This window comes from Variovorax gossypii (assembly GCF_003965815.1).
In the GTDB taxonomy this organism is placed as follows: Bacteria; Pseudomonadota; Gammaproteobacteria; order Burkholderiales; family Burkholderiaceae_C; genus Variovorax; species Variovorax gossypii.
Genome location: NZ_RXOE01000006.1, coordinates 225,035 through 282,705, shown reverse-complemented (window position 1 = coordinate 282,705; position 57,671 = coordinate 225,035). Strand labels below are relative to the sequence as shown.

Sequence of the window (57,671 nt, the reverse complement as noted above, 5' to 3'; positions counted from 1 at the left end):
CTCGGCCTATGCGATGGGCGTGAACATCAACCGCTCGTTCAAGCAGTACGGCTGGTGCACCTCCATCCGCGGCGTCGAATCGGGTGGCGCGGTCGAGAACCTGCCCACGCACACCTTCCCGACCGACGACGGCGGCGTCGACATGAAGTGCCCGACCGAGATCGCCATCAGCGACCGTCGCGAGGCCGAGCTCGCCAAGAACGGCTTCATGCCGCTGGTGCACCGCAAGAACTCCGACTTCGCGGCCTTCATCGGTGCGCAGTCGCTGCAGCTGCCGGCCGAGTACTACGACGCCGACGCCACGGCCAACGCGAACCTCGCGGCGCGCCTGCCGTATCTCTTCGCCTGCTGCCGCTTCGCGCACTACCTGAAGTGCATCGTGCGCGACAAGATCGGTTCGTTCCGCGAGCGCGAGGACATGGAGCGCTGGCTCAACGACTGGATCATGAACTACGTCGACGGCAGCCCCGGCACCTCGTCGCAGGACACGAAGGCAATGAAGCCGCTGGCGGCGGCGGAAGTCCAGGTGGAAGCCATCGAGGACAACCCCGGCTACTACGCCGCCAAGTTTTTTCTCCGGCCGCACTATCAGCTCGAAGGGCTGACGGTGTCGTTGCGGCTGGTTTCGAAGCTGCCATCCAACAAGAAGGACAGCAGCTAATCCAACGGCGTCCCGGAATCGGGCGCAAATAACTCTGGGGGTTTCAATCATGGCAGTAGACATGTTCATGCGCGTTGAAGGCGCGAACGGCGAATCGAAGGACTCGAACCACAAGGAGTGGACGGACATCAAGTCGTTTGCGTGGGGAGCAACGCAGCCTGGAAACATGGTCAGCGGCGGTGGCGGTGGCGTTGGCAAGGCCAGCTTCAACGACCTGCAGGTGCTCGCGCGCATCGACAAGGCGGCACCGTCGGTGCTGAAGAACTGCGCCAGCGGCAAGCACCTGAGCAAGGTGGAGGTATCGGTCTGCAAGGCGGGGGGCTCGCAGATCGAATACACCCGCGTCACGCTCGAAGAGGTACTGGTGACCTCGGTGCAGTACACGGCCGAGCAGGGCTCGGACGCGGTGTTCGTTCAGTACGCATTCCAGGCCGCCAAGGTGAAGCAGCAGTACTGGGAACAGACCGACAAGGGCGGCAAGGGCGCCGAGACGGTTCTGGCCTGGAACATCAAGGAAAACAAGGAAGCCTGATCCTTTTTCCCGATGCGCGGCCGGCCCACGGGCCGGCCGTGATTTTTTTCCCGACGGCCTCCACGGCCGTCCTTCGCACACAGGCCTTCGCGCCGTGTGCCAGCCAGTCAGCGAGGAAGCTTCATGGGCGATGGGTTTGCAGTACTGGGCGAGCGCTCGGTGGCGGAGCACACCGAATGGGTACAGCGGCAGATTCGCGCCAATCCCCAGAATGCCAGCCTGCGTCTTGCGCTGTGCCATTTCTTTGCACTGCGCGGCGATTGGCAGCGGGCCGAGGACCAGCTCAAGCTGGCCACCAAGCTCGATCCCACTTTCACACCTGCCAGCGTCACCTGTTCGATGGCGCTCGCGGGCGAGCGCCATCGCAGCGACTTCTGGTCGGGCGGGCGCGCACCGGCCATCGTCAGCGGCAACGCTGAATGGGTCGAACAGCTGATCGCCGCGGCGGCCCTGCCGGCCGACCGTGCCGATGAAGCCGCCGCCCTGCGCGAGACCGCGCGGCAGACGGCCCCCGCATTGCACGGCGCCATCACCAGCGTCGACCGCTCCGACTCGCGCGCAGCGCAGGCGCTTGACGGCGAGCCGGTGGAGCGCAGCAGCTTCGAATGGCTGTGCGACGGCGACGTGCGCATCGGCGCGGTCTTCGAGCTGCTCACGCCCTCGGGCTATGCATGGCTGCCCCTGCCCGAGGTGCGCCGCATCAAGTTCTCGCGTCCGCAGCACCTGGTCGACCTGCTGTGGGCGCCCACCGAGTTCGAGCTGCACGACGGCCGCGCACTCAACGGCCTGGTGCCCGTGCGCTATCCCGGCCAGCTCGAAGGCCTCGACGACGAAACCACGCTGGGCCGCCGCACCGACTGGCTGCCGCTGTCCGGCGAAGACCAATACGCGGGCCTGGGCCAGCGCACGCTGATCAGCGAGGCCGGCGACCATTCGCTGCTCGACCTGCGGCTCATCGAGTTCTCGCGCGAGGGCGCAGCTGGATGAGCGCCGTGCAGGCCCTTTCCAGACAAGCTCGTACCGCAGCGCGAAGCGCGGAGATTTCCGAATGAGCAGCATGATGGACACCGACGGCGACCAGCAGGAAAGCGTCGCGCGCGACCGCCTGCAGCCGGTGCTGCTCGACCGCCTCACCGACAAGGCGCCGCAGACCCGGCAGGAGCGCGCGGGCGCCTTCCTCATGAGCGGCAGGCTGCTGCGCGACTCGGTGCTGCGCGACCTGCAATGGCTGCTCAACACCACCAACTTCGGTACCGAGCACGACATCAACACCATGCCGCGCGCGCGGCGCTCGGTGCTGAACTTCGGCGTGCGCGGCTGGGCCGGCGGGCGCATGTCGGAGGTCGACTTCGCTGACGTCGAGGCGGCCATCCGCGCGGCCATCATCGACTTCGAGCCGCGCATCATGAAGGACAGCATCGACGTGCGCTGCGTGACCGACGCCACCGACCTCGAACACCACAACCTGCTCGCGCTGGAGATCCGCGGCACGCTGTGGTCGGTGCCGTACCCCATCGAGTTCATCCTGCGCTCCGAGCTCGACCTCGAGAGCGGCCACATGGTCCTTCGGCCCACCGGAGGCCTCTGATGGACGCGAGGCTGCTTGACTATTACAACCGCGAGCTCACGTACATGCACGAGCTCGGGGCCGAGTTCGCGCAGCGCTACCCAAAGATCGCGGGCCGCCTCGGCATGCGCGGCATCGAGGTCAGCGACCCGTACGTGGAGCGCCTGCTCGAAGGCTTCAGCTTCCTCACCGCGCGCATCCAGCTCAAGATGGATGCCGAGTTCCCGCGCTTCTCGCAGCGGCTGCTCGAGGTGGTGTACCCCAACTTCCTCGCTCCGCTGCCCGCCATGGCAGTGGTGCAGATCGACGGCAACCTCAACGAAGGTTCGCTGAAGGCCGGCTACGAGCTGCCGCGCCACACCATCCTGCGCGGGCGGATGATCAAGGGCGAGCAGACCGCCTGCGAATTCCGTACCGGCCATGCCGTCACGCTGTGGCCCATCCGCATCGCCGAAGCCGGCATCGGCCCGGTACCGGCAGAGATCGCGCACGCGATGCCGATGGTCGCGCGGCAGGCGAAGAGCGCCATCACCATCAAGCTCGAGGCCGTGGGCGGCGCGCGCTTCGCGGACATGCCGCTCGACCGGCTCGAATTCTTCCTCTCGGGAGCCGAGCTGCACGCGCTGCGCGTGCTCGAGCTCGCCACGCACCACAGCATCGGCGTCGTGTGCCGCAGCGGGCCGGGAACCACGGCGCGCATCGTGCCGCTGGGCGACGAGGCCATCAGGCACGAAGGCTTCGAGCCCGACCAGGCGCTGCTGCCCTACGACGCACGCTCGTTCCAGGGCTACCGCCTGCTGCACGAGTACTTCGCGTTCCCCGACCGCTACCTGTTCTTCAGCGTGAACAAGCTGCGTGCGGCGGCTGCGGCCATGGGCGGCACAACGATGGAGATCGTGATCCTGCTCGACCGTGCCGACGCCGACCTCGAGCGGCTGGTCGATGCCAAGCATTTCTCGCTGTTCTGCACGCCCATCATCAACCTCGTGCCGCGCCGCAGCGACCGCATTCCGGTCGGACCGGGCCAGCACGAGCACCACGCGGTGATCGACCGCACGCGTCCGCGCGACTTCGAGATCTTCACCGTCGAGCGCGTCACGGGCCACATGGCCAACGGCTCGGAGGAGCGCGAGTTCCGACCCTTCCTCGGCTCCTTCGCGGCCGACGACGGCGACTTCGGCGCGTACTTCTCGCTGCGCCGCGAGCCGCGCCTGGTGTCGGACCGCGCGCGCGCCCAGGGCACGCGCACCAGCTACACCGGCAGCGAGGTCTATGTGTCGCTGGTCGACCAGCACGACGCGCCGTTCCCGCACACCCTGCGGCACATCACGCTCGATGCGCTATGCACCAACCGCGACCTGCCGCTGCTGCTGCCGACCGGGCTCGAATCGGACTTCACGCTGCGGGTGTCCGCGCCCGTTCGCTCCATCCGCATCCTGCGCGGACCCTCGCGGCCTTATCCGGCTCTGGCCGAAGGCGCGCTCACGTGGCGTCTCATCAGCCATCTCGGACTCAACTACCTGAGCCTCACTGACGTCGACCCGACGCAGGGCGCCGCCGCTTTGCGCGAGATGCTCGACCTGTACGGCAACCTCGCCGATCCGTCGGTGCGCCGCCAGATTCAGGGCGTACGCTCGATGGCACTGGCACCGGTGTTCCGCCGCCTGCCCGAGCCCGGCCCGATCGTGTTCGGGCGCGGCGTGGAGATCGCGCTGAAGATCGACGAGGTCGCGTTCTCGGGCGCGAGCCCGTATCTCTTCGGCGCGGTGCTGGAGCAGTTCTTCAGCCGGCACGTGTCGCTCAATGCCTTCACCGAGTTCGCGCTGTCCAGCCTTCAGCGCGGCGAGATCGCGCGGTGGACGCCGCGCGTGGGACGCCGCCCCGCCGTATGAGCGAAACCGGCTTCACCGACGCAGTGCAGCGCCAGCAGCAGGCCGATGCCGCTGAAGGTGCAGTGCTGGACGCGGCCGAGGCGCTCGTTCACGAAACCGCGCTGCCGGCGGAACCAGTCGCACAGGCGCCCGCGCGCGGCATCCCGCAGGCCGACCCCGTGCTCTGGGCCAAACTTGTCGAGCAGCCCTTCGAGCACGACCTGTTCATGCTGCTGCGCCGGCTCGACGCGCAGGCCAACCATCCGCTGCTGGGTCGCGCGCCGCGCCCGCTCGACGAGCCGCTGCGGCTGGGGCAGGAGCCCTCGATGGCCTTCGCGCCATCGAACGTGTCGGGCGTCGATGTGGACAGCGACGGCCCGCCGCGCATCTCGATCTACGGCTTCGGCCTGTTCGGCCCCAACGGCCCGCTGCCGCTGCACCTGACGGAGTACGCGCGCGAACGCAAGCGGCATCACGCCGACAACACCATCAGCGCGTTCGCCGACCTGTTCCATCACCGGCTGATCCTGCTGTTCTACCGGGCCTGGGCCGATGCGCAGTCGGTCAACAGCCTGGACCGCACCGACGGCCACCGCTTCGTCGACTACGTCGCCAGCCTCATGAACATGGGGCAGCCCGGCCTCAAGGAGCGCGACCGCATCGCCGACCATGCGCGCACCTTCATGGCGGGTCATCTCGTGCGCCAGACGCGCAACCCCGAGGGCCTGATCCAGATCCTCAGGCTCTACTTCGACGTGCCGGTGCACGTCGAGGAGTTCGTGAGCGACTGGGTGATGATCGACGAGCGCCAGGTCAGTCGCATCGGCCTGCTGGGGCGCAACCACCGGCTCGGCGGCGGCGCCACCATCGGCCTGGCCGTGCGCGACGCGCAGAGCAAGTTCCGCCTCGAACTCGGTCCGCTCTCGCAGGAGGAATACCGCGAGTTCCTGCCCGGCAGCAAGCGACTGCAGCAGGTGGTCGACTGGGTGCGCCAGTACGTCGGCATCGAGTTCGCGTGGGAGCTGCGGCTCGTGCTCAAGAAGGAGGACGCGCACGGCATGCGGCTCAACAGCAACCAGCGACTCGGCTGGGGCAGCTGGCTGGGCACGCGCATGTCCGACACCGACGCCGGCGACATGCTGTTCCAGCCCGAAGCATTGTTTTCCCGTTCCGCATCGGCGGCTCCTACCGATGCATCCCTTACCCGGTCTTCCGCGAAATCGCGCGAGATGCCCACGATATGACTGCATCACGGTCTTTTCGGGAGACACCGTGGAACCGGCTTTGCCGGGCCACCGGTGTTGCCCCCTGCAAGGGGGTTGGCGTAGCGACACGAAGTGCGCGAAGACTGGGGGTTAGCTCCAACTTATGACCGACATTCGCCGCGTCTCTCTGTTCTCCAAGCTCAATCCGATGCTCTACAAGGCATTGGAGACCGCCACCGCCTTCGCCAAGCTGCGCGGCAATGCCTACGTCGAGCTGGTGCACTGGCTGCACCAGATCCTGCAGCTGCAGGACAGCGACATGCTGCGCATCATCAAGCGCGCGGGGCTCAACCTCGATGCCGTCGAGCAGGACCTGGTGCGCGCGCTCGACCGCCTGCCGCACGGCGCCACTTCGATCAGCGACATCTCCGAGCACGTCGACAACGCCGTCGAACGCGCGTGGGTCTATGCGAGCCTGCGCTTCGAGGCCACCTCGATCCGCGGCGCCTACCTGCTCGCGGGCATCATCAAGACGCCGGGGCTGCGGCAGGTGCTCTCGGGCATCTCGCGCGAGTTCGACAAGATCGTGCCCGACGTGCTGGTGGCGCAGCTGGCCTCGTGGACCGAAGGGTCGCCCGAGGACGACTTCGATGCCGCTGCGTCCGGTCCGGCCGGCGGCGCGCCCGCCGCGGCGCACCACCAGGGTGACGGTCCCGCTGCCGGCGGCTCCGCACTGGCCAAGTACGCGAGCGACCTCACCGCCAAGGCGCGTGCCGGCGAGCTCGACCCGGTCTACGGCCGTGACGACGAGATCCGCCAGATCATCGACATCCTCATGCGCCGCCGCCAGAACAATCCGCTGCTGACCGGCGAGGCCGGCGTCGGCAAGACGGCGGTGGTCGAAGGCCTGGCGTCGCGCCTTGCGTCAGGCGAGGTGCCGCCTTCGCTGAAGGACGTGTCGCTGTGGGTGCTCGACCCGACGCTGCTGCAGGCCGGTGCGGGCGTGAAGGGCGAGTTCGAACAGCGGCTGCGCCAGGTGATCGACGAAGTCGAGAAGAGCCCCAAGCCCATCGTGCTTTTCGTCGACGAAGTGCATACGCTGGTGGGCGCGGGCGGCCAGGCCGGTACCGGCGACGCGGCCAACCTGCTCAAGCCTGCGCTCGCGCGCGGGCGGCTGCGCACCATCGGCGCGACCACCTGGTCGGAGTACAAGAAGTACATCGAGAAGGACCCGGCCCTCACGCGGCGCTTCCAGACCATCCAGGTGCACGAGCCCACCGAGCCCAAGGCGGTGCTGATGCTGCGCGGCATCTCGGCTGAACTGGAGAAGCACCACGGCGTGCTCATCCTCGACGCCGCGCTCGAAGCGGCCGTGAGCCTGTCGCACCGCTACATTCCCGCGCGCCAGTTGCCCGACAAGGCAGTGAGCCTGCTCGACACGGCGTGCGCGCGCGTCGCGCTGAGCCAGCATGCGCTGCCAGCCGCCATCGAAGACCTGCAGCGCCGCATCGAGGTGCTCGGCATCGAGTCGGGCATCGCGGGGCGCGAGGCCGCCATCGGCGTGGGCGAACACCAGCGCGTGGAAGACATCGCGGCCCAGGTCGCACAGGCGAAGGCTGAACTCGAAGTGCTGGAGAAGCGGCGCGTGGAAGAAAGCACGCTGGTCGAGCGCATCGTCGCGCTGCGCAAGCAGCTCTCGCCGGCGGCCGTGCCGCAGACGCAGGCCGAGGCATCGGACGCCGATGCTGGCGAAGCAGCGAACGTCGACGTGGACCCCGACACGCCACCCACCGAACCGGAACGCACGCCCGACGAGATCCGAGCCGAGCTCAACGAGGCGCAGGACAAGCTCTCGCAGCTGCAAGGCGAATCGCCGCTCATCCTCGCTGCCGTCGACGCGCAGGCCGTTGCCACCGTGGTGGCCGACTGGACCGGCATCCCCATCGGCCGTATGGTGCGCGACGACGCGCAGTCGGTACTCAAGCTCGGCGAGATCCTTTCGGCCCGCGTGGTCGCGCAGCCCGATGCGCTGGAGACCATCTCGCGCCGCATCCGCACCGCGCGTGCACGGCTGGACAACCCCAACAAGCCTGTCGGCGTGTTCCTGCTGTGCGGACCCTCGGGCGTGGGCAAGACCGAGACGGCGCTGGCGCTTTCCGAGGCGTTGTACGGCGGCGAGCAGAACCTCGTCACCATCAACATGAGCGAGTTCCAGGAGTCGCACACCGTCTCCACGCTGAAGGGCGCGCCGCCCGGCTACGTGGGTTATGGCGAAGGCGGCGTGCTCACCGAGGCCGTGCGCCGCAGGCCCTACAGCGTGGTGCTGCTCGACGAGATCGAGAAGGCGCACACCGACGTGCACGAGATCTTCTTCCAGGTCTTCGACAAGGGCTGGATGGAAGACGGCGAAGGCCGCCACATCGACTTCCGCAACACCGTGATCATCATGACCTCCAACGTCGGCACCGACCTGGTCATGCAGCTGTGCGAAGACCCGACCCTGCGCCCCGACCCCGAGCCGCTGGCCGCCGCACTGCGCGAGCCGCTGCTCAAGGTGTTCGCGCCCGCGCTGCTCGGCCGCCTCGTTGTAGTGCCTTATTACCCGTTGCACGCCGAGGCATTGCACCGCATCATCCGCCTCCAGCTCGATCGCATCGCGACGCGCCTGCAGGCGAACCACGGCATCGCACTGGCCTACGACGACAGCGCCGTCGAACTCGTCGCACGCCGCTGCACCGCCATCGAATCGGGCGGCCGGATGATCGACGCGATCCTCACGCACACGATCCTTCCGCGACTGAGCGAGGAAGTCATCGGCGCCACCGTCAGTGCGCGCAAGCTGAGCGGCGTGCAGCTGAGCGCTGCGGGAGACGACTTCCGCTACGAGTTTTCCGAAGCCTAAGAAGTACAAGGAGACAACCCCATGGCCAGAGTCGTACGAGCCCACACACCGCTGGATGAAAGCCAGCTGCTGTTTCGCTCGATGCGCGGGACGGAGGGGTTGTCACAGCTGTTCGAGTTTGAAGTCGACCTGCTGAGTCCCGATGCCGGCATCGACCTCAAGTCGATGCTCGGCAAGCCGCTGGTGCTCGAGATCCAGACGGCCGTGGCCGGTTCACCGCGCTTTCTCAATGGCCAGATAGTGCGTTTTGCGGCGGCAGGACGTGAGGGCGGCACCTCGCGCCACACGGTCTACCGCGCCACTGTGCGCCCGTGGCTCTGGTACCTGACGCGTTCGAGCGACAACAAGATCTTCCAGGACAAGTCGGTGGTCGAAGTCATCGAGGAGGTGTTCTCCGACTACGGCTTCGCCTATGAGAACAAGCTCTGCGAGAACTACCGGCAGTGGGAGTACTGCGTGCAGTACAACGAGAGCGACTTCGCCTTCGTGAGCCGACTCATGGAGCTCGAAGGCATCTACTACTACTTCAAGCACGACAGGAATCAGCACACGCTGGTGCTGGCCGACGACCTCAGTGCGCACGAGCCGACGCCGGGGTACGAGACCGTCGACTACTTCGCGGCAGACCGAGACATCAGCGAGGATCTGGAGGTCATCCGCGAATGGCAGCCCAGCGAAGAGATCCGCTCGGGCAGCTACACCGTCAACGACTTCAACTTCACCACGCCGAAGGGCGACCTTTCGAACGTGCGCGCCCAGCCGAGGCAGCACGACCACGCCGACCACGAGATATACGAATGGCTCGGCGACTATCCGTCGCCGGGCGACGGTGAGCACTACGCGCGCGTGCGGCTGGAAGAAGTACAGGCCCTCGCGCAGCGCAGTGCGGGCCATGCCACCGTACGCGGCATGGCGCCAGGCTACAGGTTCAATATGCGCAATTCGCCGCGCGGAGAGGACAACCAGGAACACTTGGTCGTTGCCGTTTCGTACGGCTTGCGCGAAGGCGGCTATGCGAGCGGTGCTGAGCCGGGTGAATACGATTTCAACTTCGTGGTGCAACCTACAGCGCTGCCGTTCAGGGCACCGCGCCAGACACCGCTGCCGCGCACGGGCGGACCGCAGACGGCGACGGTGGTAGGGCCCGAAGGCGAGGAGATCTGGACGGATGAATACGGTCGGGTGAAGGTGCAGTTTCACTGGGACCGGTATGGCCAGAGCAACGAGAACAGCTCGCGCTTTGTGCGGGTGTCGCACATCTGGGCGGGGGAGAGGTTCGGGGGAGTGTTCACGCCGCGCATCGGGCAGGAGGTGGTGGTGGACTTCATCGGCGGCCGGGTGGACCGACCGGTGATCGTGGGGCGCGTGTACAACGCCGACCAGATGCCGCCGTTCGCGCTGCCGGGCGAGGCGACGAAGAGCGGGGTGGTGACGCGCTCGAGCAAGGGCGGTTCGCCGGCGAACGCGAATGCGCTGGTGTTCGAGGATGCGATGGGTGCGGAGCAGATCCTGCTGCATGCGGAGCGCAACCTGGACACGGAAGTAGAGGCGGACGAGACGCACACGACGGGAGCGACGCGCACGACGCTGATCAAGGGGCACGAGTCGGCGACCTACGAGTCGGGCGAGGAGCGGCATATCACGGCGGGAGCAGTGGAGACCATTGACGGTGGCGAGGAGCGCACGGTGACTGGGGGCGCGACGGAGACGGTGACGGACGGCGAGAAGCGCACGATCACGGGCGGCGCGACCGAGACGATCACGGGGGGGGAGACCCGCACGGTGAACGGCGGCATCGTCGAGACCGTCAACGGCAGCGTGCAGCTGACGGTGAACGGCAGCACGATCCGGCTCGTGAGCGGCTCGGATATCCGCATCGTGGGCGGAGGGCGCATCGAGATCGTCAATGCCGTCGACACGAAGATCGTCCTCGGCCCCGACACGACCGTCGTCACTGGTCCCAAGATCGTGGACGCGCCCACGATCGTGCACAACGCCACCAACTACACGCTCAACACGAGCAACTACACGTTGAATGCCGATGTGATCGTCTACAACGTGCCGGACCACACGGTGAATACGGACAACCATTTCCACTGGCGCGAGAAAAACTATCACGCGTCATGGGTGAAGAAGTCCCAATTCACGGCGCAGGCCTACGACATCTACGCAATCAAGGTAATGCTGTCAGTGACGACCTTCACTTCGCTCAACGGGATCTTCGTCAACATGGCGGTGGTCAACTCCAACGAGAACATCTGGCAGAAGAAGATCGCGTTCGCCGATCTGAAGATCGTGGGCAAGCATCTGTCGAAAGGCGCTCTGCGCTTGGCCTACGGGGCGTTCTGGGTCCGCGGTAACTGAAGCGTTGGACGCGACGAAGAAGAACTCTTCGTCGGCTTCCGGGAAAAGGGCAGGAGAAGGAAAAGAGCACAAGGAGACACATTCATGGCCAGAGTCGTACGCGCACACACTCCTCTCGGGGACGACCAGTTGCTGTTCCGCTCGATGCGCGGAACGGAGGGCCTGTCGCAGCTGTACGAGTTCGAGGTGGATCTCCTGAGCCGGAATCCGACGGTCGATCTCAGGTCGATGCTGGGCAAGCCGTTGACGCTGGAGATCCTCACCGCCGGCCAGAAGCCGCGATTCCTGGATGGCCATGTGGTGCAGTTCTCCGCCGTCGGCCGCGAAGGCGGTACCGAGCGCCATACCGTCTACCGGGCCTCGGTGCGGCCGTGGTTGTGGTACCTCACGCGTTCGAGCGACTGCAAGATCTTCCAGAACAGGACAGTGGTGGAGATCCTCGAGGAAGTGCTCGGCGGCTACGGCTTTCCGTTGGAGAACAGGCTCTGCGGCAGTTACCGCCAGTGGGAGTATTGCGCACAGTACAACGAGAGCGACTTCGCCTTCGTGAGCCGACTCATGGAGCTCGAGGGCATCTACTACTACTTCAAGCATGAGAACGGCCGGCATACGTTGGTGCTCGCCGATGACGAGAGCGCGCACGAGCCGCTGCCCGACTACGACTGCATCGACCATTTCGCCATCGACCGTGACATCACCGAAGACATGGAAGTGATCCGCGAATGGCAGCCGGCCGAGGACTTGCGAAGCGGGCGCTACGTGGTGGACGACTACAACTTCACCACGCCCAAGGGCGATCTGATCACCGTGCGCAGCCAGCCTGGCGGCTACGACAACGCCGACCACGAGATGTACGAATGGCTCGGCGACTACCCTTCCGCGGGCGACGGCGAGCACTATGCACGCATGCGCCTGGAAGAGGCGCAATCGCTGGCGGTGCGCGGTGCGGGGCGCTCCACGGTGCGCGGCATGGCGCCAGGCGGCACGTTTGCCCTGCGCAACGCACCCCGTGGCGACGACAACCGGGATTACCTCGTGATCGCCGTGTCGTACGTGCTGCGCGAAGGCGGCTATGCGACCGGTGCGCAGCAAGGCAACTACGACTTCGACTTTGTCGTGCAGCCGGTGGACAAGCCGTTTCGCGCACCGCGCCAGACACCGCTGCCGCGCACGGGCGGACCGCAGACGGCGACGGTGGTAGGGCCCGAAGGCGAGGAGATCTGGACGGATGAATACGGTCGGGTGAAGGTGCAGTTTCACTGGGACCGGTATGGCCAGAGCAACGAGAACAGCTCGCGCTTTGTGCGGGTGTCGCACATCTGGGCGGGGGAGAGGTTCGGGGGAGTGTTCACGCCGCGCATCGGGCAGGAGGTGGTGGTGGACTTCATCGGCGGCCGGGTGGACCGACCGGTGATCGTGGGGCGCGTGTACAACGCCGACCAGATGCCGCCGTTCGCGCTGCCGGGCGAGGCGACGAAGAGCGGGGTGGTGACGCGCTCGAGCAAGGGCGGTTCGCCGGCGAACGCGAATGCGCTGGTGTTCGAGGATGCGATGGGTGCGGAGCAGATCCTGCTGCATGCGGAGCGCAACCTGGACACGGAAGTAGAGGCGGACGAGACGCACACGACGGGAGCGACGCGCACGACGCTGATCAAGGGGCACGAGTCGGCGACCTACGAGTCGGGCGAGGAGCGGCATATCACGGCGGGAGCAGTGGAGACCATTGACGGTGGCGAGGAGCGCACGGTGACTGGGGGCGCGACGGAGACGGTGACGGACGGCGAGAAGCGCACGATCACGGGCGGCGCGACCGAGACGATCACGGGGGGGGAGACCCGCACGGTGAACGGCGGCATCGTCGAGACCGTCAACGGCGACGTCCTGCTGATGGTCAACGGTACGGTCGTACGGCTGGTAACGGGTGCCGACATCCGCATCACGGGGAGCGGGCGGCTGGAGATCATCAATGCTCTCGACGGCAAGCTAGTGATCGGGCCGCATCTGACAACGGTGACCGGCACCAAGACCGTGTCCGCGCCGACGATGACCTACAACGCCACCAACTACATCATCAACACCACCAACTACACGCTGAACGCGAACGTATCGGTGTTCAATACGCCGAGCCAGACCAGCAATGCCGCGGACCAGTCCTGGCTCTACAAGCTGTGGAACGGCATCACCTACAAGCGATTCCGGATCTTCCTCCGGGCGACCGACGTCTACGGCGCCAAGGTTCAGCTCTCGGTGGCCAACACCATGCTCAACGTCGTCTTCGCGAACTGGTCGCTCCAGTTCATCATCGACGCGCCCATCGCGATGAAGACCCTCACGAAGGAACGTCACATCTTCGGATTGAAGATCGCGCAGCCGAGGGGAATCAAGTTCACCCTCAACAAGGCCACGAACCGGAAGTGAAGAGCCGACCCGCCGAAGCCGCAGGAAAGGAAAGCCGCCATGGACAGAATCGTCCGCGCCCATACCCCGCTGGGTGACGACCAGCTGCTGTTCCGCTCGATGCGCGGCAGCGAGGGGCTGTCGCAGCTCTTCGAGTTCGATGTCGAACTGCTGAGCACCGATGCCTCGATCGGTGCGAAGTCCCTGTTAGGCAAGCCGCTCGCACTCGAGATACGGACCGCGGGCGCACCGCGCTTCCTGCACGGGCATGTCGCGCGCTTCACCGTCGCCGGCCGCGAGGGCGGCAGGACACGCCACACGGTCTACCGCGCGGTGGTGCGCCCATGGCTGTGGTACCTCACCCGCACCAGCAACAGCCGCGTCTTCCAAGGCAAGAGCGCGGTACAGATCATTGCCGAGGTGCTGGATGCCTACGGCTTCGTGTTCGAGAACCGGCTCTGCGCGGACTACCGTGCCTGGGACTACTGTGCCCAGTTCAACGAGACAGACTTCGCCTTCGTCAGCAGGTTGATGGAGCTTGAAGGCATCTACTACTACTTCAAGCACGAGAAGAACCAGCATACGCTGGTGCTTGCCGACGACATCTCCGGCCACGACGAACTGCCCGACTACGCTTGCATCGACTGTTTTGCGGCCGACCGCCCCTTGGAGGACGATCTGGAGGTCATCGACGCCTGGCAGGCCAGCGCCGAGCTGCGCACCGGCAGCTACGCCGTGGGCGACTTCAACTTCACCATGCCCAAGGCCGACATGTTCAGCGCGCGGCAACTGCCGATCGGTGCGAGCCAGGATGGCCACGACATGTACGAGTGGATGGGCGATTACGCAGCGCCCGGCCAAGGCGAGCACTACGCACGCGTGCGCCTCGAGGAGGTTCAGGCCCTGTCGGAGCGAAGCGATGGCCATGCCACCGTGCGCGGCATGGCGCCCGGCTGGCGATTCACCATGCGGGGCGCGCCGCGCGATGCCGACAACCGCGAATACCTGCTGGTCTCGGTTTCGTACGACCTCCGCGAGGCCGGCTATGCGAGCGCCGAGGGCCGGGGCCGCTACAGTTTCGGTTTCGTGGCACAGCCCGCGGCCTTGCCCTTCCGTGCGCCGCGCGGCACACCCATGCCGCGAGCCACTGGCCCCCAGACCGCTACCGTGGTCGGCCCCGACGGACAGGAAATCTGGACCGACGAGTATGGTCGCGTGAAGCTGCAGTTCCGGTGGGACCGGCAGGGCCAGTCCAACCAGGACAGCTCGGCCTGGGTGCGTGTATCGCAAGCCTGGGCCGGGGACGGCTTCGGCACGGTGCACGTGCCGCGCGTGGGTCAGGAAGTGATGGTCGACTTCATCGGCGGACGCGTGGACCGGCCCATTGTGATCGGGCGCCTCTACAACACCGACCGCATGCCGCCCTTCGACCTGCCGGCGGAAGCGACGAAGAGCGGCATCGTGTCGCGGTCGACCCCCGGCGGTTCGCCCGCGGATGCCAACGCCATCGTGTTCGATGACATGATGGGGGCCGAGCAGGTGCTGCTGCATGCGCAGCGCAACCTCGACACCGAGGTCGAGGCCGACGAGATCCACACCACCGGCGGCACTCGCACCACGTTGATCAAGGGCCATGAGTCTTCCACCTTCGAGTCCGGCGAAGAGCGCCATATCACTAAGGGTGCCCTGGAGACCATCGACGGCGGCGAGACGCGCACCGTGACGGGAGGTGCGATCGAGCGCGTGTCTGATGGCGAGACGCGCACTATCACCGGCGGCGCCATCGAGACCATCAGCGGCGGCGAGCGGCGAACCGTCACGGGTGGCATCGACGAGACCGTCAACGGCGACGTGATCGTGACCGTCAACGGCGCGGTGCTGCGCCTCGTGACCGGCGCCGACATCCGAATCACGTGCGCGGGGCGAGTGGAAATCGTCAATGCCATCGACGGCAAGCTCGTGCTGGGCCCCGACAACACTGTGGTCACGGGGCCCAAGACGGTTACCGCGCCGGACATCACCTACAACAGCACCACGTCCGAGATCAACGTGACGAACTTCAAGCTCAACGCAACCGTGAGCGCCTACAACACCCCGACCCAGGTCATGAAGGGAGACACCGACAACTGGTGGCAGAGAATGATGATGGAGGGCACCAAGCGACAGGCGCTCGCGTATGCCTGGAGTTTCGACCGGTACGGCAACAAGATGCAGTTCTCAGGCGTGAACTGGCTGATCCAGAGCCTGTTCTTGAACATCTCCGGCGTCAACTGGCTGGAGGCCAAGTACAGGCCCAAGCTGAAAGCGCTGAAGAGGAAGAAGAGCGTCGTCACAGCCAACGCGGGCGGAACCGAGTCGACCAGCACCGGGCTGGAGAACAACACATGAGACGCGCGCGATCCGGCCCCGGAAAGCGGCAGACCGAAGGAGTTCTCACGTGCAGTGGGCCGACGTTCTCGGCATGAGCGTCGGCGACCTCGTGGCGCTGGCCGCCGTCGTGCTGGCCGCCGTCCTCATCGTCGGCAGCGTGGTCACCAATTCGCGCTTCCGCGGCGAGGAGAAATTGTGGGAGCAGCTGCGTGCTCATGGGCGACGCACGGAGGCCGAGATCGTCGGAATCGCGCGCCCGCCCGACCGCCTCATCAAGCGTGGACGCCATGCGGCGGACATGGCTGCCGCGGAGCTTCGGCTGACATTCAGCGACGCCGCCGGCCAGCGCCACGACGCCAACGTGCGCACCTTCATCGACACCGAGCTGATCGCCAACTTCACCGCGGGCCGCAAGGTCCATGTAGTCCACTCGAATGACAAGCCGCCCCAGGTGGCGATCGACCGCGACCGCACGCAACTCGAGATACCCAGTACCGACTGATGAAGATCATCAAGCCGCTGCGCGTCAGCATGCTCACCCGCCCCTTTCCGAAGGACCAGCGCCACTGGCTCTCGATGACGGCCATCGCCATGACCGACAGCCTTGCCGCCGACGCGCGCCTGGTGCCGGAGCCCGAGGTGTGGAAGACCCTCGCCGCCGAACTGGGCAGTGATTTTGCGTTCGACGCGGGCATGCCCAAGGCCGGACCCGAATTCCTCGTTACCGGCAATGCCTATACGCACCACCAGCAGGACAAGACCCAGTGTGCTGTGTCGGTGCAGGTGCAGGGCCGGCGCAAGACGCTGCACGTATCCGGCGATCGGTTCTGGCTCGACGGACGGGCCACCGCGCCGCAGCCCTTCGATGCGATGCCCATCGATTGGGGCCATGCCTTCGGTGGACCGGGCCATGCGGAAAACCCTTTCGGCATCGGCACGAGCGACGAGGTCGTCAACGGACTGCGTACGCGACGCCTTCCCAACATCGAACTGCCGACGCAGCGCCTGAACCGGCCGGACGACGTCCGCGCCCCTGCGGGTTTCGGTGCCATGGACGAAACCCGTCCTTCGAGGGCCGCGCGCCTCGGGCGCAATTACGACGAGCATTGGAAGCAGCACCTGTTTCCGGGCTATGCCTCCGACATGGACTGGCGCTACTTCAATATCGCACCCGAAGACCAGTGGCTCACGCCGGCGGACGGCGGCCTGTCCGGTGCGGCCTTCGAAGTCGTCAACATGCACCCCACGCATCCTGTGCTGTCGGGGCGGTTGCCCGACTGGCGCGTGCGTGGCTTCGTGGTCCGCGGCGCGCATCATCCGCGCCCGCTGGACGGCGCGGTGCTGGAGGACTTTCCACTCACCGCGACGACCGCATGGTTCTTTCCGCACCTCGAGCGCGTGGCTCTGATCTTCCATGGCGTGACGCCGATCGCCGAGGACGACGCGGCAGACATCAGCCATGCGATGGTCGCGCTGGAGGAAGGCGCCGGGGCGCCGCTTCCGCTCGAAGGTTATCGCGAGACGCTGGTCACGCGCTGCGAATCCGAAGACCGCGCGCTCTACTTCATGCGCGACGAGCAGCTGATACCGGAGCGCATCATCGGCCCTTGGCCGGATCTCGACGCGGCGATACCGCCACCGAGCCCGCTCAAGCGCAACATGCAGGCACGCGCGCAGCAGCTGAGCGCCGAACTGGACGCGAAGGCCCGCGCAGCCGGCGTGGACACTTCCGAGTACGAGCGGGCCGTGCCCGCGGATCCGGCCTTGCCCACGCTGCGAGAGCTGCCCGCCTTCATTGCGAAGATGCGCCAGTCGATCGCCGATCAACGCCGCAAGCTCGACGAGGCCCGCGAGGAAATCGACCGCGCGGCGAAGGCCAACGCGGTCGAGTCGCGAAAGGCCGGCTTCGACACCTCCACCTTCGTTGCCGAGGCGGCCTCTATGAAGCCCAAGGGCCCGCCGCGTTTCGACATGTGGCCGCGCGTCGAGCGGATGGCAGGCGACAACCATGCGGGCGGTGCGACCCCAATGACTGCCGAAGCCAGGGCGCAGATGAAGCGCATGATCGAAGGGGCGGACGAGAAGCTGCTCGCGAACTACCGGCGAACGGCCCAATACCAGGATGCCGCCGATCCCATGGCCTCGGAGGCGGCACAGCGCGTCCGCGAGCAGGTCGCGTCCATCCTGGCGGGCTCCCGCGATTTTTCCGGCATGGACCTGACAGGAGCCGATCTCTCCGGAATGGACCTTCGCGGCACGCGCTGGCACGAGACGCTGCTCGAAAGCGCGGACTTCACCGACAGCTGCCTCGACGAGGCCGACATGTCGCAGGCGCTGCTTGTGCGCGCCAGGTTCATGCGGACTTCGCTTCAGGGGGCGAACTTCGCCAAGGCCAACATGGCGCTGGTGCAGGCCGAATCGGCCGACTTCAGCCGGTCCCGCTTCGACGGGACCACGCTCGACCAGGTCCGCGCGAGCGGCTGCGATTTCGCCGAAGCGGCCATGGACAACCTGGTGCTGAGCCAGGCGCGTCTGGAAGGCTGCAGCTTCGAGGACGCCAGGCTCTCGTCCGTGGATTTCGACGATGGCACCGAATTGAAGGTGGTGCGCTTTGACCGCGCGCGCCTGCAAAAGGCATCGTGGATCGAATGCGCCGTGCAGGACCTGAGCTTCGCCGGCGCCCGGCTTGAAACCTGCGACTGGACGGACACCCGCTGCGACGGCGGCATCGATTTCTCGGCCGCACGGATCGACAGCACCTGCTTCGTGGGCGACGCGGTGCTGCGGCATGCCTGCTTCCGCAATGCCGCGCTGGTCGACTGCAGCCTGCGTGACGCGCGGCTCGACGAAGCCGACTTCACGCAGGCGAAGCTGGACAACAGCGACTTCTCGAATGCGTCGATGCGCGGTGCCGTACTGCACCGTGCTGACGCCGTGAACTGCATGTTCGTGCGCACCGATCTCACTGCGGCTTCGCTGGTCGACATCAACCTCATTGCTGCGAACCTCGACAAGGCCGTGCTGGTATCGGCCGACTTCCTGCGCGCCAACCTATTCCAGGCCGACCTCGGGCAGTGCTTGATCGACGACACGACCCGCTTCGACGAGGCCTACACCGAGCAGGTCAAGACGGTGCCACGGCGCAAGCCCGAAGAGAAGACCGCATGACACCCACGCGATTGCAGGCCATGGTCAAGGGCGGACAGGAAATCAGGGAGCGGTCATTGCGTGGTCTGGACCTGCGCGGGCTCGACCTCTCCGGTGGATTGTTCGCGCACAGCGATTTCACCGGCGTCGACTTGGAGGGCGCGAACCTGGAGGGGAGCGTGTTCGACGAATGCAGGTTGGAGGGCGCAGCCCTGAGGTCCGCCCACCTAGCCGACTGTGTCTTCAATGCCTGCGAGGCTCCTGGTGCTCTTCTGGACGATGCCGTGCTCCGGGACGTGACGTTCCATCGCTCGGACCTGTCGGGTGCGAGCATGCAGCGCGTGGATGCCGGCGTCGCCAGCTTCGATCACTGCACGCTCGACGACGCATCCTTCCGCGGTGCGGTGTCGGAATCGTTGATCTTCTACGGTTGCACGCTCGATCGCACCGATTTCACGGGCACCTCGCTACCGAAGGCGACCTTCTACCAAGCCGACCTGCGCACCGCGATGTTCGCCGGATGTGACTTCGACAAGGCGATCTTCACCGAGTGCGACTTGTCGGGGCAGGTGATGAGCGGACTGCGCTTCGAGTCATGCCAGTTCACCGATGCCGATCTTCGTCACTGCGATTTCGAAGGTGCATCGCTTGCGCGCTGCAACTTCAAGGGCGCGCAGATGGAGGGGGTCAGCCTTCGGCGCGTCCAGGCGCCGCAATGCCTGTTCCCGTTCGTGCAGTTCGCGGACGGAGCGTGCGTAGCCGGCGTTTTCACGCAGAGCATCTGGATCGATGCGCAGCTTGAGAGGGCCGACTTCTCTTCGGCCGACCTGGAGCAATGCATCTTTCATCGCGCGCGTTGCGGCGAGGCCCGCTTCACGGAGGCCCGGCTCACATATGCGGATTTCTCCTACGCCGACCTGCACGATGCCGACTTCCGTGGTGCTACGCTGATGCGAACCAAGGTGCACCGCGCGTTGCTCGAGGGCACGCGCATTCCCGATCGGGGCGGCCTGCTGGCGAACGAGCCCGAGCTCTTCGCCGCCGAGGAGTTCTCCGCGCGCCGCCGCTTCGACCCATTGACGACGAATCGAGGTTCCTCATGACAGTCGCTTCGCTGAGAACAACACAAAGGCCTGCCGCGGCGGCCGTCGAGGGCGCGCAGCCGGCGGCTGCGCCGGGCGGAGTGGTCAACGCGCTGGGCGTGGTCGCCTCGGTGCTGCCGGGCGGCATCTACAGCGTCGAGAGCGATGGCCGTGTGCTGCGCTGCCTGCGCGCCGCCAGCTGCCTGCTGCGTCCGGAAATCGGCGACACGGTGCTGGTCAACGGTCCCGACGAACGCCGCCTCTATCTCACGGCGGTGGCCGAGCAGGCCCAGCCCGGCGTGGCGCGCGTCGAAGTCGAGGGCGACCTGATGCTCGCCTCGGTCCGCGGAGCGGTCAGCATGGAAAGCGCCACGCAGCTGAACTTGCGGGCGCGCCAGGGAACCACGCTGAGGGGGCCGCAGCTCGAGATCGACGCGGACGAGGCCCGCTGCCGCATCGGGCGGCTGGACTACAGCGGCGAGGAAGCCCGGGCGACAGTGTTCAGCATGCGGGTGATCGGGCGGGTCTACGAGGTCGTGGTGGACCGCCTGGTGCAGCTGAGCAAAAGCGCCTTCCGCATGACCGAAGGCATCGACCAGGTGCAGGCTGGACAGATCGACTACCGCGCGAGCGAGATGACACGGCTGCACGGCAAGAACACCGTGATCACAGCGCGAGACCTCGTCAAGGCCGACGCCAAGCAGATCCACATGGGCTGACCGCATTCCGGAAAGCCGCAAGAAACCCGCAAAGGAGAATCCGCATGTTTGCCAATTGCCAGCTCATGGGCGTCGACATTGCCTTTCCCGATGTCTGCAAATCGCCAATTGTTCCGATCCCGTGGCCGAACTTTGCGCTGGGATGCACCGCTATCCCGAAGGCCTGGAACATCCTCTACCTGTGCACGCCTGCGCACAACCTCGCGACCACCACGCCGCTGACCAACGGCGACAACGCCGGCGTGGGCCTGGGCGTCGTGATGCCGCGCGTGATGTCGGAGTCGCGACACACCATCGGAGCCTTCACGCTGCGCATCAAGGGTTCGCCGCAGACACGCGTGACCAGCCTCACGCGCCAGAACGGCGGCAACGCCTTCGGCATGCGCATCGTGCCTAGCCAACCCAAGATCCTCGTGCTGGCGGCTTGAGGCGCGGGTATCAGCCGTTGCGCGGTGACGCCGCCCCCGCCAGCGTCACCTGCTGCGGAAACCCCACCCACACCGCCAGCGCCGAGTAGTTGTCCTGCGAGTCATCGGCCTTGGCTTCAGCCGCGCGACGGATCAGCGCCAACCATTCCTCGGCGCTGTCGGCCAACTGCAGCGAGCGCTCCATCACCTGCTGCGAGATCAGCTGCCACAGCCCGTCAGTGCAAAGCAGAAAGGCATCGCCATCGGCCAGCCGCTGCGGCGTGGTGATGGTGGCCTCTGCCGTCGCACGCGCACCTAGCGCGCGATACAGCAGATTGGTCTTCACCAGACGCTCGCCGCCGTTCTGGTGGCTCGCTGCAGCATCGCCAGAGCGCTCCGAAAGACTGTGATCCTCGGTGCGCTGCATCAGCGCACCGCGGCGGAACCAGTAGAGGCGGCTGTCGCCCACGTGCGCCCAGCAGGCCTGATTCGTGATGCGGTCGACGAACAGCGACACGAAGGTCGCGCTCATGCGGCTCTGTTCGGTCAGCTCGCGCTGCTTCGCGAGGATGGCGTCGTTCGCGGCCTTCACGCAGCGCTGGATGTTCCCGGCGTCCAGCGAAGGCGCGATGACGAAGGTATCGAGCGCGGTGTCGACCGCGATGCGCGAGGCCAGCTCGCCGCCCGCGTTGCCGCCCACGCCGTCGCTCACCACGAAGCAGCCGTTGCGCTCGTCGAGGTGGTAGCCGATGGCGTCCTGGTTGCCACTGCGCTCACCGACGCAGGAGAACTGCGAGGTCGAGATCGGCACGGTGAATGAGGAGGAAGAGCGTGTGGCTTCAAGCACGGCGCGCCTCCTTCAGTCGTTCCATTTCCTTGTCGTAGGCCTGCTGGAAGGCGCGGCCGAAGACGGCCTGGAAGTCGTCCTCGACGGCCGCGGTGGTCTCGGTATGCAGCTGCTGCAGCTGGCGCCACAGGCGCACTTCACGGCCGCCGGGCAACAGCTTCTCGCCCAGGCTGCCGTCGTGCGGAGTCTCGCGGCTGAGTGCTGCGGGGTCGAAGCGCTTGAGCAGGGTGAGCAGCGCCGCGCGCATGCCGGCGACCATGCCGAGCTGGTGCGACTGCAGGTCGCCGAGCGCGTCGTGCACGGCGGCCTCGGGCGGCAGAAAGCCGGGCATGCGTGCGCCGAACATCTGCATCAAGACGGCGCGACCGTTGGGCAGGATCTTGAACGGGTTGTTCTCCTCGTCCACGATCATGGTGATCTCGGCGCGCACCTCGCGCTTGAGCATGGCGCGCGAGGACAGCAGCTCGATCGTGCCGTCGGTGAAGGCGCGCATGATGCGGCCGAGCCGTTGCATGGCCTCGATGTCCAGCGGCTGCTGGCCGGCGACCTCTGGTACGCCGGCGCCTTCGAGGAAGGCCCTGAAAAGGGCTTCCGACGACGATGACGGTGCGATTGCCGCTGTTTCAGGCTGCGGTGCTGCCGTCGTCGTCGCCGTTGTCGTCGACGCAACCGCCGTTGCGACGGGCGCTGCCACCGGGGCAGGCGCTGCTGCTACGACGGGCGGCGACTCGGGCGTGATCTCCTGCACAACGGGGGCTGGCGCTGGCGGTGGTGCGGGAGGAGGGGGCGGCGGGGGAGGCGGTGGAGCCGGTGCGGGCGGAGGCGGTGCCTCTGCTCTCGGCGGCTCGACGACAGGCATGGGTGCCGGTGCGGGCGTCGGCGCAGGTGCCGGCATCGCCACCGGATTCGGCGGACGGAACTGCGCCGCCACTTCGCGCGCATGGTTCGAGTGGCTGTACGCCTGCACGGCCGGCCTGTTGTTCTGCAGCAGGTCGACCGCCGGATGCGTGTCGCCAGGCAGCAGCGGATCGGTGTGGGTCAGCGCCGTGGGGCGTGGATCGGAAAGAGGCGAATGCGCGCTCTCGTCGGATGCGAAGAAGGACAGCGGATCGACGCCGCGCTTCAGCGCCATGTCCGACATGTCGTTGGCGGCATTGGGGTTCAGCTCTGCGAGCGGATCGACCGGGTTGCGGCGCGCCTGCGAAGGAAGCTCGAAGGGCTCGTGCGCCATCGGGTCGGGCATCGGTTCGGGCGTGCTGTCGATGCGGCGCGGCGCGTTGGCGAGGATGGCGTCCCAGTCCGCGGCGGAAGGCATCTGCGACGAGGCAGTGTTCGGGCTCGGCCTCTGCGGCTGCAGCGGAGGAGGTGCTGGCGGCTGCTGGTACTGCTGCTGAACGGGAAAGGGCGAAGCGAAAGCCTCGCTCGGTGCCGGTGTCGATGCTGGCGATGGCGCCGGCACGAATGCCGTCGGTGGCGGCACCGGCGGCGTTGCCTGTCGCGGCGATGGCATCGCCACCGTGGGCTGCGTGTCGCCGATGGGCAGCGCGCCCTCGCCGAACAGGTCGGAAAACACGTCGGACGAGCCGGAGGAAGGCAGCAGCGCATCGATGGGGCCGGCAGACATCGGCGCGGCCATCGGCGGCGGCGCGAACTGCGCGGGCGCCGGTGAAGGCGCGAAGGCAGGAGGAGGCGCGGGCGCGGGTGGAGGGGGCGGCATCGCAGCCATCGCCGGTGCGGCAACCGGCGCGGCGCGCAGCGCGCTCGAGGCCTCCAGCACATAGCTGCCGATCGCCACGCGGTCGCCGTCGCCCACGCGCGCTTCCTGCTCGTGCACGAGCGGTCTTCCGTTCACGCTGATGGGCAGCACCGCGCTCATGTTGCGCAGCACCGCCACGCCGTCGTCGTCGTAGCGCACGGTGGCCTGCAGGCGCGAGATCTGCCGCTGCTCGTCGGGCAGCACGAGGTTGTTGTCGGGGCTGCGTCCGATCGTTCCTCCGGGTGCGGCAAGCAATGCCGATGGGCCCGTGGCCACCGGCCTGCCCGCGTGTTCGATCACTGTCCAACGCATGGCTTCTCCGTGTTGGTCTTCTCGCGACGCGGCGCCCGTGCGGCCGCGATGCTCTTCATCAGCGCTTCATTCGCTTGGCGGCCTCGAACGCGGGGCCCCATACCGGGTGCTTGCGCTCCGCCACGTTGAGTTCGAAGGTCGGGAACGCATCGAGGATCTTGCGGAACTGCAGGCGGCACTCGGCGATCTGGTTGGCCACGCAGTAGCTGAAGGCCTCGAGCTTCATCGCGTCGAGGCGCGTGGAAGGCTCCGCGGCTTCGAACACCGAGACGCCGCCGCTCTTGAGCGTGCTGAGGGCCTTGGCATAGTCGCCTTCGTCATAAGCTTGCTGCGCCTTCTCGAGCGTGGTGCGCGCCACTTGCTGGCTCAGTCGTTCGGGTTGCGGCGCGGGCTCCGGCGGCGGAGTGGTCGTGCAACCCGCGACCACGATAAGAGCGAACGCCAGAGCAGGCAGACATGACTTCAATCTTCTCTCCTACCTTGCAAAAGGCAATGCTTGAGATAGTGTGCCGCTGTGTTGCGACATGCACGCGATGCGCCATCGTAAGGGCGCATGACTTCGATAATATAAGCCGCGAACCCTCGGGAGATTCCAATGCATCGACGAAGCTTGCTACAAGGCGCACTTGCAACCACACCGTTGTTTGCGGGCCTCATCAGTGGATGCGCATCGACGGCCAAGTCCATGCCCACTCCCTATGCCGTCACCATCAGGATCGACGACGGCGTCAATCCCGACGGACGAGGACAGGCCGCGCCCATCCTCGTCAAGGTCTTCGAATTGAAATCTTCCGGTAACTTCGAGACGGCAGACTACTTTGCACTACAAGACCGTGACCGTGAAACGCTGAGCACCGAACTGGTCAATGCCGACCAGGCCATCATGCGCAGCGGAGAAGAGCGCGTGTTCAAGCGCGAGGCCGGTCTCGATTCGCGCGCCATCGGCATCATCGCCGGCTATCGCAAGCTGGAAGCCGCTCGCTGGCGCATCGTGCTGCCGCTGAAGGAGCCCAAGCAAACCAACCTGTACAAGGTGTGGCAGTTCTCGCCGAGCGAGCAGGCCGTGCATGTCGCTGTGCGCAAGACTGGCATAGAGCTGCTACCAAGTCGTTAACTTTGGACCGAAGGTACTGATTCGCTAGTACCAAAGTGCGAGAAATTCATAAGCGAAATGCGGTGCAAAACGTAAGACGCGACGTGTAGCATCGAGAACAAAACAAGTGGACCGGGAGGCCGCACATAAGCGCATCTCCCGCTCCGGCGTGAGCACTCCCCAGGAGGTCTTTTTGGTGACAGTTCGCAATCCGGGCGCCGCAAAGAACGGCGCCCATCCGCAGGCATTGGCGAATCGCGTTGTGTGGTCCGAGGGCATGTACTTGCGACCGCAGCACTTCCAGCAAATGGAACGCTATGTCGAGCAGTACGTGACCCGGCGCACCGCAGGCCTGCAAGGCGCCTACTGGGGCTGGCTGCACCTGGACATCGACCGCGATGCCTACGCGCTGGGCCGCGTATCGCTGCTCGGTGGCGCGGGCGTGATGCCCGACGGCACACCCTTCTCGTTCGGCGCGGAAGACGCGCCGCTTCCTTATGAAGTGCCGAACGACCTCACCGACGAACTCATAGTTCTGGCGCTGCCGTTACGCAGGCCTGGCAGCGAGGAAGTCATCTTCTCCGAAGACGAAGGCTCCGCCGCGCGCTTCGGCGTGATCGAGCGCGAAGTGAACGACGGCAACGCCGTCGCGCTCGGCCCCGCCGTGCTGCAGCTTGCCGCGCCTCGCCTGCGGCTTGCGCGCGCTTCTTCGCTCACTGCCGAATGGCAGGCCATCGGCGCGGTGCGCGTGATCGAGCGGCGCACCGATCACAAGCTGGTGGTCGACGCCAACTACATCCCGCCCGTGCTCGATGCCTCCGCGCACGCCATGCTGCGCAGCATGATCGCGGAGCTGCACGGCCTGCTCACGCAGCGCTCCGAGGCATTGGCCTCGCGGCTGTCGCAACCGGGCCGCGGCGGCGTGAGCGAAGTCTCCGACTTCCTTCTGCTCGAACTGGTCAACCGTTATCTCGCGCTCACGTGGCATGCGCAGCAGGCGGTGCAGGTGCACCCCGAGGAACTCTTCGTCGACTGGCTCAAGCTGGCCTGCCACCTGGCCACGCACACATCGCCCACCCGCCGTCCGGTGCTGTGGCCGGTGTACGACCACGACAACCTCAACGAATGCATCCGTCCGCTGCTCGAAGAGCTGCGGCGCTCGCTGTCGGCGGTGCTCGAGCAGAGCGCGATCGCCATCGAGCTGGAAGAGCGCAGCCACGGCGTGCGCGTGGGCCGCATGCCCGACCCGGTGCTGGTGCGCAACGCGGGCTTCGTGCTCGCGGTGCATGCCGACCTGCCGGCCGACGCGATCCAGCAGCGCTTCCCCACGCAGGTGAAGATCGGCTCGGTCGAGCGCATCCGCGACCTCGTGCAGCTGCAACTGCCGGGCGTGGTGGTGCGTCCGCTGCCGGTCGCGCCGCGGCAGATTCCGTACAACGCGGGCTATCACTACTTCGAACTGGACAAGAGCGGCGACATGTGGCGCCAGCTCGAAAAATCGGGCGGCGTGGCAATGCACCTGGCCGGTGACTTTCCCGGTCTGGCCATGGAGTTCTGGGCCATCCGTCCGTGAGGGACTCTATGAACGGTGTCAACGACATGGCCGTCGGCCCGGGAGGCTTCGTGCCTCCGAACCCGGGCGGCGGCAACGCCAGCGGCGACGCGGGCGGCATGCAGCATGCGTCGCGCGGCGGGGCGATGGGCGGCGGCCTGGGTGCGCAGCCCGAGTCCTTCACTGCATGGCATGACGCGCGGCGCCCGCATGCGGGCGACACGGCGCTCGCGGGCAACAACCCGCTGGTGGCGGCGGCCAATCCGCTGCTCGACCTGATCCCGCAGATCCGCGCCACCGGCCACCATCCCGCACCGTCGCAGCTGCGCGAGCACCTCGTCGACGAGGTGCGCCGCTTCGAGACGCGCGCGCAGCAGGCGGGCATCTCGCCAGAAGTCATCATCGGCGCGCGCTACTGCCTGTGCACCGCGGTCGACGAGGCCGCGGCGCTCACGCCGTGGGGCGGCAGCATCTGGTCGTCGCAGAGCCTGCTGGTGATGTTCCATAACGAGACATGGGGCGGAGAGAAGTTCTTCCAGCTCCTGTCGCGCCTGGTGCAGAACCCGCAGCAGCACCTGCACCTGATCGAGCTCATCTACTTCTGCCTGGCGATGGGCTTCGAAGGGCGCTTCCGCGTCATCGACAACGGCCGCACGCAGCTCGAGACGCTCAAGCAGCGGCTGCTGCAGATCATCCGGCAGGCGCGCGGCGAGATTCCCGTGCCGCTCTCGCCGCACTGGCAGGACGGCAGCGCGCCGGTGCGCCGCGCGCGCAACTGGCTGCCCGTGTGGGCGGTGGGCGCGGTGGCCGCGGTGCTGCTGGTGGCCGTGTTCGCGTTCCTCACCTTCAATCTCGCGGGCCACTCCGACGGAGCCTTCGCGGCCGTCAACGCGGTGCGTCTGCCGCAGGCGGAGCGCGCCGTCGTCATGCCTGCGCCTGTGCCGCGGCTTCAGCGCTTCCTCGAGCCCGAGATCCGCGAAGGCCTGCTGACCGTGCGCGACGAGGCAGACCGCAGTGTCGTGGTGCTGCGCGGCGACGGCCTGTTCGCCTCGGGGTCCGACCGCGTGCTCGACCGCTACGCACCGGTGCTGGTGCGCGTGGCCGACGCACTCAATTCAGTCGAAGGCAACGTGCTGGTCAGCGGCTTCAGCGACGACCAACCCATCCGCAGCGTGCGCTTTCCCTCCAACTGGCAACTCTCGCAGGCCCGCGCCGACGCGGTGAAGAAGATGATCGCCACGCGCATCGCGCGACCCGAACGCCTGCGCGCCGAAGGCCGCGGCGATGCCGACCCTCTCGTGCCCAACGATTCCGCCGCCAACCGCGCGCGCAACCGCCGCGTCGAGGTGACGCTGCTGGTGGCGCCGGGAGCCGGCGCGCCCGTGGCTTCCGCTCCGCTCGTCGCTCCTGCTCCCGCACGGCAGCCCGGAGGCAACCGCTGATGCTGCGCGCCATCTTCCGTTTTCTCATCAGCCGCGACCTCTGGGTCTTCCTCGGCCTCGTCGCGCTTGCCTTCCTGATCTGGGTCATCGGCCCGGCCATCGCGGTGGGCCGCTATCGCCCGCTCGAGGACGAGATCGTTCGCATCGTGGTCATCGTGCTGATGTTCACGATCTGGATCGTGCGCGTCATCTACCGCAAGTGGCGCGAACGCCGGCTCAACGCGCAGCTGCTCAACCAGCTGCGCACGCCCTCCAAGCAGGAAAAGGAGGCACGGCCCGAGGACGCACCCGAGATCAAGGAGCTGCAGAGCGGCTTCGCCGACGCCACCAACATCCTGAAGAACATGCGCTTCGGCGCGGATGCCGACGGCAAGCCCGCGAGCCGCTTCTCGCTGTTCGACCGGCAGTACCTGTACCAGCTGCCCTGGTACATCTTCATCGGCGCGCCGGGCTCGGGCAAGACCACTGCGCTGGTCAACTCCGACCTCGATTTCCCGCTGGCCGACCAGCTCGGCAAGGCGGCGGTGCGCGGCATCGGCGGCACGCGCAATTGCGACTGGTGGTTCACCAACGAGGCGGTGCTGATCGACACGGCCGGCCGCTACACCACGCACGAGAGCAACCGCGAGACCGACGAGGGCGAGTGGAAGGGCTTCATCGATCTGCTGAAGAAGTTCCGCCCGCGCCAGCCGATCAACGGGGCGATCCTCACCATCAGCATCGCAGACCTGCCGCTGGCCGACGACGCCCAGCGCGCGCGCCACGCGATGGCGCTGCGCAAGCGGCTGCTGGAGTTGCGCAACGACCTGGGCATCGACTTCCCGGTGTACGTGCTGGTCACCAAGACCGACCTGCTGGCCGGCTTCAACGAATACTTCGGCTCGTTGGGCCGCACCGAGCGGCAGCAGGTGTGGGGCTTCACCTTCCCGATCCAGGGCAACCCGGCGAACAAGAAGGCCGGCAAGGGTGCGGCTGCACCCGTGGGCGGCGACCTGCGCGAGCGCTTCCACCAGGAATACAAGCTGCTGCACCAGCGCCTGGACGAACGCCTGCCCGAGCTGCTGGCGGCTGAGTCCGATCCGATGCGCCGCGCGCAGGCCTACCTGCTGCCGCAGCAGTTCGCGAGCTTCGAGGACATCCTCGGCACCTTCCTGGCCGACGTTTTCAATCCCTCGAAGTTCGAGGCCGCCTCGATGCTGCGCGGCGTGTACTTCACCAGCGGCACGCAGGAGGGCACGGCCTTCGACCGCGTGATGGGCGCCATCAAGCGCTACCTGCAGGTCAATGCGCCGCCGGCGCCGCCGCCGGGTCCGGGCAAGAGCTACTTCCTGAAGGAGCTGCTGCAGCAGGTGATCTTCCGCGACGCGGGCGTGGCCGGCACCAACCTGCGCTGGTACCGCCGCAAGCGGGCCATCGACATCGCGGGCTACAGCGTGATCGGCGTTCTGCTGGTGCTGTTCCTCGGCGCCTGCGTGAACAGCTGGCGCAACAACAAGGACTACGTGGCCGAGGTCGACACCAACGCCAAGGCCTTCAACAAGGCCGCCGCGCGCGGCGAGCTGCCCACGGTGGTCGACACCAGCGGCGACATCGCCAGTTCGCTGCTCGTCCTCGACAAGCTGCGCGACCTGCCGAAGTCCAGCCATTTCGACATCGGCGATCCGCCCACCTCCTACCGCTTCGGCCTCTACCAGGGCGAGAAGCTGCAGGCGGCGACCGACGGCGTGTACCAGCGCGCGCTCGAGACGGTGCTGCTGCCGCAGGCCGCGCAGCGCGTGGAGCAGTCGCTTCGCGAGGCCGCGAAGAACGACGCCGAATACAGCTACGAGGCGCTCAAGGCCTACCTCATGCTGTACGACGCCGAGCGCTACGACGCCGACTTCCTGCAGGCCTGGCTGCTCACCGACGTCGATCGCAAGATCGGCGCCTCGCTCACGCGCGAGCAGCGCGCCAACCTCGAGTCGCACCTGAAGGCGCTGTTCGCCGGCCGCGTGGTGGCCTCGCCCTTCGCCAAGGACGACAGGCTCATCACGCAGACGCGCGAGCGCCTGGCCGGCGTGCCGCTGGCGCAGCGCTCCTACGCGCGGCTGCGCCGCATCCTGCTGCAGACCAGCCAGCCCAATGCCTTCACCATCGCCGAGGCGGGCGGCGCCGAGTCGGCGCTGGTCATCCGCCGCGCGAGCGGCAAGCCGCTGACCGACGGCATTCCCACGCTCTTCACCTACCGCGGCTACTGGGACATCTTCGACAAGCGCATGGCCGAGACCGCGCTGTCGCTCGAGCAGGAAGACCGCTGGGTGCTGCAGATCCGCGCGCCCGGCATCGCCGACATCACCTCGCGCGAGCTGCTGCTGCGCGAGGTGCGCAGGCTCTACCTCACCGACTACATCAAGGTGTGGGATGACTACCTCGTCGACATCCGCCTGGCCGACAGCCGCTCGCTGCTGCAGAGCATCCAGATGACGCGCGTGCTCTCCACCGCCGAGTCTCCGATGTCGCGCATCATCCGCGGCGCCGCACGCGAGACCGACCTGCTGCGCAACCACGACGAGGCCGCGCGCAGCCTGCTCGACCAGGCGCAGAACCGCGTGCAGAGCACGCGCGAGCGCATCGAGCAGCTCATCGGCCAGCCCGACGGCAGCCAGCGCCGCAATACGCGGGTGGACCGCCCCGAGTCGCTGGTGGACAACCACTTCGAGCCGCTGCGCCGCATGGTCACCGCGCCCAAGCAGGGCGGCCAAGCGCCCATCGACGCGACGGCCGCGCTCATCAACGAGCTCTACAACTTCCTCACCGCCACCGACACCGCGCTGCGCAGCGGCAACATCCCGCCTACCAGCGATTCGGTCACCAAGGTGCAGGCCGAGGCGGGGCGCCTGCCGGTGCCGTTCCAGGGCATGCTGAACGACCTGTCGACCACCGCCTCGTCGAAGGCGGCGGCGGTGACGCGGCAGAACATCGGGCAGAGCGCGGCGGCGAGCATCGGCTCGTTCTGCAACCAGGCGATCTCCGGGCGCTATCCGTTCACGCGCGGATCGAACCGCGACGTGGCCTCGGGCGACTTCGCGCAGCTGTTCGCGCCGGGCGGGATGATGGACGACTTCTTCCAGAAGAACCTCGTCACGCAGGTCGACACCTCGGTCAATCCGTGGACCTTCAAGCGCGGCGTGGACGGCAGCGCCACCGGCCGTTCGGCCTACCTCGATTCGTTCCAGAAGGCGCAGGCCATCCGCGACGTGTTCTTCTCGGGCATGGCGGGCGGGCGCACGCCGTCGTTCACCATCGACATCCGTCCCGAGGACATGGACGCGGCCCTCACGCAGTTCACGCTCGACGTCGACGGCCAGACGGTGCGCTACGCGCACGGCCCGCAGGCGCCCAGCACCATCAAGTGGCCGGGTCCGCGCAACAGCAACCAGGTGCGCCTGCAGGTGACCACCGCCAACGGCACGCCGGCCGGCGGCATCGTGACCGAAGGCCCGTGGGCGCTGCACCGGCTGTTCGACAAGGCTTCCATCTCCGCGGGCAGCTCGCCCGAGTCGTTCAACGCCAGCTTCGACCTGCAGGGCAAGAAGGTGGTGCTCGCGGTCACGGCCAACAGCGTCTACAACCCGCTGCGCCTGTCGCAGATGAACAGCTTCTCGTGCCCCGGGAAATCCTGAAATGAACAGCAGCATTCCCCCGCAGGCCTGGGTGCCCGTCGACGAGCAGATCGGCTGGTACGGCAAGCTGCCGGCCGCCGGCGACTTCCTCTACCGTCGCATGCCGCGCGAGCTGCAGGCCTGGTGGGACCGCTGGATGCAGAACGGCCTGGGCAGCTTCAAGCGCTGGCCCGACGCGATGACGCGGCACTACGCGGTGGCGCCTGTGTGGAACTTCGCGATTCCCGCCACGCAGGGCGTCGATGCCGTGCAGTTCGGCTGCATCGCGCCCAGTTGCGACCGCGTGGGTCGCTACTACCCCGTGTGCATCACGCTGCAGGTGGCCGCGCGCAACTACCGCCCCTCGGTGCTCGAGGGCTCGGCCGCGTGGTACTGGCAGTGCGGCACCGCGATGCTGCAGGCCATCCGCCACGGCGTGGCGCCCGACCAGTTCGACAGCCAGGTGCTGGCCGCGGGCCGTGCCGGCTTCCAGACCGCCAGCGGCGGCTCGGACGACATCCTTTCGATCCTCGGACCTACGGCCGGAGGCGCCAGCGCCAAGCAGCAACTGGGCTGGCCGGAGCTTCCACTGTGCTTCGACCCCTTCGGCAGCACCAGCTACTGGTGGACCAACCAGGCCGACGGATCGCCGTTGCGCACCGCCGCCCATGGCGGCGGGCTCAACACACCGCTGTTTTCCAAGTTGTTTTCGCAAGGGCATGTGCCATGGGCATGAACAAGAAGAGCCAGGCCGGCCACAGGGTCCGGGGGGGCCGTGTGGGTCATGGAGGCGACCGTCCCGCAGGAGGAAAAGAAGCATGACGACGCAAGGCATCGGAAGCCCGCCCGCCGACGCGCAGGAGGAGCGCCCGCATCCGCTGGGCGTGAACCACCGGCTCGACGAATTCGAGCTGCTCGAGGTGATCGGCGAGGGCGGCTTCGGCATCGTCTACCGCGCCTACGACCACTCGCTGCAGCGCGAGGTGGCCATCAAGGAATACATGCCCTCGATGCTCGCGCGCCGCGTGGGCGACAACAGCGTGCACGTGCGTTCCGAGCGGCTCACGGCCACCTTCCAGGCGGGCCTGCGCAGCTTCATCAACGAGGCGCGCACGCTCGCGCAGTTCAGCCACCCGGCACTGGTGCGGGTGCATCGCTTCTGGGAGGCGAACTCCACCGCCTACATGGCGATCCAGCTCTACAAGGGCCGCACGCTGCGCCGCCTGGCGGAAGACGAGCCCGGCAGGATCACCGAGCAATGGCTGCTGGGCATGCTGGGGCCGCTGCTCGGCGCGCTCGAGACGCTGCACCGCAGCCAGTGCTTCCACCGCGACATCGCGCCCGACAACATCTTCATCCAGCAGGACGACCTGCCGGTGCTGCTCGACTTCGGCGCGGCGCGCAAGTCGATCGCCGACCTCGTCGACGAGGTGGCGGTGATGGTGAAGTCGGGCTATTCGCCCATCGAACAGTACGCCGACGACAACACGCTGCTGCAGGGCGCATGGACCGACCTGTACGCGCTGGGCGCGGTGCTGTACCGCGCGGTCACCGGCCATCCGCCGCCCTCGGCCGTGGTGCGCAGCGTGCAGGACGCGTACGTGCCGCTGTCGTCCATGGGCCGCGACGACCTGAGCCCGGCCTTCTGCGCCGCCATCGACCACACGCTGGCCGTGCACAGCAAGGACCGCACGCAGACCGTGGCCGCCTTCGCCGCCGAGCTGGGGCTGGTGAAGCTGGGCGACATCTACGTGAGCGGCATGGGCGTGCCGACGGTGATCATTCCCGCCGCGCCCGTGTCGGCCACGCCGCCGCCTCCGCAGCTGACGCCGCAGCAGTTTTCGCCGGTGTCCGCGCCGGCACCGCTGGAGCCGGTGCCTGTGGCCATGCCCGAACCCGTGCGCGCGCCGGCGCCCGCACCCGCGCCGCGTGCCGCGCAGGAAGAGCAAGGGCAGGGCAGTCGCGCCAAGCCCCAGGCACAGCCGCAGTCCCACAAGGCCGCGCCCGCGCAGAAGACCAAGCTCAAGCGCCCGCCATGGGGCATGGTGGGCGTGCTGCTGATTGCGCTGGTCGCGGTCGGGGCCTGGATCGGCCTGCGCCTGACATCGGGCATGCAGCCGCAGGAGCCTTCCAAGACCGCGATGGTGCCGGTGCCGCCTCCGGCCGAGCCGATGTCGACCAACACCGCGCCGCCGGCGGCGATGCCCCCGACACCACCCGCCACCGACGGCGTGCCGCCCGCCGTGGCGGGCGGTGCCGCACAGCCGCCTGCCGCGGCCGCCAGCGCGCCCGCCACCGCCACGGGGCCGCTGGCGCCGCTGGAGGCCGTTCCGGTGAATCCGCCGGCCACGCCCGCGACGCCGGCCACCCCTGCCACGCCGCCCGAGTCCGCCCTTGCCACCGCCGAGGCGGAAGACTGGAACCTCGCGCAGAGCGAGAACACGCGCGAAGGCTACGAGGCCTACCTGCGCCGCTACCGTCGCGGGCTGCATGCGCGCGAGGCGCGGGCCGCGATCGCGGAGATCAACCGGGTCTCGCCGCCCTCGGTGCCCGTCGCGCCCGGAACGCAGCCGCCCGGCACCACGACCGTGGCGGGCGCGACGCCGGGCACTCCCGGCGCCACGACGCCTCCTGCCACGCCCACGGCGTCGCCCGGCATGGGCCGCATCATGTTCAACGTCCGGCCCTGGGGCCAGGTGTTCGTCGACGGTGCCGATCGTGGCGTGAGCCCGCCGCTGAAGTCGCTGTCGCTGCGCCCCGGCATCTACAACATCGAGGTGCGCAACGGCGACCTCGAGGTGTACCGGCAGCGCGTGACGGTGCAGGACAGCAAGTCGGCGCCCGTGGTCAGCCACGAGTTCAAGTAAGCCTCGTAGGCCTTCGGCCGTAGTTCGCCTCCTGCTTTTGCGGGATGGCGCAATGCCATGCAGTGCCCGAAGAATGAGCCTCCCGTTCGCGTGAGGCTCTTCTGCATGTCTCCCGCGGATGTCCGCCACCACTGCCGCCAGCCGGCAACCGGTACGCAGGAGCCGCAGCATGAGCGAAGCCACATCCGAATCGCAGCCCGACGCGCAGCGCCCTCCCGAGCGCGTGGCGGTGATCGCCATCCACGGCGTCGCGGACCAGAAATCCGGCGACACCGCGCGCGCCATCGCCTCGCTGATGGTCAATGCAGGCAGCGCGCAGGTGCGCTACAGCCAGGGCGATTGCGACAGCTTCATCATGGCCGTGCCGCCGCTGAAGGCGATGGCGGGCAACCGTTCGGCGAAGCCGCTGCCCCGGGGCTCGGTCCGGAAGGTGCAGCCGTCCAGCCAGGCGCCTGACTCGCTGGGCAAGGCCTTCGAGCAGTCGACCCGGTCGGATTTCCAGCGCGAGGAATGGGTCGTCGGGGGCAGCGCGCCGTCGGCGCCCGTGGTCGTGCCCGGCGGCGGCGCACCCGCGCCGGCGGGAACCCGGTCGCCCACGCCGAGGAACATGATCGAGGCCGACGCGGGCATCGCCTTCAGCGACTACCTGCTCTCGAAGTGGAAGGGCGCGGACAACGACACCTACGAGGCCACCCGCATCCGGATGACCCGCACCGCATCCGGCGTGGGCGAAGCACCGCAGCAGCATCGGCAACAGCAGGTGGACGTGCACGAGATGTACTGGGCCGACCTGTCGCGCCTGTCCGGTGCGCTGCCGCGCATCGTCACCGAGCTCTTCACGGTGGTTTTCCGCCTGTCGCTGCTGGGGCGCGACGCGGTGGATCGCGCCAGCGCCGACGCCGGCCGGCGGCAGCCCGACAGGCAGCCGCCCCGGCGCTGGCACTGGCTGACCAACCTGCAGAGAGGCCTGGACTGGGCCTTCTCGAACCTGCTGGCCAACCTGTTCTCGCAGCTGCTGCTGATCGGGCTGCTGGTCGTCGCGTGGGGCGTGGCCGAGCCGCACACGGCCGTGCTGCGCACCGTGCTGGCCGTGGCGGTGCCGACGCTCGCGGCCTGGTGGTACTGCTACCGCCATGCCGCGCGGCCCTCCAGCCGGCTCGCGGCCGCCGTCTTCGCGGCCCTTGCGGCCGTGCTGCTGCACGCCGTGCCGGCGCATTGGGTGGTGGGCCTGGGCTGCCTGGCGTTGCTCGCGCTGCTGTTCGACTACGTGCTGCGCGTGGCGGCCGCCCGCTTTCCAGCGATGCGCGCGGTGGGGCTCGTCTTCCTGGCGGTCACGGCGCTGGCGTTGCTGGGCCACGTGGTCGCGGAAGTGCTCGCCTCCGGCGGACGGGCCGACCTGCACAGCTGGGTGCGCGGCGGGCTGCGCGCATTCGAGTACATGCTGTTCGGCATCGTGGTCTGGTGGGCCGCCGCTGTGGTCCCGTTCCTGCTCTGGTTCGTCTTCGGGCAGATGGCGGCGCGCGACGGCGCCGCCGCGCACGGCAGCGTGGCGACCGGGCGGCTCGGGCTGATGGTGTCGATGGCTTCGTTCGTGGCGCTGTCGATGGCCATCTGGGCCCTGCTCACCACGCTGGTGGAGTTCGGCGCCGCGGGCACCTCCTACTGCCCGCTCATCTTCGACGTCGGCACGGGCTGCTTCCCCAAGGGCTCGACATTCCTGCACCTGCGCTACCTCCGCAGCACGGAGACCTTCGTGCTCGCCGCCGGCCTGACGCTGGCGCTGCTGCTGTACATGATCGTGGTGCTGGTGCCCAGCGTGCTCGCGGAAATCAGGAACGGGCTGGGCACGGCGCAGAACCTCGGTCGCTGGCTCAGCGGCGGTTATCGGCGCCTGGAGGCCGTCGTCACCGGGCTGGCGGCGATGAGCGTGATCGTCGCCGCCGTCGTCGGCGTGATCCTGCTGCTGGCGCGCTGCGGCATCCTGCCGAAGGACCTGGTCGGCGGAGAGATCTTCGAATGGTTCGGGCCGGTTTCGGAGCTCGTGCTCAAGCCGCTGGTGCTCAGCGCGGCCACCGCGGCGGCCGCGCTCTCGGCCTTCGGCGGCGTGCTCTCGCGCTACGTGCCGTGGCTGCGGCTGCCGCTCGACGTGGTGCTCGACGTCGACAACCATTTCCGCGAGTTCCCGCGCCACGCCATTCCGCGAGCGCGCATCTTCTCGCGCTACGTGGCGCTGCTCGAGCACATCGCGGCGCAGAAGTACGACCGCATCGTGATCGTGGCCCACAGCCAGGGCACGGTGATCTCCGCGGAACTGCTGCGCTACCTGCAGCACCGCGCCCAATGGCAGGCCGACGCGGGCGTCGACGACCGCGTCACGCGGCTGTGGCCGCAGCTGCAGGGAAGGATCCATCTGTTGACGGCGGGCTGCCCGCTGCGCCAGTTGTACGCCCAGCGCTTCCCGCTTCTCTATGCGTGGGTGGGCAGGACCACGGCGCCGGGCAGCAGCGGCCCGCTGGCCTCCGATGTCGGCGTGAACCGCTGGGTCAACCTGTACACCACCGGCGACTACGTGGGGCGCTGGCTGTGGTGCGATCCGCCGCCGGCGATCGACACCGTGGGCGGCCACGCGACGCTGTGGAATCCGGCCCCGGCCTTCGCGCCGATGACCGGGCCCGAGCGCGACGTGTGCGTGGGCATCGGCGCGCACACGCACTACTTCGAGCAGGGCGGGACCTATGCGGCGCGCTGGATAGACGCTCTCGTGAGCTGATGACGACGGCAGCACGAGCCGCGGCTTTCCTCGCGCCTTGCACGCCTCCTGCACAAGCGACAACGGTCGTCCCGGCGTCCCGTCGCTCAGGCCGCGCCGCGCAACGCCCTGCGGTACTGCACCGCCTCCGCCAGATGCCCGACCTGTACCGCTTCCGACGAATCCAGGTCGGCGATGGTGCGCGCCACCTTCAGCGCCCGGTGCGTGCTGCGCGCGGACCAGCCGAGCTTGGCCGCCGCGTTGAACATGAACCCGCGTGCCGCGTCGTCCAGCGTCGCGTGACGATCGATGGCCGCGCCGTGCAGCGACTGGTTCGCATGGCCCTGGCGCCGCATCGCTCGTTCGCGCGCGGCGACGACGCGCTCGCGGATGCTGTCGGTCGACTCGCCCGCAGGTGAGTCGAGCAGCAACTGGGCCGACACCGGAGGCACTTCGATGTGCAGGTCGATGCGGTCCAGCAGCGGGCCGCTGAGCTTGCCCTGGTAGCGCGAGACCTGCTCCGGCGTGCAGCGGCAGGGCCTCGATGACGAGCCCAGGTAGCCGCAGGGGCAGGGGTTCATGGCTGCGACGAGCTGGAAGCGCGCCGGGAACTCGGCGCGCCGCGCGGCGCGGGCGATGGTGATCGTGCCCGTCTCCAGCGGCTCGCGCAGTGCTTCCAGCGCGGAGCGGGCGAACTCGGGGAATTCGTCGAGGAAGAGAACGCCGTGGTGCGCGCGCGAGATTTCCCCGGGGCGGGGCGGGGAGCCCCCGCCGACCAGCGCCACGGCGCTCGCCGTGTGGTGCGGAGAGCAGGTCGGCCTACTCATCCATCTTTCCGTCGCGAAGCGCCCGCCGAGGCTTGCAACCGCCGCGCTCTCCAGTGCTTCGTCGATGCGCATCGCGGGCAGCAGCCCCGCGAAGCGCTGGGCGAGCATCGACTTGCCCGAGCCGGGTTCGCCCACCATCAGCAGGCTGTGGCCGCCCGCCGCCGCGATCTCGAGCACGCGCTTGACGCCCGTATGCCCTTTCACTTCGGACAGGTCGGCGTATCGGGGCACGGCCGTGTCGGGCTCGGCCTGGATGCGCGCCCAACCGTCGTCCGGGCCGTCGGGCAACCGGGAAGCGGCATCGTCGCCCGCCACGAACTGGCGCACCACGTCCAGCAGGTGCCTGGCCCCATACACCTCGCCGCCCGGTACCAGCGCGGCTTCCTGCGCACTTTCAAGGGGCAGCACCAGCCGCGTCGCGACGCCGCGCGTGTGCAGCGCCAGCGCCATGGCCAGGGCACCGCGAACGGGCCTGAGCTCGCCGGATAGAGACAGCTCCCCGGCGAACTCGTGGCCGGCGAGCCGGGCGTTGTCTATCTGTCCGCTGGCCGCGAGGATGCCCAGCGCGATGGGCAGGTCGAAGCGCCCGGAGTCCTTGGGCAGGTCGGCCGGCGCCAGGTTCACGGTGATGCGCTTGTTGTTGGGGAACTCCAGCCCCGCGTTCTGCAGCGCCGAGCGGACCCGCTCGCGCGCCTCCTTGACCTCGGTTTCGACCAGCCCGACCAGCGTGAAGCTGGGCAAACCGTTCGCAAGATGCACCTCTACCGTGACACTGGCCGCTTCAAGACCCAGCAAGGCGCGGCTCTGCACCAAAGACAGTCCCATTTCTCTCCCTCTCCCCAAGATGGTGCACCTGTTGTGGGCATTCCCGCGGTGGTGCGGCGCACCGTTCATCTGCAACCACTCGCAACAGGGGTTGTAACGATTTGGCGCTCACCCGCAGCGTGGACGCGGTCGCAAGGGCAGGGATTCGTGCACTTTGGCACGCTCCCTGCTTTGAGCCCTCCGGTCCAACAACACACTTGCGAGGAGTTCCCTGATGACGCACCGTACCGCCGCCCAGGCGCTGATCGTTCTGGCCACCGCATTGACCGCGTCCGGCGCGGCCCTGGCGCAGACTGCAACGACCGACGCCGCAGCAGCGCCTGCGGCAGCTCCCGCTCCGAACCTGACCGGCAATGTGTCGATCACCACGAACTACAAGTTCCGTGGCCAGGACCAGGACATGATCGGCAAGAACGACTACGCCAAGACCAAGGGCTTCAAGCCCGCCATCCAGGGCGGACTGGACTACGCCTTCGGCGACAGCGGCTTCTACGTGGGCAACTGGAACTCCAGCGTCAACTGGCTCAAGGGCAACAGCATCGAGATGGACGTGTACGGCGGCTACAAGTTCAAGGCCGGCCCGCTGGACATGGACGTCGGTGCGCTCACCTACATTTACCCGGGCAACTCCGCCGGCAACACCACCGAGCTGTACGTCGCGGGCACCTACGCCAACGAGACCCTCGGCTCGTTCACCGCCAAGTACTCGCACACCGTGTCGAAGGACTACTTCGGCTACGCCGGCAACAAGGCCGGCTCGGGCCTGAAGGGCACCAACACCGGCTACCTGAACCTGTCGTACAGCAAGGAGATCGTGCCCAAGGTCACGCTGAAGGCGGCTGTCGGCTACACGAACATGTCCAGCGACATCCGCAGCCTGGGCTACAAGAGCTACGTCGACTACAACATCGGCGCGAGCTACGACTTCGGCAACGGCCTGTCGCTGACCGGCTCGATCCAGGGCGCCAACAAGAAGAACTCGTACCTCGCGGTGAGCAACCCGGGCGTCGACTACGGCTTCGGCACCTTCGGCACGACCTACTACTCGCCGAACAAGGCACGCTTCATCGTCACGCTGACGAAGACTCTGTAATCCGCACTACAACGAGGCGCGGCCCAAGCTGCCGCGCCACTTCATTTCCATCCGAAGGAGAAAACTCATGAAGCTGGTCACAGCCATCATCAAACCGTTCAAGCTCGACGAGGTGCGCGAAGCACTGTCGGCCATCGGCGTGCAGGGGATCACCGTCACCGAGGTGAAGGGCTTCGGCCGCCAGAAGGGCCACACCGAGCTCTACCGCGGCGCGGAGTACGTGGTCGACTTCCTGCCCAAGGTCAAGATCGAGGCGGCCGTCTCCGACGACCTCGTCGATCGCGTGATCGAAGCGGTCGAGAGCGCCGCACGCACCGGCAAGATCGGCGACGGCAAGATCTTCGTCTACAACCTCGAACAGGTCGTTCGCATCCGCACCGGCGAAACGGGCCGCGAAGCCCTCTGATCGAGTCCTGGCCCGAAAGAACAACGACTATGAAAAAACTGCTTGTCTCTCTTGCGCTCGGCTTGAGCGTGCTGGCCGCCGGTACCACCGGCTTCGCGCAAACCCCCGCCGCGGCAACGCCCGAGGCTCCGGCCGCGTCGGCACCGGCTGCCGCCGCGCCCGCTCCGGCTGCTGCGCCCGCGGCAGCGGCACCGGCTGCCGCCGAGGCTGCTCCCGCCGCCGCACCCGCGGCCCCCGCTCCGAAGATCGATTCCGGCGACACCGCCTGGATGCTGACTTCGACCCTTCTCGTGATCCTGATGACCATCCCCGGCCTCGCGCTGTTCTATGGCGGCCTGGGCCGCTCGAAGAACATGCTGTCGGTGCTGATGCAGGTCTTCGTGATCTTCTCGCTGATCAGCATCCTGTGGGCCGTCTACGGCTACAGCCTGGCCTTCTCGGGTGACGGCAACTTCTTCGGAGGATTCGACAAGATCTTCATGAAGGGCATCACGCAGGAGACCTTCGGCGCGCTGACCACGATTCCCGAATACGTGTTCGTCGCCTTCCAGGGCACCTTCGCGGCCATCACCGTGGCGCTGATCGTCGGCGCCTTCGCGGAACGCGTCAAGTTCTCGGCCGTGCTGCTGTTCTCGGTGCTGTGGTTCACCTTCAGCTACGTGCCGATCGCCCACATCGTGTGGGGCGGCGGCCTGCTGGGCAAGGACGGCGCGCTCGACTTCGCCGGCGGCACCGTGGTGCACATCAACGCCGGTGTGGCCGGACTGGTCGGCGCCTACATGGTCGGCAAGCGCGTCGGCTACGGCAAGGAAGCCTTCACGCCTCACTCGCTCACGCTCACCATGGTCGGCGCATCGCTGCTGTGGGTCGGCTGGTTCGGCTTCAACGCCGGCTCCGCTGGTGCAGCCAACGCCGTCGCCGGCCTGGCCTTCGTGAACACGGTGCTCGCCACCGCCGCCGCGGCCCTGTCGTGGATCCTGGGCGAGAGCCTGCACAAGGGCAAGGCCTCGATGCTGGGTGCCGCATCCGGTGCAGTCGCCGGCCTGGTGGCCGTCACGCCCGCCGCCGGCTTCGTCGGCCCGATGGGTTCGATCGTGCTGGGCCTGCTGGCCGGCCTGGTCTGCCTGTGGGGCGTGGGTGGCCTCAAGCGCATGCTCGGCGCAGACGACGCGTTCGACGTGTTCGGCGTGCACGGCGTGGGCGGCATCCTGGGTGCCATCCTGACCGGCGTGTTCGCTGCCAAGGGCCTCGGCGGCACCGGCGGCGCGACCCCCGACACCTTCGCGATGGGCGCACAGGTCTGGATCCAGATCAAGAGCGTGCTGCTCACGATCGTGTGGTCCGGCGTGGTTGCCTTCATCGCCTACAAGATCGCCGACCTGACCCTCGGCCTGCGTGTGTCGGAAGAAGAAGAGCGCGAAGGCCTCGACATCTCCTCCCACGGCGAAACGGCTTACAACCGCTGATCTGCCTTGGCGGGCCTGCCTTCGGGCAGCCCGCCATCGAATGAATGACCACCACCATTTACAAGAAGAATTCTCCGTAACGAGTTTTTCAAGCGAGGTCTCCTTTGGATGTTCAGCCCGCGAGCGCTCCGGCGCCAGCGGGCTTTTTTTTGCCCATCGCCGCGATGGCCGGGAGCACAATCGCGACACCATGTGGACCTCCATCGAAGACAGCCTCTGCGAGCTCGGCGAATCGCCGTTCTGGCATCCCGAAGAACGATCGCTCTATTGGCTCGACATTCCAGGCCGTGCCGTGCTGCGCACACGCGGCGAGATCGGATCGCCGGGAGCGAAGGTCGAGCGCTGGCCCCTGCCGACCGAACCCGGCTGCATGGCGCCCGCGCGCAGCGGCGGCCTCGTGATCGCGCTGCGCGACGGCATCTACCGCGCGCGCGAATGGGGCGGCGAGCTGGTCGCCATGGCGCGCGTGGAGCACGACGTGCGCACCATGCGCTTCAACGACGGCAAGTGCGACCCGCTTGGCCGCTTCTGGGGCGGTTCGCTCAACGAGGCGAAAGACCGCGCCAATGCCGCGCTCTACTGCTTCGACGCGCGCCCCGACACCGATGTCTCGCCCACGCTCTCGCAGATGGCCAACGAGTCCACCACGGCCAACGGCCTCGCCTTCTCGCCCGACGCCTGCACCCTCTACTGGGCCGATACCGCGGCGCACGTGGTGTGCGCGTGGGACTGGGACGCCGAGGCCAACTCGCTCTCGCACGCCCGCGTGTTCCACCAGTTCGAGGCCAAGCCCGAAGGCTGGAGCGTCGACGCGCCGCTGGGCTACCAGGGCCGCCCCGACGGCGCCACCGTCGACGCGCAGGGCCACTACTGGGTTGCCATGTTCGAGGGCGCGCAGCTGCTGCGCTTCGCGCCCTCGGGCGAGATCGTGGCCTCGGTGCCCGTGCCCGTGCAGTGCCCGACCATGCCCTGCTTCGGCGGCGACGACCTGAAGACGCTGTTCGTCACCAGCGGCCGCAAGGGCAGGCCCGCCGCCGAGATCGCGCAGCGGCCCGCCTCGGGCACGGTGATCTCGATGCGGGTCGATACGCCCGGCCTGCCCGTCAACTTCTTCGCGGACTGAGATCGGACCTTCGGGCGCGCATGGCCCTGCAGCATATTCCGCCGATCCAGTGCCTGCTGACCTTCGAGGCAGTGGCCCGTCTGCGCCACGCGGGGCGCGCGGCCGACGAACTGTGCGTCACGCCCAGCGCCGTGAGCCACCGCATCCGGCAACTCGAATCGCATGTCGGCTTCAAGCTCTTCGGCCGCGGCGACTTCAGCCTCACTGCCGACGGCGCGGCCTATCTCGCGAACGTGCGCACGGGGCTCGCCGCGCTGCAGGCGACACCGCTCGGCGGCAGCGCGGCGCAGCGCGCCACGCGCCTGCGTATCGCGGTCACGCCCACCTTCAGCCGGCAGTTCCTCATGCCGAGGCTGGAGCTGTTCCGCAACATCTACCCCGACATCGAGCTCGTGCTGCAGGTGTCGATACCGCTGCTCGACGTGACGGCCGAGCAGGCCGACCTGGAGGTGCGCTACGGCCCCGGCGGCTATGCCGACTGCGAGCACCGGCTGCTGATCGAGGAACAGGTGGTGCCCGCCTGCAGCCCGAGCTACCTCAACGAGTTCGGCCCCTTCACCGGTTTCCGAAGCGCGGCCGAGATCGCCGCCGCGAGGCTGATCCGCAGCCCGCTCGAGCCCTGGGGCACCTGGTTCGCGAGCTGCGGCATCGACCAGCCCGAGCCCGCCATCGGCTCGCAGTTCAACGACCTGGGGCTCATGTACGACGCGGCCGCCAGCGGCTTCGGCGTGGCGCTGGTGCGGCAGAAGCTGGGCGCGGAGTGGTTCGAGTCGGGGCGACTGGTGGCGCTGTCCGACCAGGCCGTGCCTTCGCCGCACCGGCACTACATCTGCTGGCAGCCCGGCACGCTGGAGCGCTGGGAGTGCGCGGCCTTCGCCGACTGGCTGGGGCAGAGCCTGCGCTGAACCGCATCCGCGAAGTTCTTTCAAGCACCCGGCAAAAATCCATCAACCCGGGGCGGGCGGAATGTCCGTAGAGTGCGGTAAACACGAGACATCCCGCGAGCAAAAAAGAAAAGAGGTCGCCGCATGAACGCGCCGCTGACTCCCACGCAACACGATTCGCTACAGAAAACGGAGCGCCAGTCGCAGATAGTGCGCGCGCTGCAGGCGCACCTGCCGGCCCACGCGCTGATCTGGCACGACGAGGACACCACCCCCTACGAGTGCGACGGCCTCACCGCCTACCGCGCCCGCCCGCTGGTGGTGGCCCTGCCCGAGACCGAGGCGCAGGTGGCCGCCGTGCTCAAGACCTGCCACCAGCTCGGCGTGCCCGTGGTGGCGCGCGGCGCGGGCACCGGGCTCTCGGGCGGCGCCATGCCGCACACCATGGGCGTGACGATGTCGCTCGCCAAGTTCAACCGCATCCTGAAGATCGATCCGGTGAGCCGCACGGCCGTGGTGCAGTGCGGCGTGCGCAACCTCGCCATCAGCGAGGCTGCGGCGCCCTTCAACCTCTACTACGCGCCCGACCCGTCGAGCCAGATCGCCTGCACCATCGGCGGCAACGTGGCCGAGAACTCGGGCGGCGTGCACTGCCTGAAGTACGGCCTCACGCTGCACAACGTGATGCGGGTGCGCGGGTTCACGGCGGAAGGCGAGCCCATCGAGTTCGGCGGCGAGGCACTCGACGCGCCGGGGCTCGACCTGCTCGCGCTGGTCATCGGCAGCGAAGGCATGCTGGCCGTGACCACCGAGGTCACCGTCAAGCTGGTGCCCAAGCCGCAGCTCGCGCGCTGCATCATGGCCAGCTTCGACGACGTGCGGAAGGCCGGCGACGCGGTGGCCGCGGTGATCGCGGCCGGCATCATCCCGGCGGGGCTGGAGATGATGGACAAGCCCATGACCGCCGCGGTCGAAGACTTCGTGCGCGCGGGCTACGACCTCGACGCCGCCGCCATCCTGCTGTGCGAATCCGACGGCACGCCCGAGGAGGTGGAAGAGGAGATCGGCCGCATGACCGACGTGCTGCGCTCCTCCGGCGCCACCGCCATCGCGGTGAGCAGCAGCGAGGAGGAGCGCATGAAGTTCTGGAGCGGGCGCAAGAACGCCTTTCCCGCCTCGGGCCGCATCAGCCCCGACTACATGTGCCTCGACTCCACCATCCCGCGCAAGCGGCTGGCCGACATCCTGCTGGCCATCCAGGAGATGGAGAAGAAATACGACCTGCGCTGCTGCAACGTGTTCCACGCGGGCGACGGCAACCTGCATCCGCTGGTGCTGTTCGACGCCAACGACCCCGACGAGCTGCATCGCTGCGAGCTCTTCGGCGCCGACATCCTCGAGACCAGCGTCGCCATGGGCGGCACCGTCTCGGGCGAGCACGGCGTGGGCGTGGAGAAGCTCAACAGCATGTGCGTGCAGTTCACAGCCGCCGAGAACGAGCAGATGTTCGGCGTGAAGCGCGCCTTCGATCCCGAGGGCATGCTCAACCCCGGCAAGGTGATTCCCACGCTGCAGCGCTGCGCCGAGTACGGCAAGCAGGTGGTGCGCGGCGGCAGGCTGCCGCATCCGGATCTGCCGAGGTTCTGATGGCAATGGAAAACAACAACGACAACGCACTTCACCAGGTCGTCGAGCGCATCCGCGCGGCAGCCGCGGACGCCACGCCGCTGTGCATCCGCGGCGGCGGCACCAAGGATTTCTATGGCGAGGCGCCGCAGGGCGAACTGCTCGACATGCGCCCGCTCGCCGGCATCACGAGCTATGAGCCGAGCGAGCTGGTCGTCACCGTGCGCGCGGGCACGCCGCTGGCCGAACTCGAAGCGGCGCTCGCCGAGAAGGGCCAGTGCCTGCCCTTCGAGCCGCCGTGCTTCGGCAGCGGTGGCACGGTGGGCGGCATGGTCGCTGCCGGGCTGAGCGGCCCGGCGCGCGCCAGCGTCGGCTCGGTGCGCGACTACGTGCTCGGCGCCACGCTGGTCAACGGTCGTGGCGAGGTGCTGAGCTTCGGCGGGCAGGTGATGAAGAACGTCGCGGGCTACGACGTCTCGCGCGTGCTTGCCGGTTCGCTCGGCACGCTGGGCGTGATCGCCGAAGTCAGTCTCAAGGTGCTGCCCGTGCCGCCCGCCGAGGCGACGCTCGAGTTCGCGTGCGAGCAGGGCGACGCGCTGCGGCTGCTCAACGAATGGGGCGGAAGGCCGTTGCCGCTGAACGCGAGCTGCTGGTTCGAATACGCCGGCGCGGGCGCGCTCTACCTGCGGCTGCGCGGTGCCGTGGCGGCAGTGGAAGCCGCATGCGAGCACCTGGGCGGCGAGCGCAAGGACAACGCGCGCGCCGCCGCCGACTGGCAATCGCTGCGAGACCAGCAGCTGCCGTGGTTCGCCACCGGCAATGGGCCCGACGCGCTCTGGCGCGTGTCGGTGCCGCAGACCGCGCCCGTGCTTTCCATCGATGGCTCCGCGCCGCTGATCGAATGGCACGGTGGCCAGCGCTGGTACAAGGCGCCTCCCTCGGAGGCAGCGCGCATCCGCGAGATCGCCCGCGCGGCAGGTGGCCACGCCACGCTGTTTCGTCTGCCGGGCTCGGCCCTGCAGTCCGGAGTGCCGCGCTTCGATGCGCTGAGTGCGCCCGTCGAACGCATCCAGCGCGCGCTGATGCGCGAGTTCGATCCGCACGGCCTTTTCAATCGCGGCCGCCTGCTGCCCGCCAACTGAGAACAAGAACAGAGACATGCAAACCGAGCTCGCCCCCGAATTCAAAGGCACCGACGAAGGCCGAGAGGCCGAAGCCATCCTGCGCAAGTGCGTGCACTGCGGCTTCTGCACCGCCACCTGTCCGACCTACCAGCTGCTCGGCGACGAGCTCGACGGCCCGCGCGGGCGCATCTACCTCATCAAGCAGGTGCTGGAAGGCAAGGCGCCGACGCGCAGCACGCAGCTGCACCTCGACCGCTGCCTCACCTGCCGCAACTGCGAGAGCACCTGTCCGAGCGGCGTGCAGTACGGGCATCTGGTCGACATCGGCCGCAGGATCGTCGACGAGAAGGTGCCGCGCCCCGCGATGGAATCGGCGCAGCGCTGGGTGCTGAAGGAAGGCCTGCCGTCGCCGCTCTTCGGCCCCGCGATGAAGCTCGGCCAGTCGGTGCGCGGGCTGCTGCCCGAGGCGCTGAAGGCCAAGGTTCCCGCGAAGCAGGAGGCCGGCGCATGGCCCACGGCCACGCATGCGCGCAAGGTGCTGATGCTCGCGGGCTGCGTGCAGCCGTCGATGATGCCCAACATCAACAGCGCCACCGCGCGCGTGCTCGACGCGGCCGGCATCCAGGCGGTGATCGCGCCCGAGGCCGGCTGCTGCGGCGCGGTGAAGTTCCACCTGAACGACCAGGACGGCGGCAAGGCGCAGATGCGCGCCAACATCGACGCGTGGTGGCCGTACGTGGAGCGCGACGAGGTCGAGGCCATCGTCATGAATGCATCGGGCTGCGGCGTCACCGTGCGCGAGTACGGCCACATCCTGCAGCACGACGCGGCCTACGTGCTGAAGGCCGCGCGCATCAGCGAACTCACGCGCGACCTGAGCGAGCTGCTGCCCGATCTGGTGCCTGCGCTGAAGGCCCGCGTGAAGGCGCCCGCCGGCGTGGTGGCCTACCACCCGCCGTGCACGCTGCAGCACGGCCAGAAGCTGCGCGGCGGCGTCGAGACGCACCTGCGCGCGCTGGGATTCGACATGCGCGTGGCGATGAACGAATCGCACCTGTGCTGCGGCTCGGCCGGTACCTACTCGGTGCTGCAGCCCGAGCTGGCCTATCCGCTGCGCGACCGCAAGCTGGGGCACCTGAAGCAGCTGCAGCCCACCACCATCGCCTCGGCCAACATCGGCTGCATCACGCACCTGCAAAGCGGCAGCGGCGACACGCCGGTGCGGCACTGGGTCGAGCTGCTGGACGCGGCGTTGCTGCCGAATCCCAAGGCCTGATCGCAGGCATCGTCGGACAAGGGTGAGGGGGTTGGTCCGACTCGCCCGGCGCCGGTTCGCGGCGCATCATGGCCGCACCGAATCTGCAAGGAGAAAGCGCCATGTCTCATCTTCTGCCTGCATCCTTCACCCCCGCCACGCTGCGCCGCGTGCTGCTGGCCTGCGTCTGCGCGAGCGGTGCGATGGCCGCGCAGGCCCAGGGCGCCATGCCGCCGTGGCAGGGCGCCGGCTCGGCGCGCTACGTGTGCGGCGGCATCGGCTCCGACGAGTCGACGGCGATGCGCGCGGCCATGAAGGAACATCCGCTCGCGCTGCTGTTCGCGCGCGCCGACGGCGCCTACATGGCGAACGTCGACGTGACCATCAAGGGCGGCGATGCCAACAACGCCGCGGCGCTGGCGTTCCGCGCCAGCGGCCCGGTCTGCCTGGTCGACGTGCCGAACGGGCGCTACGTGATCGACGTCGCGGCGCCCGGCGGCGCGGTGAAGAGCCAGACCGTGACGGTGGGCGGCGGGCCGAAGACGGCCGACTTCAGGTTCTGACGAGGCGGCCGCAGGCCGTTCAGGCCGCGGCCAGCGCGGCTTCGACGTCGCGCTCGAGCGAGGCCGGCGTGTCCAGCGGCGCGTAGCGCTTGAGCACCGTGCCGTCGCGCCCGACCAGGAACTTCGTGAAGTTCCACTTGATGGCCGTGCTGCCGAGCAGGCCGGGCTTTGCCTTCGTGAGCCACTGGTAGAGCGGCGCGGCGTTGCTGCCGTTCACGTCGATCTTCTCCATCATCGGAAAGCTCACGCCGTAGTTCTTCGTGCAGAAGGCGCCGATCTCCTCGTTGGTGCCCGGGTCCTGCCCGCCGAACTGGTTCGAGGGAAAGCCCAGCACCGCGAGCCCCTTGTCCGCGTACTTCTCGTGCAGCGCCTCCAGCCCCGCGAACTGCGGCGTGAAGCCGCAGTTGCTGGCGGTGTTGACGATCAGCAGCACCTTGCCCTTGAAGGTGGAGAGCTTCACCGGCTTGCCGTCGATCAGGTTCGCTTCGAAGTCGTAGACGCTGGCCATGCTGTTTTTCCTCAGGTGGGAGAAGAAGAGGCGCGATCATCGCGCCGCGTGGGCGTTCGCGCAAACGCCGCCCACACGGCGCCGAGCACGATCAGCGCGCCGCCCATGAGGATGCGCGGGTCCATCTCGGCCGCGCCCAGCGCCACCGACGACACGCTCGCGAACAGCACCTCCGACAGCATGATCACCGAGGTCGCGGAAGCCGTGAGCCGCGCCGCGCCGTACTGCAGGCACACGTTGGCGAAGACGAAGGCCGTGCCCAGCAGCGCGGCCCAGCCCAGCCAGCCCGGCGAGGCGCGCAGCGGCGAATCGAACGCGCCCAGCGCGGTGCCGCCGAGCGCCGCGACGCCGGCCACGAAGGCGCAGCCGCAGAACATCGCCAGCGCGCGCGATTCGCCCGGCGCCTGCCGCAGGTGGCGCAGCGCGATGTTGGTGACGGCGAAGCCGAAGCCCGCGGCCACGCCCAGCCAGTCGGGCAGGCTCGAGGGCACCGGCCAGTCGGTGCCGGGCGCCTTCAGCACCACCGCCACGCCGGTCAGCGCGAGCGCCACGCGCGCCAGCGCGCCGCCGGTGGGCCGCTCGCCGAGCAGCAGCCAGGCCAGCAGCACGCTCCACAGGGGCATCAGGTAGAACAGCAGCACCACGCGCACCACGTCGCCCTGCGTCACGGCCCAGTTGAAGCCCACGTTGGTGAAGCCGGCCGCCAGGCCCAGCACCGCCAGCATCGGGAAGGCCGCGAAGCCTTTCCACGCATGCCGGCGCAGCACGCCCATCGGGACGGCGATGGCCAGATAGATCAGGCAGGTGGTCCACAGCGGATGCAGCCCGTGGCCCGCGATCTGGCGGAATGGAAACCAGGACACGCCCCAGACGAAGGCGTTCAGTAGCAGGGCGAGTGCTGGCATGGTGGTGGAATTTTCGTGGGGCACCGAGGAACCGGCTTTGCCGGGCCTCCGGTGCCGCCCCCGGCGAGGGGGTTGGCGCAGCGACACGAAGTGCGCGCAGCCTGGGGGAGGTCAATGATGTTTATCGCTGCGAGCGATGGCCAGCAGGTGCTCGACTTCCTCGGGATACTTCTTGAGGTTGTTCTCGTGCCAGCGCTTGATGATCCACATGCAGCCGGCCACCACGAGGCCGAAGGCGGTGATCGCGCCGTAGGCCGAGAGGCCCAGGCCGGTGCACACGCTGTAGAAGCCGCCGAGCAGGAGGATGCAGGCCTGCTCGTTGAAGTTCTGCACCGCGATGGAACGGCCCGCGCCCATCAGGTTGTGGCCGCGGTGCTGCAGCAGCGCGTTCATCGGCACCACCAGGAAGCCGCCCAGGCCGCCCAGCAGGATCAGGAACGGAACCGCCAGCCACACGTTTCCGATGAGGTTCATGCAGATCACCATCAGGCCCATCGCGATGCCCATGGGGATCACGCGCGTGGCCATGTCCAGCCGCATGCGCATCGAGGCGACGATGGCGCCCACGGCGGTGCCGATGGTCACCACGCCCGTCAGCGCCGAGGCCTGCGTGGTGTTGTAGCCCAGCGCCAGCGAGGCCCAGGCCAGCACGATGTACTTGAGGTTGCCGCCCGCGCCCCAGAAGAGGGTGGTCGTGGCCAGCGAGATCTGGCCGAGGCGGTCGCGCCACAGGCGGGCGTTGCAGTGCCAGAAGTCGGGCAGCAGCGCGGCGATGTTGCGCGCCAGGCCCTGCTCGGGGTTGGAGCGCAGCGGACGCATCTCGACGCCGGTGTGCGGGATGCGCGTGTTGAACCAGGCCGCCAGCATGTAGACGAAGATCAGCACCGCGAGCGCGGCATCGGCAGGGGTGTCGATGCCGGTGTCGATGAGCGGGAGGTCGAAGGCCAGCAGCTTGCTGGAGACGGCATGCCCCACCAGCGTGCCGCCGAGCACGATGCCCAGCAGGATCGAAGCGATGGTCAGGCCCTCGATCCAGCCGTTGGCCTTGACCAGCTGCGACGCCGGCAGCAGCTCGGTCAGGATGCCGTACTTGGCCGGCGAGTAGGCCGCCGCGCCCAGCCCCACGATCGAATAGGACAGCAGCGGGTGCGAGCCGAACAGCATCATCACGCAGCCCACTATCTTGATGGCATTGCTGATGAACATCACCTTGCCCTTGGGCAGGGCGTCGGCGAAGGCGCCAACGAGCGGGGCGAGCACCACGTAGAAGACCGCGAAGATGGGCACCAGAGCCGCGCGCTGCCACTCGGGCGCGCCGGAACTTCGCATCAGGTCGACCGCAACAACGAAAAGCGCTTGGTCGGCCAGTGACGAAAAGAACTGGGCCGACATGATCGTGTAGAAACCGCGCTTCATCGATGGGCTGGCTGGCCAGAGGGTCTGCTGGCGGTAGTGAAAAAGTGTCGCCGCAAGGGCGAATGGGCGGTTATAGCACGGGGGTGCGACATCGAATCCTGCATCCCCACCGTGTTCGACCCCATTCCCGAAGATGCTAAAACGTGGTCTGCATTCTCCCCGAGCCCTTCCCGAAGACCCCCATGCCGCGCCCCATCCTCGCCACCGTCCACACCGAAGCCCTGCGCCACAACCTGGAGCGGGCGCGCCGTTCGGCCCTCGAAGCCCGCGTCTGGGCCGTCGTCAAGGCCAATGCCTACGGTCATGGAATAGAGCGGGTCTATGAGGGTTTGCGCGGTGCCGACGGCTTCGCGCTGCTCGACCTGGCCGAGGCCGAACGCGTGCGCGCCCTCGGCTGGCGCGGCCCGGTGCTGCTGCTGGAGGGCGTTTTCGAGGCACGCGACCTGGAGCTGTGCTCGCGCCTCGACCTCTGGCACACCGTGCACTGCGACGAGCAGATCGACATGCTCGCCGCCCACAAGACCCTGAAGCCGCAGCGCGTGTTCCTCAAGATGAACTCCGGCATGAACCGCCTGGGCTTCACGCCCGAGCGCTTCGGCTCCGCCTGGACCCGCCTCAACGCGCTCACGCAGGTCGACGAGATCTCCCTCATGACCCACTTCAGCGACGCCGACGGCGACCGCGGCATCGCCCATCAGCTCGAGGCCTTCGAACGCGCCACCCGCGACCTGCCGGGCGAGCGCTCCATCGCCAACAGCGCCGCCACGCTGCGCCACCCCGACCGCACGCGCGGCGACTGGGTGCGCCCCGGCGTCATGCTGTACGGCGTCGCGCCCGACTACCCCGAGCACGATTCGGCGCACTGGCAGCTGCAGCCCACCATGACGCTGTCGACGAAGCTGCTCTCGGTGCAGACGCTGGCCGCCGGCGACACCGTCGGCTACGGCTCCAACTTCACGGCCGAGGGCCCGCTCACCATCGGCGTGGCGGCGGTCGGCTATGCCGACGGCTATCCGCGCCACTGCGGCACCGGCACGCCGGTGCTTGTGAACGGCGTGCGCACCCGCATGGTCGGGCGCGTGAGCATGGACATGATCACCGTCGACCTCACCGGCGTGCCCGACGCGAAGTTCGGCAGCGAGGTCACGCTGTGGGGCAAATCGGAGAAGACCGGTGCCGTGCTGCCCATCGACGAGGTCGCGCGGGCAGGGGGCACCATCGGCTACGAACTCATGTGCGCGGTGGCCCCGCGCGTGCCCTTCGCCGAGCCGGAACCCGCCTGAAGCCGTGAAGGTCCTTTCCAACTGGCGCTCCGTGCGCCTGTGGGAAACACAGGTGGAGCGCGAGCTCCACCGCAAGTACAGCCTGCGCACGCACGGGATCCTGATCGGCAGCTTCACGCTGCTGCTGATGTGGGGCGTCTCCGCGCTGCAGATGCACCTGCTGCACGTGGATTCGCTGGCGGTGCGCTACTTCCTCACGCTGGGCGCGGGCTACCTCGGCTACCTGCTGGTGCTGCGCTGGTGGGCGAAGCGGCTGGTCGAGGAGCGCGGCCTCGACCTGAACGTCGACGCGCCCGACTTCGAGTTCGGCGGCGGACGCGGCGGCAGCAGCGGCGGCTCGCACGGCCACACGAGCATCGGCGAGGCCTCGGGCGATGGTGGCGGCAGCGGCCTCTCGGACATCGCCAGCGGCGCGCTCGACGTGGCCGGCGGCGCGGACGAGGGCGCGGTCGTCGTCGTTCCGGTGATCGCCATCTTCCTCATCTGCGCGGCCGTCCTGTTCGGCGCGGGCTCGCTCGTGCTGCTGTACTTCAGCTGGGACGCGCTGCTGGCCGTGGCCATCGAGATCGCGTTCTCCTACGTGTCGGCGCGCGCGGCGGTGCGCGTTGCGCGCGAGGGCTGGCTCATGGCCGCGGTGCGGCTCACCTGGAAGCCGCTGCTGGGCGCGGTGATCTGCGCGGTGGCGCTGGGCGCGCTGCTCGACCACTTCATGCCGCAGGTCAATTCCCTGCCCGAGGCCGTGCGCGTCCTGATGAAGAAGCACTGACGCCGAGCGCGCCGAGCAGGTGATCGACCAGCGCCCTGCACTTGGGCGCCATGAAGCGGTTGGGCGGGTACAGGATGTACGCGTGCCCCTGGTAGTTGCCGCGGTACTCCCAGCCGGGCAGCACGCGCACGAGGCTGCCCGCGTCCAGCGCCTCCTGCGCGACGAAGGCCGGCACCACGGCCACGCCCAGGTCCGCGAGCGCGCCTTCGAGCCGCACCTCGCTGTGGTTCGAGACGTAGCGGCCGCGCACGATGACTTCCGTCTCCTCTTTTTCTCCCTCTTCCTTCTTCCTGAACCGCCAATGGTTGTCGCGCTCGTGCTCGCCCAGTGAAAGGCAGCTGTGCGCCGCGAGGTTGCCCGGGTGCGCGATGGCGGCGTGCTGCTCCAGGTAGCGCGGCGACGCGCAGAGGATGTGCTCCACCGGCATCAGCTGCCGCGCCACCAGCCCCTCGGGCGGCTTCGTCGTCAGCCGCACCACCAGGTCGACGCCTTCGCGGATCGGATCGACGTCGCGGTCGGCCACGATCAGCTGCACGTCCACTTCGGGATAGCGCCGCAGGAACTCGAGGACGTGCGCATGCAGCACGCGCCGCGCAAAGGCCTTGGGCGCGCTGATGCGCACCAGCCCGCTGGGCCCGGCGGCGAACTGCTCGCCGATCTCCATCGCGCCCTGCGCCGCCAGCACCAGCTCGCGGCAGCGCGCGAAGGCCTCGGCGCCGGGCTCGGTCAGCCGCAGCTGGCGCGTGGTGCGCTGCAGCAGCTGCACGCCGATCTCCTTTTCGAGCCGCTTCACCTGCCGGCTTGCCGCCGACGGCGTCATGCCCAGCAGGTCGGCCGCGGCCGAGAAACTGCCCAGCTCGGCGACCCGCACGAAGGTCACCATCTCCGGCAGCACCTTGAGAAATGAATTCGTTCCCACGACGCAATAGTCCTGTTCCGGCCGACGGCTGTGCGGCCCGGGTGAAGCCCGGAACAATTTCCTGCCCGATGGATGCGTCGGGTTTTCGGAAATGTTCACGGACGGCGGAAGCGGAGTATGGATTCAAAGACGAAGAAGCCGGCGGGCGTCGGCCTTGCCGAAGTGATGCTGCTGCTGGTGGCGGCGGTGTGGGGCGGCAGCTACGCGGTGGCCAAGCAGGCGACGCAGCAGCTGCCCGTGCTGGAGTTCATCGCGCTGCGCTTCGGCCTTACCTTCGTCGTGCTGCTGCCCGCGCTGAAGCCGCTGTTCGGCGCGCAGTGGCGCCAGGGCCTCGCGGTCGGCGGCCTGCTCGGCGCGAACCTGCTGGCGATCTTCGTCTGCGAGACCTTCGGCGTGTCGCTCACCACGGCCAGCAACGCCGCCTTTCTCATCAGCCTGTGCGTCGCGCTCACGCCCTTCGTCGAATGGTGGCTGCTGGGCCAGCGGCCGGCGCGGCGCATGTTCTGGGCCGCCGGCCTGTCGGCGCTGGGCGCGGCCATGCTCTCGGCCACATCGCCCGCCGAGCTTTCGGTGGGCTGGGGCGACGGCCTGATGGTGATCGCGGCCTTCCTGCGCGCCGTGATGGTCTGCATGACGCGGCGCCTCGCCGGGCATCACGCGATGCCGGCGCTGACGCTCACGGCCGTGCAGTCGGGCGTGATGGCCCTCGGCGCGGCGGTGCTCTCGCTCATCGCCTCGCCGGCCGGCGGTGCCTGGCACATGCCGCCCGCCACGGCCTCTTTCTGGTGGGGCATGGCGTACCTCGTGCTGCTGTGCACCGTCTTCGCTTTCTTCGCGCAGAACCATGCGGCCTCGCGTTCGAGCCCGAGCCGCGTGTCGCTGCTGATGGGCAGCGAGCCGGTGTTCGGCGCGCTGATCGCGGCGTACGGCTTCGGCGAGCGCATCGGGCCGTGGGGCTGGGCAGGGGGCTTGCTGATCGTGGGCGCGGCGTGGTGGGTGACGATGCCGGCGAGGGAGGGCTCGGGCCGCGCTGTCGCGGGCGACACAGCCTGAGAGGAGCGCGTCCGCCGTGTCATGCTCGTGCGATGAACGACGACTTTTCCGTTTCCGCGGGTGCCCAGACGCTGCGCGGCACGATCACGGGCGACCCGGCGGGCGATGCGCCTCGCGTGCTGGCGCTGCACGGCGGCGGCCAGTCCTCGCGGCGCGGCATCCAGTACCTTCTTGCGGGGCTCGCGCATAGCGGCGTGGCCAGCGCGTCCTTCGACTTCTCCGGCCATGGAGAAAGCACCGGGCAGGTCGAGGGTTCCAGCCTGAGTGAACGCGTGGCGCAGGCGCTGGCCGTGGCCGGCCATGTGGCGCCGGGGCGTGCGCTGTCGCTGATAGGTACGAGCATGGGCGGCCACATCGCGTGCTCCCTGATCGAACGGCTGCAGCCGCCCGCGCTGGTGCTCTTCTGCCCGGCCGCCTACGTGGCCCAGGCGCAGGACGCGCCCTTCGGCCCGAGCTTCCAGGCCATCCTGCGCTCGACCGCCGACTATGCGAGCTCACCGGCCTTCACGGCGCTCGAAGGCTTCGAAGGCCGGCTGCTGCTGGTGTACGGAACGGCGGACGCAGTGATTCCCACGCAGGTCCTCGACCAGTACGAAAGCCGGGCCTGCAGGGCGAAGTCGGTCGAGGTCGTGCGGCTCGAGGGAGCGGGGCACAAGCTGCACGACTGGCTCCAGTCCCATCCGCGGGACCATGAGCGGGTGCTCGACGGGGTGCTGGGAACGTTGGCCTCTTAGCCGGAGAGAATCCGCGCCGGGAGGAATTACGTTCACATGATCTCGAACAAGCAAGGAAGGCGCGCCGCCTGGCGCGCATGCGGTATCGCGCTGGCGCTCGCCGGCCTCTCGGCGCACGCCGAACCCGATGCGCCGGCACCGGCGGTGCAACAACAATCCACGGAAGCCGCGGCCGATGCGCCCGCCACACCTGTCGCGGCGGTCGAGCCGGTGACGCCGCAGACCCGCGTGCGCTTCAGCCGGGGCATGTACAAGCCCGGCATCGAACAGCTTCGCGTGGTCCGCCGCGAAAACACGATGAACAACATCGCGGGGCAGGTCGCCCTGAACATCGCGCTGACGGCGATCGCGGGCCGCGTGAGCGTCGGCGCGCAGGGGTTCTCGAAGGACGATCTCGGCGGCACGACGCTCGAGGCGCTCAAGGACGATCCGGCGGGCGCCAACCCCGCCATGAGCGAGTTGGTCGACGCGCTCAGCAAGGTCGCCACCGGCATCTACCGCAAGCGCGCCGAGGCCGCGTACGCGACGGCCCTGACGGACGGCTCCACACCCGAGGAGATCGAGGAAGCGCGCAAGGTACAGGCGGTGGCCGACACGCCGCTGCTTCCGGGGTCCTGGCATCTGGTCTACGAGAACCTCACGGGCTCTGACGAGCTGTTCCGCCTGAAGTTCGGCGCCGAGCTTGGCCGCGCGGGCTTCATGCGTCCGCCTGCCACATGCTTTTATCAGTCGGAGCCGGTCGCCTGGAACGAATGGCAGGCCGACAACTGGCAGCGGCTGCGCGAGGAGCGCGCCAAGGCTGTCGCGCGCTGCACGGAGACGCTCGCGGCCACGCCCGAAAAGTTCTGGTAGGCCAGTCCCCGGCTACGCCGCGCGAAACGCCTCGGCAGCCGGCTGGCGGCTCGGCTGCCTCATCGCCAGCAGCTCGTCGTCGGCGCACAGGATTGCGAAGGCCCGGTGCTTCTCGCCGAAGCTCATGACGGGGCCGGCGTGGTGCAGCGAGCGGTGGTTGAAGGCCACGACGTCGCCCGGGTCCACCTCGTAGCCCACGATGTCGAAGGCGCCTCGGTTGGCCTCGATGTCGGGCAGCTCGGGGGCCTGCGCCTCGTCGTCCGCCGGGCCGATCCAGCCGCCTCGGCGGTATCCCGTCTTCCAGAGGTGGGAGCCGCGCACCACTTCCGGCGCCGTCTCGCGAGGCATGTGGTCCACGGGCATCCACAGGTGGACGATGCGGTGGCTGTCCGCCAGGCCGTAGGACATGTCCTGGTGCCAGGGCGTCGCGGTCGCGGCGCTCACGTCCTTGTCGAAGAGCAGCTGGTCGCAGATCCAGCGCAGCCGCCGCGTCACGGTGAGCTGCCCGGCGATCTCGCTGGCGCCCGATTCGGACACCACGCGCTGCAGCACGCCGTCGT

At 68.1% G+C, this 57,671-nt stretch carries 45 protein-coding genes (2 of these 45 running past the window's edge); 36 read left to right on the top strand and 9 right to left on the bottom strand.

Annotated elements, in window-relative coordinates:
• From tssC to EJP69_RS21875, 15 genes are all read left to right on the top strand, one after another.
• Positions 1-661, top strand: the end of a protein-coding gene (gene tssC / locus EJP69_RS21950; protein WP_093206772.1) for a type VI secretion system contractile sheath large subunit. The gene continues 848 nt to the left of window position 1, outside the view; 661 of the gene's 1,509 nt are visible here — the last part of the coding sequence; its start codon lies off the left edge, out of view; its stop codon occupies positions 659-661.
• Positions 662-710: 49 nt separating this feature from the next.
• The gene (locus EJP69_RS21945; RefSeq protein ID WP_019658414.1) at positions 711-1,193 is read left to right on the top strand and encodes an Hcp family type VI secretion system effector; all 483 of its coding nucleotides are present in this window, start codon (positions 711-713) and stop codon (positions 1,191-1,193) included.
• Positions 1,194-1,316: 123 nt separating this feature from the next.
• Positions 1,317-2,180 (top strand): type VI secretion system accessory protein TagJ, encoded by an 864-nt coding sequence (locus EJP69_RS21940; protein ID WP_093307493.1) that lies wholly within the window; start codon positions 1,317-1,319, stop codon positions 2,178-2,180.
• Positions 2,181-2,253: 73 nt separating this feature from the next.
• Entirely contained in the window at positions 2,254-2,781 is a 528-nt protein-coding gene (gene tssE / locus EJP69_RS21935; protein WP_093206963.1) for a type VI secretion system baseplate subunit TssE, read from the top strand.
• Positions 2,781-4,652 (top strand): type VI secretion system baseplate subunit TssF, encoded by a 1,872-nt coding sequence (gene tssF / locus EJP69_RS21930; protein ID WP_093206774.1) that lies wholly within the window; start codon positions 2,781-2,783, stop codon positions 4,650-4,652. The genes tssE and tssF overlap by 1 nt, the downstream gene beginning before the upstream one ends.
• Complete coding sequence (tssG, locus tag EJP69_RS21925) at positions 4,649-5,875, top strand: type VI secretion system baseplate subunit TssG (RefSeq protein WP_093206775.1); 1,227 nt, start codon at positions 4,649-4,651, stop codon at positions 5,873-5,875. The genes tssF and tssG overlap by 4 nt, the downstream gene beginning before the upstream one ends.
• Before the next feature lie 124 nt (positions 5,876-5,999).
• Positions 6,000-8,738 carry a type VI secretion system ATPase TssH gene (gene tssH, locus EJP69_RS21915; protein ID WP_126472484.1) on the top strand — a complete coding sequence of 913 codons (2,739 nt, stop codon included), beginning with the start codon at positions 6,000-6,002 and terminating at the stop codon, positions 8,736-8,738.
• A gap of 21 nt (positions 8,739-8,759) precedes the next feature.
• On the top strand, positions 8,760-11,102 hold the full coding sequence (locus tag EJP69_RS21910; RefSeq protein ID WP_093206777.1) for a type VI secretion system Vgr family protein: 2,343 nt from the start codon (positions 8,760-8,762) through the stop codon (positions 11,100-11,102).
• Positions 11,103-11,186: 84 nt separating this feature from the next.
• Positions 11,187-13,520, top strand: coding sequence for a type VI secretion system Vgr family protein (locus tag EJP69_RS21905; protein WP_093206778.1), 2,334 nt, complete (start codon positions 11,187-11,189; stop codon positions 13,518-13,520).
• A gap of 39 nt (positions 13,521-13,559) precedes the next feature.
• Complete coding sequence (locus EJP69_RS21900; RefSeq protein ID WP_126472483.1) at positions 13,560-15,887, top strand: type VI secretion system Vgr family protein; 2,328 nt, start codon at positions 13,560-13,562, stop codon at positions 15,885-15,887.
• Positions 15,888-15,936: 49 nt separating this feature from the next.
• Positions 15,937-16,371 carry a hypothetical protein gene (locus EJP69_RS21895; protein WP_126472482.1) on the top strand — a complete coding sequence of 145 codons (435 nt, stop codon included), beginning with the start codon at positions 15,937-15,939 and terminating at the stop codon, positions 16,369-16,371.
• Positions 16,371-19,037 carry a DUF2169 family type VI secretion system accessory protein gene (locus tag EJP69_RS21890; protein ID WP_126472481.1) on the top strand — a complete coding sequence of 889 codons (2,667 nt, stop codon included), beginning with the start codon at positions 16,371-16,373 and terminating at the stop codon, positions 19,035-19,037. The genes EJP69_RS21895 and EJP69_RS21890 overlap by 1 nt, the downstream gene beginning before the upstream one ends.
• A complete protein-coding gene (locus tag EJP69_RS21885) occupies positions 19,034-20,119 on the top strand; it encodes a pentapeptide repeat-containing protein (protein ID WP_240652259.1) in 1,086 nt (361 codons plus the stop codon). Before EJP69_RS21890 ends, EJP69_RS21885 begins: the two co-directional genes overlap by 4 nt.
• Positions 20,116-20,817 carry a DUF3540 domain-containing protein gene (locus EJP69_RS21880; protein ID WP_177213749.1) on the top strand — a complete coding sequence of 234 codons (702 nt, stop codon included), beginning with the start codon at positions 20,116-20,118 and terminating at the stop codon, positions 20,815-20,817. Before EJP69_RS21885 ends, EJP69_RS21880 begins: the two co-directional genes overlap by 4 nt.
• A 44-nt stretch (positions 20,818-20,861) precedes the next feature.
• Positions 20,862-21,245 (top strand): DUF4150 domain-containing protein, encoded by a 384-nt coding sequence (locus EJP69_RS21875; RefSeq protein ID WP_093206783.1) that lies wholly within the window; start codon positions 20,862-20,864, stop codon positions 21,243-21,245.
• Positions 21,246-21,255: 10 nt separating this feature from the next.
• On the opposite strand, the gene EJP69_RS21870 is transcribed toward EJP69_RS21875, so the two are convergent.
• The 3 genes from EJP69_RS21870 to EJP69_RS21860 are packed head-to-tail and all read right to left on the bottom strand — an operon-like array spanning position 21,256 to position 24,605.
• Positions 21,256-22,071 (bottom strand): PP2C family protein-serine/threonine phosphatase, encoded by an 816-nt coding sequence (locus tag EJP69_RS21870; RefSeq protein ID WP_126472480.1) that lies wholly within the window; start codon positions 22,069-22,071, stop codon positions 21,256-21,258.
• Positions 22,064-24,139: a type VI secretion system-associated FHA domain protein TagH gene (gene tagH / locus EJP69_RS21865; protein ID WP_126472479.1), complete on the bottom strand. Its 2,076-nt coding sequence runs from the start codon at positions 24,137-24,139 to the stop codon at positions 22,064-22,066. The genes EJP69_RS21870 and tagH overlap by 8 nt, the downstream gene beginning before the upstream one ends.
• A 58-nt stretch (positions 24,140-24,197) precedes the next feature.
• Positions 24,198-24,605: a TssQ family T6SS-associated lipoprotein gene (locus tag EJP69_RS21860; RefSeq protein WP_093307504.1), complete on the bottom strand. Its 408-nt coding sequence runs from the start codon at positions 24,603-24,605 to the stop codon at positions 24,198-24,200.
• Positions 24,606-24,734: 129 nt separating this feature from the next.
• Between EJP69_RS21860 and tssJ the strand changes: the two genes are divergently transcribed.
• From tssJ to EJP69_RS21825, 7 genes are all read left to right on the top strand, one after another.
• Positions 24,735-25,253, top strand: a complete 519-nt coding sequence (tssJ, locus tag EJP69_RS21855; protein WP_093206787.1) for a type VI secretion system lipoprotein TssJ — start codon at positions 24,735-24,737, stop codon at positions 25,251-25,253.
• A 256-nt stretch (positions 25,254-25,509) separates the two neighbouring features.
• A complete protein-coding gene (gene tssK / locus EJP69_RS21850) occupies positions 25,510-26,805 on the top strand; it encodes a type VI secretion system baseplate subunit TssK (RefSeq protein WP_240652263.1) in 1,296 nt (431 codons plus the stop codon).
• Positions 26,806-26,813: 8 nt separating this feature from the next.
• Positions 26,814-28,226, top strand: coding sequence for a DotU family type VI secretion system protein (locus EJP69_RS21845; protein ID WP_093307505.1), 1,413 nt, complete (start codon positions 26,814-26,816; stop codon positions 28,224-28,226).
• Positions 28,226-31,888 carry a type VI secretion system membrane subunit TssM gene (gene tssM, locus EJP69_RS21840; protein ID WP_093307506.1) on the top strand — a complete coding sequence of 1,221 codons (3,663 nt, stop codon included), beginning with the start codon at positions 28,226-28,228 and terminating at the stop codon, positions 31,886-31,888. Before EJP69_RS21845 ends, tssM begins: the two co-directional genes overlap by 1 nt.
• A 1-nt stretch (position 31,889) precedes the next feature.
• Positions 31,890-32,603 carry a type VI secretion system-associated protein TagF gene (tagF, locus tag EJP69_RS21835; protein ID WP_093206791.1) on the top strand — a complete coding sequence of 238 codons (714 nt, stop codon included), beginning with the start codon at positions 31,890-31,892 and terminating at the stop codon, positions 32,601-32,603.
• Between the two features lie 82 nt (positions 32,604-32,685).
• Positions 32,686-34,734, top strand: coding sequence for a serine/threonine protein kinase (locus EJP69_RS21830; protein ID WP_126472478.1), 2,049 nt, complete (start codon positions 32,686-32,688; stop codon positions 34,732-34,734).
• A 169-nt stretch (positions 34,735-34,903) separates the two neighbouring features.
• Positions 34,904-37,504, top strand: coding sequence for a hypothetical protein (locus EJP69_RS21825; protein WP_126472477.1), 2,601 nt, complete (start codon positions 34,904-34,906; stop codon positions 37,502-37,504).
• Positions 37,505-37,590: 86 nt separating this feature from the next.
• Here EJP69_RS21825 and EJP69_RS21820 read toward each other — a convergent pair whose 3' ends face one another.
• The gene (locus tag EJP69_RS21820) at positions 37,591-39,135 is read right to left on the bottom strand and encodes a YifB family Mg chelatase-like AAA ATPase (RefSeq protein WP_126472476.1); all 1,545 of its coding nucleotides are present in this window, start codon (positions 39,133-39,135) and stop codon (positions 37,591-37,593) included.
• 214 nt (positions 39,136-39,349) lie between these two features.
• On the opposite strand from EJP69_RS21820, the gene EJP69_RS21815 reads away from it, so the two are divergent.
• The 9 genes from EJP69_RS21815 (at position 39,350) to EJP69_RS21775 (ending at position 48,675) form a co-directional block, all read left to right on the top strand.
• Positions 39,350-40,228: a TorF family putative porin gene (locus tag EJP69_RS21815; RefSeq protein WP_093301248.1), complete on the top strand. Its 879-nt coding sequence runs from the start codon at positions 39,350-39,352 to the stop codon at positions 40,226-40,228.
• A gap of 67 nt (positions 40,229-40,295) precedes the next feature.
• Positions 40,296-40,634: a P-II family nitrogen regulator gene (gene glnK / locus EJP69_RS21810; RefSeq protein ID WP_093206796.1), complete on the top strand. Its 339-nt coding sequence runs from the start codon at positions 40,296-40,298 to the stop codon at positions 40,632-40,634.
• 29 nt (positions 40,635-40,663) lie between these two features.
• A complete protein-coding gene (locus EJP69_RS21805) occupies positions 40,664-42,100 on the top strand; it encodes an ammonium transporter (RefSeq protein WP_126472475.1) in 1,437 nt (478 codons plus the stop codon).
• 190 nt (positions 42,101-42,290) lie between these two features.
• Complete coding sequence (locus tag EJP69_RS21800) at positions 42,291-43,223, top strand: SMP-30/gluconolactonase/LRE family protein (protein ID WP_126472474.1); 933 nt, start codon at positions 42,291-42,293, stop codon at positions 43,221-43,223.
• Between the two features lie 20 nt (positions 43,224-43,243).
• Complete coding sequence (locus tag EJP69_RS21795; RefSeq protein ID WP_126472473.1) at positions 43,244-44,128, top strand: LysR substrate-binding domain-containing protein; 885 nt, start codon at positions 43,244-43,246, stop codon at positions 44,126-44,128.
• Positions 44,129-44,251: 123 nt separating this feature from the next.
• Positions 44,252-45,754 carry an FAD-linked oxidase C-terminal domain-containing protein gene (locus EJP69_RS21790; protein ID WP_093206800.1) on the top strand — a complete coding sequence of 501 codons (1,503 nt, stop codon included), beginning with the start codon at positions 44,252-44,254 and terminating at the stop codon, positions 45,752-45,754.
• 5 nt (positions 45,755-45,759) lie between these two features.
• On the top strand, positions 45,760-46,875 hold the full coding sequence (gene glcE, locus EJP69_RS21785; RefSeq protein ID WP_126472472.1) for a glycolate oxidase subunit GlcE: 1,116 nt from the start codon (positions 45,760-45,762) through the stop codon (positions 46,873-46,875).
• Between the two features lie 16 nt (positions 46,876-46,891).
• Positions 46,892-48,133, top strand: a complete 1,242-nt coding sequence (gene glcF / locus EJP69_RS21780) for a glycolate oxidase subunit GlcF (protein ID WP_126472471.1) — start codon at positions 46,892-46,894, stop codon at positions 48,131-48,133.
• Between the two features lie 101 nt (positions 48,134-48,234).
• Positions 48,235-48,675 carry a carboxypeptidase regulatory-like domain-containing protein gene (locus EJP69_RS21775; protein WP_126472470.1) on the top strand — a complete coding sequence of 147 codons (441 nt, stop codon included), beginning with the start codon at positions 48,235-48,237 and terminating at the stop codon, positions 48,673-48,675.
• Between the two features lie 19 nt (positions 48,676-48,694).
• On the opposite strand, the gene EJP69_RS21770 is transcribed toward EJP69_RS21775, so the two are convergent.
• From EJP69_RS21770 to lplT, 3 genes are all read right to left on the bottom strand, one after another.
• Entirely contained in the window at positions 48,695-49,183 is a 489-nt protein-coding gene (locus tag EJP69_RS21770; protein ID WP_126472469.1) for a glutathione peroxidase, read from the bottom strand.
• Between the two features lie 11 nt (positions 49,184-49,194).
• Positions 49,195-50,088, bottom strand: coding sequence for a DMT family transporter (locus tag EJP69_RS21765; protein WP_126472468.1), 894 nt, complete (start codon positions 50,086-50,088; stop codon positions 49,195-49,197).
• A gap of 111 nt (positions 50,089-50,199) precedes the next feature.
• On the bottom strand, positions 50,200-51,504 hold the full coding sequence (gene lplT / locus EJP69_RS21760) for a lysophospholipid transporter LplT (RefSeq protein ID WP_093206806.1): 1,305 nt from the start codon (positions 51,502-51,504) through the stop codon (positions 50,200-50,202).
• Between the two features lie 182 nt (positions 51,505-51,686).
• Between lplT and alr the strand changes: the two genes are divergently transcribed.
• On the top strand, positions 51,687-52,787 hold the full coding sequence (alr, locus tag EJP69_RS21755) for an alanine racemase (protein WP_126472467.1): 1,101 nt from the start codon (positions 51,687-51,689) through the stop codon (positions 52,785-52,787).
• Positions 52,788-52,791: 4 nt separating this feature from the next.
• A complete protein-coding gene (locus tag EJP69_RS21750) occupies positions 52,792-53,553 on the top strand; it encodes a hypothetical protein (RefSeq protein WP_126472466.1) in 762 nt (253 codons plus the stop codon).
• On the opposite strand, the gene EJP69_RS21745 is transcribed toward EJP69_RS21750, so the two are convergent.
• Positions 53,507-54,472 (bottom strand): LysR family transcriptional regulator, encoded by a 966-nt coding sequence (locus EJP69_RS21745; RefSeq protein WP_126472465.1) that lies wholly within the window; start codon positions 54,470-54,472, stop codon positions 53,507-53,509. The two genes, EJP69_RS21750 and EJP69_RS21745, sit on opposite strands and share 47 nt — an antisense overlap.
• Before the next feature lie 117 nt (positions 54,473-54,589).
• Between EJP69_RS21745 and EJP69_RS21740 the strand changes: the two genes are divergently transcribed.
• The 3 genes from EJP69_RS21740 to EJP69_RS21730 are packed head-to-tail and all read left to right on the top strand — an operon-like array spanning position 54,590 to position 57,111.
• Positions 54,590-55,525, top strand: coding sequence for a DMT family transporter (locus EJP69_RS21740; protein ID WP_126472464.1), 936 nt, complete (start codon positions 54,590-54,592; stop codon positions 55,523-55,525).
• A gap of 32 nt (positions 55,526-55,557) precedes the next feature.
• Entirely contained in the window at positions 55,558-56,259 is a 702-nt protein-coding gene (locus EJP69_RS21735) for an alpha/beta hydrolase (RefSeq protein WP_126472463.1), read from the top strand.
• A gap of 36 nt (positions 56,260-56,295) precedes the next feature.
• A complete protein-coding gene (locus EJP69_RS21730; RefSeq protein WP_126472462.1) occupies positions 56,296-57,111 on the top strand; it encodes a hypothetical protein in 816 nt (271 codons plus the stop codon).
• Between the two features lie 12 nt (positions 57,112-57,123).
• On the opposite strand, the gene EJP69_RS21725 is transcribed toward EJP69_RS21730, so the two are convergent.
• Positions 57,124-57,671, bottom strand: the 3' portion of a protein-coding gene (locus EJP69_RS21725; protein WP_126472461.1) for a phytanoyl-CoA dioxygenase family protein. 133 nt of this gene lie beyond the right edge of the window; only the last 548 of its 681 coding nucleotides appear in the window; its start codon lies off the right edge, out of view; the stop codon is at positions 57,124-57,126.

Bases quoted from the DNA above. Each gene is read 5' to 3' on its own strand.
- EJP69_RS21945 (WP_019658414.1), top strand. From the start codon at position 711: ATGGCAGTAGACATGTTCATGCGCGTTGAAGGCGCGAACGGCGAATCG.
- EJP69_RS21940 (WP_093307493.1), top strand. From the start codon at position 1,317: ATGGGCGATGGGTTTGCAGTACTGGGCGAGCGCTCGGTGGCGGAGCAC.
- tssE (WP_093206963.1), top strand. From the start codon at position 2,254: ATGGACACCGACGGCGACCAGCAGGAAAGCGTCGCGCGCGACCGCCTG.
- tssF (WP_093206774.1), top strand. From the start codon at position 2,781: ATGGACGCGAGGCTGCTTGACTATTACAACCGCGAGCTCACGTACATG.
- tssG (WP_093206775.1), top strand. From the start codon at position 4,649: ATGAGCGAAACCGGCTTCACCGACGCAGTGCAGCGCCAGCAGCAGGCC.
- tssH (WP_126472484.1), top strand. From the start codon at position 6,000: ATGACCGACATTCGCCGCGTCTCTCTGTTCTCCAAGCTCAATCCGATG.
- EJP69_RS21910 (WP_093206777.1), top strand. From the start codon at position 8,760: ATGGCCAGAGTCGTACGAGCCCACACACCGCTGGATGAAAGCCAGCTG.
- EJP69_RS21905 (WP_093206778.1), top strand. From the start codon at position 11,187: ATGGCCAGAGTCGTACGCGCACACACTCCTCTCGGGGACGACCAGTTG.
- EJP69_RS21900 (WP_126472483.1), top strand. From the start codon at position 13,560: ATGGACAGAATCGTCCGCGCCCATACCCCGCTGGGTGACGACCAGCTG.
- EJP69_RS21890 (WP_126472481.1), top strand. From the start codon at position 16,371: ATGAAGATCATCAAGCCGCTGCGCGTCAGCATGCTCACCCGCCCCTTT.
- EJP69_RS21885 (WP_240652259.1), top strand. From the start codon at position 19,034: ATGACACCCACGCGATTGCAGGCCATGGTCAAGGGCGGACAGGAAATC.
- EJP69_RS21880 (WP_177213749.1), top strand. From the start codon at position 20,116: ATGACAGTCGCTTCGCTGAGAACAACACAAAGGCCTGCCGCGGCGGCC.
- EJP69_RS21875 (WP_093206783.1), top strand. From the start codon at position 20,862: ATGTTTGCCAATTGCCAGCTCATGGGCGTCGACATTGCCTTTCCCGAT.
- tagH (WP_126472479.1), bottom strand. From the start codon at position 24,139: ATGCGTTGGACAGTGATCGAACACGCGGGCAGGCCGGTGGCCACGGGC.
- tssJ (WP_093206787.1), top strand. From the start codon at position 24,735: ATGCATCGACGAAGCTTGCTACAAGGCGCACTTGCAACCACACCGTTG.
- tssK (WP_240652263.1), top strand. From the start codon at position 25,510: ATGTACTTGCGACCGCAGCACTTCCAGCAAATGGAACGCTATGTCGAG.
- EJP69_RS21845 (WP_093307505.1), top strand. From the start codon at position 26,814: ATGAACGGTGTCAACGACATGGCCGTCGGCCCGGGAGGCTTCGTGCCT.
- tssM (WP_093307506.1), top strand. From the start codon at position 28,226: ATGCTGCGCGCCATCTTCCGTTTTCTCATCAGCCGCGACCTCTGGGTC.
- tagF (WP_093206791.1), top strand. From the start codon at position 31,890: ATGAACAGCAGCATTCCCCCGCAGGCCTGGGTGCCCGTCGACGAGCAG.
- EJP69_RS21830 (WP_126472478.1), top strand. From the start codon at position 32,686: ATGACGACGCAAGGCATCGGAAGCCCGCCCGCCGACGCGCAGGAGGAG.
- EJP69_RS21825 (WP_126472477.1), top strand. From the start codon at position 34,904: ATGAGCGAAGCCACATCCGAATCGCAGCCCGACGCGCAGCGCCCTCCC.
- EJP69_RS21820 (WP_126472476.1), bottom strand. From the start codon at position 39,135: ATGGGACTGTCTTTGGTGCAGAGCCGCGCCTTGCTGGGTCTTGAAGCG.
- EJP69_RS21815 (WP_093301248.1), top strand. From the start codon at position 39,350: ATGACGCACCGTACCGCCGCCCAGGCGCTGATCGTTCTGGCCACCGCA.
- glnK (WP_093206796.1), top strand. From the start codon at position 40,296: ATGAAGCTGGTCACAGCCATCATCAAACCGTTCAAGCTCGACGAGGTG.
- EJP69_RS21805 (WP_126472475.1), top strand. From the start codon at position 40,664: ATGAAAAAACTGCTTGTCTCTCTTGCGCTCGGCTTGAGCGTGCTGGCC.
- EJP69_RS21800 (WP_126472474.1), top strand. From the start codon at position 42,291: ATGTGGACCTCCATCGAAGACAGCCTCTGCGAGCTCGGCGAATCGCCG.
- EJP69_RS21795 (WP_126472473.1), top strand. From the start codon at position 43,244: ATGGCCCTGCAGCATATTCCGCCGATCCAGTGCCTGCTGACCTTCGAG.
- EJP69_RS21790 (WP_093206800.1), top strand. From the start codon at position 44,252: ATGAACGCGCCGCTGACTCCCACGCAACACGATTCGCTACAGAAAACG.
- glcE (WP_126472472.1), top strand. From the start codon at position 45,760: ATGGAAAACAACAACGACAACGCACTTCACCAGGTCGTCGAGCGCATC.
- glcF (WP_126472471.1), top strand. From the start codon at position 46,892: ATGCAAACCGAGCTCGCCCCCGAATTCAAAGGCACCGACGAAGGCCGA.
- EJP69_RS21775 (WP_126472470.1), top strand. From the start codon at position 48,235: ATGTCTCATCTTCTGCCTGCATCCTTCACCCCCGCCACGCTGCGCCGC.
- EJP69_RS21770 (WP_126472469.1), bottom strand. From the start codon at position 49,183: ATGGCCAGCGTCTACGACTTCGAAGCGAACCTGATCGACGGCAAGCCG.
- EJP69_RS21765 (WP_126472468.1), bottom strand. From the start codon at position 50,088: ATGCCAGCACTCGCCCTGCTACTGAACGCCTTCGTCTGGGGCGTGTCC.
- lplT (WP_093206806.1), bottom strand. From the start codon at position 51,504: ATGAAGCGCGGTTTCTACACGATCATGTCGGCCCAGTTCTTTTCGTCA.
- alr (WP_126472467.1), top strand. From the start codon at position 51,687: ATGCCGCGCCCCATCCTCGCCACCGTCCACACCGAAGCCCTGCGCCAC.
- EJP69_RS21740 (WP_126472464.1), top strand. From the start codon at position 54,590: ATGGATTCAAAGACGAAGAAGCCGGCGGGCGTCGGCCTTGCCGAAGTG.
- EJP69_RS21735 (WP_126472463.1), top strand. From the start codon at position 55,558: ATGAACGACGACTTTTCCGTTTCCGCGGGTGCCCAGACGCTGCGCGGC.
- EJP69_RS21730 (WP_126472462.1), top strand. From the start codon at position 56,296: ATGATCTCGAACAAGCAAGGAAGGCGCGCCGCCTGGCGCGCATGCGGT.